This is a genomic window from Streptomyces sp. NPDC047028 (genome assembly GCF_040644095.1).
GTDB lineage: Bacteria > Actinomycetota > Actinomycetes > Streptomycetales > Streptomycetaceae > Streptomyces.
Genome location: NZ_JBEYVS010000041.1, coordinates 1 through 55,375, shown reverse-complemented (window position 1 = coordinate 55,375; position 55,375 = coordinate 1). Strand labels below are relative to the sequence as shown.

Sequence of the window (55,375 nt, the reverse complement as noted above, 5' to 3'; positions counted from 1 at the left end):
CGCACCAGCACGCCGGCCCCCATGAACGCGTTCGCCTTGGCCGCGGCATGGGCCAGCACGTGCAGCAGGACGCCGGTCAGCGCCAGGGCGGCGCCGAAACCGACGCCGATGGCGAGGATGCCCATGTGCTCGACGCTGGAGTAGGCGAGGAGGCGTTTGATGTCGTGCTGGTCGAGCAGGTAGAGGGCGGCCAGCAGCAGCGAGGCGATGCCGAAGACCAGCAGGACCGTGCGCGGGAAGTGAGTGCCGACCGCCCCCGCGGTGATCTGGTAGTAGCGCAGCACCGCGTAGAAGGAGACGGCCAGCAGGGAACCGGACAGCATCGCCGAGACCGGGGTGGGCGCCTCGGCGTGCGCGTCCGGAAGCCAGGTGTGCACCGGTACCAGTCCGACCTTGGTGCCGAAACCGAGGACCGCGAGGACGAACGCCAGCCGCACCGGCGTGTCGGGCAGTCGCGGCGCGGCCTTGACCAGGGGATCGAAGGACAGATCGTAGGTCTGCCCGAGGACCTGGGCCCCCGCGTAGTACATGAAGATGGTGGCGAGCAGGGCCACACCGAGCCCGGCGGAGGCGATCAGCACGTACTTCCATGCGGCCTCCGTGGCGCCCTCGGTGTTCTCCACCGCCACGAGCAGCGCCGAGACGACCGTGGTGATCTCGACGGCGATCCACAGCAGGGCCAGCCCGTCCACCAGCGGAGCGCACAGCATGGACCAGGCGAACAGGTTGAAGCCGGCGTAGAAGCGGCGGGCATAGCGGGGAAAGTCACGGGCTCTTTCGTCATGGTGCAGATAGCCGACGCTGTGTGCCGCGCAGGCGGCGTACACGAAGGCGGTGGCCAGGACGAACACCACGGACAGGGCGTCCGCGCGCAGGATTCCGACACGCAGGTCACGACGGCCGGCGCCGGGCACGAGCGCCACAGCGAGACCGAGGCACACGAGTCCGGTGCCGACCGTGAGCGCCTGCGTGACGCGGGCGGGGGTCACCAGCGCCGCCACGGCGGGGATCAGCGGCAGCAGCGTCAGGAGGACCAGCATGATCGTCATGGCCGTTCACCCCCTCAGCAGGGTCAGGGACTCGGTCGACAGCGACTCGGTGCGGTGGTGGTGCACCCGCATCAGCACCCCGAACACCACGACCGCCACCAGAAGGTCGAAGAGGAACGCCACCTCGATGATCAGCGGCATCCCCGCCGCCACGACCAGCGAGGCCAGCGACACCCCGTTCTCCAGCGAGAAGAAGCCCACGGCCTGCGAGACCACATCTCTGCGAACGATCATCAGGACGAACGCCACCAGTACGATCGCCACCGACAGGCCGAGCGAAGCGGGCGGCAGGAAGCGGCTGTGGATGTCCAGGGAGCCCACCGCGAAGAACCCGAACCCGGCCAGGGCGAGCGCGAGCAGCGTGGCGGGCGCGACTCCCAGCGCCCCCGACCCGGCGATCTCCACCCGGGCGTCGCGCAGCAGCCGGGTGATCACCCACGGCACCGCCACGACTTTCAACACCAGCGACAGGACCGCGAGCGCGTACAACTCCGGTACCGCCCGCTCGGCGGCCACGATCGCCGCCAGCACCGACACCAGCAGCGACTGGACGGCGTAGAGCCGTACCTGGGAGCGTGACAGCGCCGCGCGGAGCATCGCGAACTCGGTCAGCAGCAACAGCACCGCCACCGTGCTCGTGGTGCCCTCGAACGTGCTCGGCACGGAGTTCGCCACAGCCAGGACCGCCATCAGCCGCCTCCCAGGTAGAGGGTGAACACCGCCAGCACGGCGAGCAGGAAGGCCGCCGCCACGAACTCTGTGATCTTGAACAGGCGGAGCTTGGCGAAGGTGTCGTCGATGACCGCGACCACACAGCCCAGCAGTACCGACTTTCCCAGCAGCGCGAGGATCGCCAGGCCGACCGAGCCGGCCCCGGTGCTCGACGACAGGCCCCAGGGGGCGACGAAGAGGTCGATCAGGAGGGTGTAGAGGATCAGCTGTTTGCAGGCGGAGCCCCACTTCAGCAGTGCGAGGTACGGCCCGGAGTGCTCGAAGGAACGGGCCTCCTCGATCATGCCGAACTCGTTCGTCCCGGTGTGGGTCTCCACCGGGATGCGGCCGGTTTCGTAGAGGATCACCAGGAACAGGGCGACGCTCGCCAGCAGGTGGGCGGGCCGGACGATCTGGTCGGCGGAGGAGCGGACGGTGGCCGCCTGCGCGTACGGCAGGTCGGTCGCGGTGACGAGCGCGACGGTGAACACCACGAAGAGCACCACCGGCTCGGTGATCGCCCCGAACGTCTTCGCCCGCGAGGCGCCCAACTGCGCGTACGGACCGCCGGATTCGACCGCCGCGACCGCCACGGAGAAGCTCGCCAGGGCCAGCAGGAAGCCGCCGCCGATGATGTCGCCCATGTAGCCCAGCGGCAGCCCGAAGCTGGTCAGCACCGGGATCAGCAGGGGCACGGTGAGATAGCAGGTCATCGCCACCACCGGTGCGGCGAGGAAGAACCAGCTCGCGCCCGCCGGGGCGAGCGACTCCTTGCGGAACAGCTTGGACAGGTCGTAGTACGGCTGGAGCACCCGCGGCCCACGTCGCCCCTGCAGCCGGGCCTCCACCTTGGCGATCACCCCGGACAGGCCTGGTGCGGCCACCAGCACCGTCATCGGCTGGAGGGCCTGCACCAGCGGCACCGGCAGGGTGGCGCTCACCGAACCGCCCGCCCCCGGTGGCGGGACGGGCGCCAGGATCGGGAACGGGCGGGTTCACCGCCTGAAGAGGTCGTACGTTCGGCTGTCATCGCGTCTGCCTCCACCGTGAGGGCACCGCGGAAGCGGTGCGGTCCATCGGTAGAAGCCATCAGCGGCCCAGGAGAACGCCGCGGTTGAAGGCGAGCCTCATCGCCTGTCCACCATCGTGGACGTCTGCCCCGTGCCCGTCAACGGGACAGCCCGCAGATCACCCGAAGGGACCCTGAATCGCCGGTCCGCTCCGAGAGCGGCAGGCGCCGGCCATCTCGGCGGCGGCCAGCCAGCCGTGGCCGAACAGCCAGCCACCGACGACGTCGGTGGGCCAGTGCACCCGCAGAGCGATACGGCTGAGCCCGACGGCCGCGCCCACGGCTCCGGCGACAGCCGGCCCCGCTCCGGTGGCCAGCCCGGTCGCCATCAGAGCCAGGGCGGTGTGCCGGGAAGGGAAACTCGCGCCGTCACAGGGCGCGAGTCGCTCTTCGGCCGGCGGACGCGGGCGGTCGACGGCGCGGCACAGCACCGTGCGCGCCGCGTCCCCGCCCGCCAGGACCAGCACGGGCAGATAGCGGTCGAGGGCGGACCGTCCGGTCCGCTCGGGCAGGAGGCACCGGGCGGCCACCAGCCCGTACGCCACTGGGCGCGAGCCCAGTGCCGTTACCGCCAGCCATGCCCGTCTGCCGGTGCGGGTGACCGGAGCGGGCAGTGTCATGCGCCGGTCGAAGGGCACCAGAGCGTCCCCACGCCGTGCGGCAACAGACAGCTCGGCCGTGGTCAGCAGCCCAGCGGCGAAGCGGGTTCCGGCGCTGCAGACGCGAACGCGGTCCGTCACGGCCCTGGTCCCTCCTGTCTCGCTACGGCTTGTCACACGGGTGCCGCGGCGGCTTGGGCGTCACTGACCTCATCATCCTCACGATCCGCTGAAACACCGGGGTGCCTCACCCAGCCGAGAACGATCGTGCCCATCGGGAGTACGGCCGTGCTTGGCGTGCTCTTTGCGCACGGCCGAGAGCGGACGCCGTTGTGTGCCATCCGTGGTCCAGACGGGGGCGCGTCGCCGCTTGAGCGACGCGCCCCCGTGAAGCCCCTCTCCGCGGCCGGGACCGGGGGTGGTCATCTCCGGTGGGAGCCGCGTCAAAGGGCTGGAGGCTGGAGCCACGGGGTGTCCAGGGACGCGGCTCCAGCCCGTCTTCAGGTTGTGCCTGCCCGCGGTCGGGTGCTGGCCACCGCGCTCGGCCTCACGACAGGCGGGGCGCACGACGCGTTGCGTGGCACGGGGCCGGGTGGCGACGCCCCTGCCACCGAGCTGGGGCTGCGGCGCCGACCGGGCGGGCTGGTGGCAGATCCCGGCTCCTTCCACCTGTGCACCTCCACTGGGGCATGCGTTCCCGACCATGGTCAGGAACCATCAACCCGGCAGGGCGGTTCGGACCGTTGAGGTCCAGGCGGGATCCATCGCCACGTCGAGTGAACAGGCGCTTGGCTCAGTGGTCAAGATGGCAGGTCCGACAGTGTCGTCGGCTTGACGTGGGCTGGTGCATCGAAGTGGCGCGCTGCTGTCCGTCGGCGGACACTGGAATCCGGGTGATGAGGCTCGCCTTTACCGCACATGATGTGCTGATGGCCTCTACGCGCAACGCCGTGGGGCGGTACCGTCACCCCCCCCGAGCGGACTCACCGCCTCACGGCCGGATTCAGAGAACGCGCTGGTCCTGCCGTCCCGGGACACGGGTGGCGAGGAGGCTCCGAGAAGATCAGGTGCCCCGCTGTTCACTACCGATGTACCCGGACGACACGGGACTTTGCCCGATGTGCGACACGTCCGTGGGACGGCGCCTCAGGCCATGCGCGGTAGACGAGGCACGGTGGCGAGAACAATGACACGGCAGTACGTCGCCGGTGAGCTGTCCCAGCTGATCGCCGAACTGGGGACGGCGGCCCCGGCTGACGGGGAAGACGTGGTCCGGGAGTTGCGGGCGCTGCGCCAGGAGGTGGAGACGCACCCGCCGGACACCTTGGGGCCGGTAGCTGAACGTGCGCTGGCCGCAGGGGACGTGTTGTGCTGGCAGTCCCTCTCGCACGGGGACATGGCCGCGTTCTGCTCACAGGCCGGAACCGTCGGCAGGCTGTATGTGTTCGGCGTCTGTTCCGGGTTGCTGGACGAGGCGTAGCCCCCAAAGCCCAGCACGTCGGGAGGTCGGCACATGAGTACCGGGTCCCAGTTCGGCGTGCGCGCAGGTCGCGGACAGGACCGGTGCAACGAGAACAGCACCGGTGATGACGCGAGCCAGGAGGAGACGGGGACGCGGCGGCGGAGCCAGAAGCGCGGCGACACGGCGCGGGACGGGCCCCGCCCCCGCCAAGCCGTGTGCGACGGCCGAAGATTCCGAGGCCCACGGCGAGGGTTCGCTCGTGGACGGACGCGGCTGGGGCGGCGTGCGCAGCAAGGGCCGCCTTGCCGACGGCGTGAGCCACCCGGGCGTGGTCGCCGCGCGTTCGTCCGCCCAGCGCTCGACCGTGCGCACGATGACGGCATGCTTCACCCGGAAGGCGCATCCTCCTCTCCCGCCACGCGGGGCATTTCACCGGCCCCGGGCCGATCGAAACCGGCGCCCGCATTCGGGGTATGCGACCCGGCCGACTGCGCGACCCAGGTCAGTCGCGCTCCGCCCGACGGGCGGGAATTGACGCGCGGTTACCGATGCCCGTGCTCTACAACGAGGCCTGAAGCCGCACGACCGCGCCTTCGAGCGGGCACGGCAGCGCCACGGCCCGGGCGCCGCCTTCGGGATCGGCAACTTGCACCGGGCAGCGTTCGACGAAGCCAAGGATCGGGCGCCGGGCGTGGCCCCGCGGGCGAAGGCCAGCATGTTGGAGCCGCCCGCGTTGTAGCCCAGGGCCAGCAACTCGTCCCGGCTGTAGGGTTCCTGGCGCCGGGCGGGCAACTCGGCGGCCAGGTGTCGAGGCACCCGGCCGCGGCCTTGACGGCCAGTCCGGGTCGCCCGGGTTGTCCGGGGCATGCGCTCCTTCTACTGTGAAAGCGAATACGGCGGAGGGGCCCGCCGTTGCCCGCGGTCATGCCGCCAACGGTCCCTGTCGATCGGAGCAGGAGGGCCGTCGCATGACTGAATACAGCGGACGTGGCCGCGCCGGCGCAGGGGCCAGGCCGAAGTGGATGTCAGGCCTGGTCGGGCTCGTGGCCCTGCTGGTGCTGTGCCTGGTGGGCGGAGCGGTCCTGGCCGGCGCCGCCGAGCTGGTGCTGGGCTGGTCGTTGCCGTTCTTCGTGATGGCCGCATCGGCGTTCGGCGTCGGTACGTGGCTGCCGCTGGTGATGGTGCCCAGGTCGCTGCCGGACGAGAGTGGTACGAGCGACTACCTGTAAGCCCCCCGTACGGGATCCGCGTCGGTCGGTTGTTGCGGGGCCGCTTCCGAGGTGAGGAGAAGTGCCAAACGGGTTCGCCGCCGTGGTCGTGTATCCGCCGAGGTCCTCCGGGCCGTCGGGGCGCCGGGTCACGGTGGAGGGCCACACCATGGGGTATGCGCGTGACCGGGTGGACGTCCTGTGGCTGGTGTGGGAGGCGGGGCTGGATCCGGACGAGGTACGGCTGGACGATCCCGAATGGGTCGAGTGGCGAGGCGCCGGGCCCGAGGTGTGGAGCGCGACCCCGTGACGAGACGGTGGGTCCTGCCCGGGACACGTCCTGTGATCGGCTTGCCCGTCCCTGTCGGCGGCCCGCACAATGAAGGCATCGACACGGCGATGGGGCTCGCCGCAACCGCAGACACTCGTCCCTGCTGATGGCCTCTACCGACAATCCCGCACGCGTCCGCGAGGAGGTCGGCATGGCCATGCCCGACAACACCGAGTTCCGCTGTTCCGTCATTTTGTTCCGTGGACAGTCCGTCCTGCTCGTCCACCGCACCGCGAAAAACCTGGATGACTGGGTGCTGCCAGGCGGCACACCCCGGCCGGGCGAGAGCATGGCCGCCTGCGCCCGCCGGGAAATGCGCGAGGAGACCGGCCTGGCCGTGGAGCCGACACGCGTCGCGTTCGTACTCGAGGCCATGGATCCCAGTAGCGGTGGCCGCACCGTGGACCTGGTCTTCGCCGCTGACGGATCTGCCCATGGCCAGACCCCGCGGCCCCTCGAACCAGGGATGGAGCCGGAGTTCGTCTCCTTCTCCCGGCTCCGCGAACTCGACCTGCGCCCGCCACTCGCCGGGCACCTGCCCGGTTTCTTCCACCGCGGTGCCCATCGGTACGCCCCCTACCTTGGCAACCTCTGGCGCCCCACCAACGCCTCCCGGCAGGAACAGGACGCTTCCGCACATTCCTTTCGGACGGCTGCGTCGGCTCTGTCGGACACGGACTGAGGGACGGTCTGCCTGGACGTCCCGGAAACGGTGCCTGACTGCCTGTGCCCCGGCTACGGTGCCGCGTCCACCGAGACGGCGGGGAGCGAGACGATGCGGGACTACGAGATCCGCCAGGTGGACGTGCTCGTGGTGGGCGCCGGTGGTGCCGGACTGCGGGCGGCGATCGAGGCGTCGACGTCCGGCGTCGAGGTGGCGGTGGTGTGCCGCTCGCTGTTGGGCAAGGCCCACACCGTGATGGCCGAGGGCGGCATCGCCGCGGCGATGGGCAACGTCTGTCCCAGGATGACTGGCGTGTCCACTTCCGGGACACGATATGCGCGGCGACAAGTCCATGAACAAATGGCGAATGGCGCAACGACACGCGCAGGAGGCCCCGGAGCGGTTCTGGGAGCTGGAGACGTGGAGCGCGCTGTTCGACCGGACCGCCGACGGGCGGACCAGCCAGCGGGACTTCGGCGGTCACCGCCTGGCCGATCACCGCCTGCCACACTCTCATCGAGGCGATGGAGCCCGCCTGGCATCACATGTTGCGGATGCCGAACCGCTACCGTCCGCTGATGGCTCCTGACACGTGCCGACCACCGCGTCAACACCGTGCCAGGAGCTGGATGATGCCGGAGCCCATTCCTGAGGCGAAGCCGCCGGAGTGCTGTGCGAACGGCGGCGCTGATCCGGTCAGCTTGCGGGCCCGGCACTGGTACGTGTGCGAACGCCTGTCAGTGGCTGAGATCGCCCGCAGAACCGGGCTGCCTCGCAGCCGCGTCGCGCGCGTACTCGACCGCGCGGGCGTCACTGTCAGACCGCGTGGAGCCGGCCACCACCATGGCACGGGGCCGCGACCGGGCTTCGGTGCCCTACTCCGCGAGCTCTACCTCGGACAGGGCCTCACCAGTGCCCAGATCGGGCTCCTGATCGGCAAGAACGAACGCACCGTCAGGCAGGAACTGGCCGCCTACGACATCCCCCGCCGCGGCAAGGGCCATACCGGGCAGATCACCCGCGCCCAACTGCCCGCCCATCGGCTGACGGACCTCTATGTGGGCTGTGAGCTCAGCGCGGAGCAGGTAGCGGCCAGGTTGGGGACCTCGCGGGGCACCGTTCTGCAAAACGCCCACGACCTCGGGCTACCCGTCCGGATAGGCGGACCGAGGCCGACCGACGGACCGACCGACATCCGGTTGATGTCGGCACTCTATGCGGACCCCCTCGTGACCGCCGCCCTGCACCGCCACCAGATCCGCCGTGTCCCGGCCGACCGGGGACGCCTGCGCCAGCGCTTCCCCACGCCGGTTCCCCTTACGGACACACTCCTTGCCGACCTCTACCAAAAGTGTGGTCTCGCAACCACGCACATCGAGCTGCTCACCGGGCAGACCGCCCCCACGATCCAACGGCGCCTCCACCGCGCCGGCATCCCCATGAGGACCCCGGGTGGCCGCTGTCCTTTCCTGCGCCGCTGGCGCGCCGGGAGCCCTGACGGTGACCAGACCCCCCGATCCGCCCATGCCGCGCAGCCCGCCGGCGCGAGCTGGGCTGCGCTCGATTGAACGGGAGGCGTCCCACGGGCTGTCACCAGACTCTGCCGACGTCCCGCGGCGCGCCGGTGGCGGCACCGATGGGCTGCGGGGGGCAGCTGGTCGCGCGGCGGGGAGGAATCGCTTCGCGGTCTGTTCCCGCTTGCGGCGCGGCGCTTCGGTAGGGCCGCCGGTGCCGGGGTATGTCCTTGAACAGGTCGTCGGCATCGGCCTCGCTCAACAGGAACGGCTCCATACCGGACATGGTGCCGCCACCCACAACGAGAGGGGAGCCCTCGTGCAGCCCACGGCCGGCCAAACGAGACAGCACACGGATGTGACGATGCCCGTGCACCACACGAGCGGGACGGGACGCGGTGCAGATCATTGATGCCCGGACCCTTCAGGCCACCGAGGTACGGCGACGGCCCGGCGGACTGCTGCGGGTGTGCGTGCACACCTCCCTCGTGGACAGCGTCGACGGGCCCGGGGATCTGCGTGCACTGCTGATCGCGGATGTACTGTTCCGGATCGCGGAGCTGGACGGAACCCAGGTGATCACCAGCTGGGTGGAGTCGTACCCGCTGGAGCCGGGCGCACAGGGCCTGGCTCGCGCCGCCGGCCTGCTGGGCATCCATCCCCCGGAACAACGCACTCCCGACGCGGCCCTCACGGCTGCCTCTGGCAGTCCCATCGACGTGCGGATCATCTCTCCCGCGGTCCGTACCCCGCAGGCCGGGCCGGAACTGGTGATCGGGGTGGGTCTCACGCGGTTGCCGGGTGCTCTGGAAACCGTGACCGCACAGGGACACGATCCTCTCGCCGTGCGCCTCGCACTGCTCGCACACGGCCACGGGCAGCAGGCCCTGCTCGGCCCGGAAGACGTCACCCAGGCCGACGCACTGCTGCATCGCTGGCGGCAGCGGGTGGCGACCTGGGCCGACGCACCCTCCCGGCCGATGCACGCTGCCACCGCCCGGCGTCTGGACGCCGCCTTCCACCAGGACCTGGACACGCCCGCGGTCCTGGACGCCCTGCGCGGACTGGAGACCGAGCCCGGGGTGCCGGACGGTTCGCGATTCGAGACCTTCGTCTACGCCGACCGCGTCCTGGCCGTGGAACTGCCCCGGGAGATCGGGCGGACCTGACGGGCCGGGTTCCGCTCGCGCCGCCACGCCTGCGCGGCATTCGCCTTGGTGGTCCAGTACGCGGCGGCGGACAACGACAAGAAACATCCGCTGGGCCGAACGCGCCGGTGCACGGCAGGCCACATCAGCACATGGGGTGAGTAACGCGCCCGCTGGTGGTTGTCACCGATGCCGGTGCCGTCCGTCATGCACCGCGACGTTCAGGGAACGCGCAGAGCGAGCAGGGCGACGTCGTCGTGCTGGTCGTCGCCCAGACGGGCCAGCAACTCGTCGAGGAAGGCAGGCAGCGCCTCGCGGGCGAGAGCGGCCCCGTGCTGCCGCAGTCTGGTGAGGCCGCGGCCGATGTCCTCGCCGGGGCGTTCGATGAGGCCGTCTGTGTAGAGCAGCAGCGTGGCGCCGGGGTGCAGGGTGATGGTCGCGGTCTCGCGTGTGAGGGCGGGGTCGACTCCCAGGATGGGGGCGTGGCCCTCTTCGAGCAGGAGGGTGTGGCCGTCCAGTTGGGTGAGCAGCGGCGGCAGGTGTCCGGCGTTGGTCCAGTGCAGCCGCCACGGTCCGGTGACGGGTGTCTCGATACGGGCGATGACGGCCGTGACGAGTTCGATGCTGGTCAGGCCCTGCATCACCCCATCCAGCCGGCTCATCACACCGGCGGGGTCGTCGCCGCTGTCGTAGGCCAGGGCCCGGAGCATGTTGCGCAGCTGCCCCATGCGGACGGCGGCCGCCAGGTCGTGGCCGACCACGTCGCCGATGGCAAGGATCGCCGAGCCGTCGGGCAGCGGGAAGGCGTCGTACCAGTCGCCGCCGACCTCTGCCCGTTCCCGGGCGGCCACGTAACGGGCGGCGAGCTGGAGGTGCGGCAGGCCGGACAGGTCGGGTAGCAGGGAGAGCTGGAGTTGCTCTGCCGTGTGCTGCTGGAGCGCGTACAGACGCGCGTTCTCGAGAGCGAGTCCGGCGCGGTGCGCGAGATCGGCGGCGAGGGCCTGCTCCTGTTCGTCGAACGGGACGGCTGGGGCACGGCGCACGAAGGTCAGCGCACCCAGGACCTGCCGCCGCACCCGCATGGGCGTGATCAGCGCGGTCTCGGCGCCCAGCACGCGGTACAGGGACCACTGGGCAGCCTGCAGGGAGTCACCCGGTTCGGGCACGCCGAAGTCGGTCACCACCACGGGCCCCGCGCCGCGCAACACCTTGGCCAGAGCCGCCGCCGAGTAGCCCGGTCGCGGCAGCTCTCCGGGCAGCACACGCAGCGCCCGCTCCGAGTCCCGGTCGCTGACCGTCAGGCGTCGCAATCCCTCCCCCTCGACCACGTCCACCACGCAGGCGTCGGCCAGGTGCGGCACCACCACCCGGGCCAGTCGGCGCAGCGCCTCCTCCGCGTCCAGGCCCGACGCCAGGGCCTGGCTTGCCTCCGCGAGCAGCCGCAGGCGGGCCGCGGCGGTCTCCGACGGGATCCCTGAACCGGGACCGGCACCTCCTGAGAGCTGGCTCTCCCTCTTCACCACGATCCTTCCCTCCGCCCCATCACCGCATCACCTCCGTCATCACCTTCGCCGACCGAGCCAGGCCGGTGAAGAGAGGCAACAAGCTCGTCCGCGGCCGCGTACGGGGCGAGTTCGCCGGCGACAACGCGTTCCGCAAGGCGGGGAAGGGCCTGACCGTCCATGCCTGACCTGTTCAGGCAGCAGCGAGGCGGTGACGTGCTCGACCTCCGAGGCCGCCACACGCCGTCGCCGTTTCGCCAGTGCTCCGCTGTCGGCCGTCCATGCCCAGTGTTCCGCGACGGCCCGGACCAACTCGTCCACACCGTCGCCGCGCGGCGCGACGATACGCAGGACAGGGGGCCACCATGGCTCAGTACTCCGGGCCGCGTTCAGCATGGCGGTCAACTGCCGTACGACGGTGCAGGCGCCTTCCCGGTCGGCCTTGTTGACAACGTACACGTCACCTGCCTCCAGCAGCCCGGACTTGGCCGCCTGCACCCAGTCACCGAACCGGGCGCGAGAACGACCACCAAGGTGTCCGCCACCGCACGGATATCCACCTCGGCCTGACCGGCCCCGACGCCCTCCACGAGGATCATGTCGTAGCCGGCCGCATCCAGCACGCGAATCGCCGAGGGCACCGGCGGCGCCAGTCCGCCCGGGCGCCCTCGGGTGGCCAGGGACCGGATGTAGACCCCGGCGTCGGGCCGCCGCCCCGTCGTCATCCGGAGCCGGTCACCCAGCAGCGCGCCGCCCGTCAACGGCGATGTCGGATCCGCCGCGAGCACCCCCACCCGCAGGCGCTGCCCCCGCCAGACCCCGATCAAAGCCGCCACCAGCGCGGACTTGCCGGCGCCCGGCGCCCCGTCACTTGCGCGCGCCCGGTGTACGGCGTCACCGCCACCACCTCACGCGGATACGACCGGCCCGCCTCCGACAATGACACCAGGCGGGCCACCGCCGCTGGCAAACCCGGAAGATCGCTCGTACGGTGAAAGGGAAGACGGACGGTGGAGGGGCCCACCGCCAACCGCGGCACATGTCGCCGCCGACGGTCCCTGCCGACAGGTAGGGAGACGTGGCATGACCGCACCCGCCACCCGCGCCAAGACCGCGCCGGAGGGGAGAGCGGCGCCGTCCGAACCGGTCGTCGTCATCGACGACCTGCACATCGTCTACCGCTCCGGCCTGCCAAGGCCCACCACTGGAGGCGCCCCCGCAACCCTGATGGGGCTGCTGGCGGGCAGGCGCCGCACCGCCGTCCGCGAGGTACACGCCGTACGTGGGATCTCTTTGATCGTCCGACGGGGCGAGACGGTCGGCGTGATCGGCGCCAACGGCTCGGGCAAGTCCAGCCTGCTGCGGGCGATCGCCGGCTCCCAGCCCCCCGAGCACGGCCTGGTCTACACCCGCGGCCGATCGGCCCTGCTCGGCGTCGACCCCGGTCTGATGAGCGACCTGTCCGGCGAGCGCAACATCGTCCTCGGCTGCCTGGCCATGGGCCTGACCCGGCAGCAGGTTCGGGAGAAGTTCGACGAGGTGGTGGAGTTCGCCGATCTCGGTGAGGCAGTCGACCGGCCGCTTCGGACGTACTCGACCGGCATGACCCAGCGGCTGCGGTTCGCGATCACCACGGTGATTCCCCACGATGTTCTGCTGATCGACGAGGCACTGGCCACCGGCGATGCCGCCTTCCGCCGGCGCAGCGCCGAGCGGCTGGCCGGCCTGCGGGCCAAGGCCGGGTGTGTCCTCCTCGTCAGCCACTCGCTCAGCGCCATCGAGGAGAGCTGCAACCGGGCCATCTGGCTGGAGGATGGCCGCATCCGCAGGGACGGCCGTCCGGCCGAGGTGCTGGCCGACTACCGCGGCGACGCGCCCCCACCTGCTACGAAGGATCCATCGCCGGGTGCTGGAGGCGCGCCTTGAACGGCATTGCGAACCCGATCAAGCGCATCCTGCGCTACGGCACCGGTCCCGCCGCCCGCCGTGCCGCCACCGGTGAGGCCGACCGGTTGTGGAAGCAGGGCGTTGCGGCGCGGGCGCTCTTCCGACCGGAGTACGGCGGCTGGGCCGTCCTGGTCTTCGAAGCACCCGTGCGGAAACGACCCGCCCACTCAACCCCTGCGAAGTAGGCAGCGGGGAGGGGTGCCGCATGTCCGACCGGCTGGTGGTGCACGGCGCGCGGGAGTACAACCTGCGCGGCGTCGATCTCGACCTTTCCCCCGGGACAGTCTGACCGTCTTCACCGGGCTGTCCGGCTCCGGCAAGTCCGGCCTGGCCCTCGACACGATCTTCGCCGAGGGGACGCGCCGCTCCGTCGAGTCGATGTCGGCGTACTCGTGCCCGTTCCCGTGCCACCGCCCTGCGACTGGCCGAAGGCCAGGTGATCACCGAGTTCGTCGACGCCCCGCAGGGTTCGCCGGACCGGGAACACACCTTCAGCAAGTACCTCGTCTGCCCGAACGGCCACCAACTGACCGTGACGGAGCTGGAGGGGGTGTGTACCGAGGTCGATCCGGAACTGGTGGCACCGGTCGACGAGTTGTCCCTGGCCGAGGGGCGATCGCGCCATGGGCGGGCCAGCAGACCGAGTACTTCCTGCGGCTGCTGGAGGTGGTGGCCACCGAGAGTGGTCTGCCGCTGGACACTCCGTGGCGCCGAATGTCGGCCAGGCCGCAAGGCCGTGCTGTACGGCACTGCGGAGCCGGTCCACATCAGCTACCGCAACCGGTTCGGCCGCGAGCGCAGCTACTGGATGCGGTGCCAAGGCGTGATCCCGTTCCTGGAGCGCCGCATCGCCGAGGCCGATTCGCCGTACGGACGCCAGCGGTACGAGGGGCACCTCAGCGGCCTGATCCTCACCCGGCGGCCGCCGACTGGATCATCGACCTCGGCCCGGAGGGCGGCGCCGTCGGCGGCGATGTCATCGCGGAAGGCACACCCGAAGACCTCACCACCGTAGAGCGCAGCCACACTGGCCAGACGCCCGGCCATGTCCTGGTGCCGCCATGCCTTGACTGATCGTCACTCCAGGGAGCCGGTGAGGCGTTCGTAGGAGTGGTGCGCCTCCGCAAGGAACTCCTCGGCCTCCCGACATCCTTCGCACCCCGTGATCTGCCAGGTGTGGCCGGGCCTGAACCGCCGCAGCACGGTGGCCAGCGCGCCCTCGTCGGCATGCCAGAGCCGTAGTGCCTCCGGGCCGGTGAGAGCGGCGAAGCGCGGGTCGCCGGCCGGCACGCACAGCACCTCGTCGTACGGCTGCCCGTCCCTCACGGCGTGCAGCAGGGCGACGGGACGGGCCCACACGCTCCGGTCCGGGTGCGCCGGCTCCTCCATCAGCAGCAGGACGTTGGCGGGCCCTCCCAGCTCGGTCAGGCTGTCCGGCATGTAACCGTCACCGACCGGACACCCGTACAGCTGCGACGGCCCGTGCCAGAGCAGGTCGTAGGAGCCTGCTGCGTCGTCCTCAGGTGTGAACGGTGATCCCGCGGTCGCATCCACCGCAACGGTAATGTCCAGCATGACCGGCCTCCGTGGCAGAACGTTTTCCGGATACCACGTAGAGGCCATCAGCACGGCCTGTCATCCCGACCGTACGGTCACGGCGAGCCTCATCGCCCGTAGAACTCGCTCTGCTCCATTCTGCCGCCTGCCGCCGCGCAGGCAACCGTTGCCGTGTATCCCGGTCGTGTCCTTCTTGCGCAGCGGCGCTGCGGCCGGCCCGGAAGGTGTCGTACGGGGAGCGCCGTCGCCCGCGGTCGGGCGCCGCCAACGGTCTCTGTCGTCCTCGACAGGAGGACCTGCTCATGCCGTCCCACGTCACCTTGCTGCTGCGCTCCGTCGAGATCCTCGACTGCCGGGCACGCCCGACACCGTCCGTCACCGCCGGCGTCGCCGGAGGAGCGGTCGGCCACGCCGGCGTGCACTCCGGGACCTCCATCGGCAGCCGTCAAGCCGTCAAGCCGCCGAACCGCTGGACCACGCCCCGCCCGTTTCCTGGGCAAAGGGGTGAGGCCGGTACCTACCGTCACCGAGACGCCGCTGGCGATGGCCGTCTGCCGCAAGGCCGGGTACGGCGCCCACGTCGCGGCACCACTCCGGCGAGACCGAGGATCCCTTCATCGCCGCCCTCGCCGGCGGATCGGCCTGCGGCCTGCTCAGGGCAGGGGCTCCTGCGCACGCGAGCGCGTCGCCGAGTACAACCGGCTCATCCACATCGCGGGCCGCCATCCCGTACTGGACCATGCGACGACGTAGTGACAAGGCGATGAGGCAGCCGACAGGCGGGCCGATCACCGCGACGTGCGGTTCTGGCGGAAAGCCGCGTTCGGGCGCACCATGGAGACGGGCGATGAGGCTCGCCCTTGACCGCACATCCCGTGCCGATGGCCTCTGCTACGTGGACGGTCGCGTTCCGCAACCGCCCGCCGACCGTCACGAGCCGGGAGGTGCCGCCGCCTTGTCCTTCCTCAGCGTGCTGTTCACGGACCCTGCCGAGCAGGCAGCCGCCGCGGCACAGGACGAACCCGCCTACTTCACCGACCTCAACCTCGACCAGGCTGTCGCATCCCTCACCGCCGGGCGGGAGGAGTACGGACTTCAGCCGCTGTTCCACACCCGCCTGTGGAACCCTGAGACGATCGCCTACCGGCACGAGGTCTTCCAGGACCTGGAGGACGAGACTCTGTCCGAAGGAGTCGCCGAGTTCGCCGCAGGCATGCGCGACGTGCGCCGCCAAATGGCCCAGGCGGACAAGCTGCGCCACCGCTACCAGAAGGAAAGCTGGTTTCTCGGCGCGGCCGAGACCTACTGCCAGGCCGTCTCCGGCCTCGTCCAGTTCATGGAGGAGGCGGAGCCTCGCTCGCGGGGGCTGCGTTCCGTGCGCGACTACGCCGCGGACTACCTCCGCTCGGATCGGTTCGAGCAGCTCCTGGCCGATGTCCGTCGCGTCCAGGACGGGCTCCGGGAAGTCCGCTACTGCATGGCCATCGGAGGCGGCAAGGTCACCGTGACCCGGTATGCGGACGAATCCGACTACGGCGCCGAAGTACTCGCCGCCTTCGAGAAGTTCAAGCAGGCCGAGGCGAAGAGCTACCTGCTCGCCTACAAGAACTTCGTGGACATGAACCACGTCGAGGAAGCGGTCCTGGACCGCGTCGCCCTGCTGTTCCCGGAGCCCTTCGCCGCGCTGGACGACTTCTGCGCCCGCCACCGGCACCATAGGGACCGCACGGTGGAGGCCTTCGACCGCGAGGTGCAGTTCTACCTCGCCTACCTGGAGTTCACGCGTCGTCCCCGAAGCGCCGGGCTGTCGCTGTGCTACCCACAGGTGTCCGACCGGTCCAAGCAGCTCCTCGGGCGAGAGGTGTTCGACCTGGCCCTGGCCGACAAACTGGTCGCCGAGGGCACGCCCGTGGTCCCCAACGACTTCCATCTCGACGGCCCCGAACGTGTCCTGGTCGTATCCGGCCCCAACCAGGGCGGCAAGACCACCTTCGCCCGCACCTTCGGCCAACTGCACCACCTGGCCGCGCTGGGCTGCCCGGTGCCGGGCACCGAGGCCCGACTGTTCCTCTGCGACCAGATCTTCACCCACTTCGAGCGAGGCGAGAACCTCAAGGACCTTTCCGGCAAGCTCCAGGACGACCTGGTCCGCGTCCACGACATCCTCCAGCGGGCCACCGCGTCCAGCGTGGTCATCATGAACGAGGTCTTCACCTCCACCACGCTCGACGACGCCGTTGTGCTCGGTACCCGCGTCCTGGAGAAGATCATCGACCTGGGGCTGCTGTGCGTGTGCGTCAGTTTCGTCGACGAACTGTCCCGTCTCGGCCCCTCCACGGTCAGCATGACCAGCACGATCGTCCCCGACGACCCCACGATGCGCACCTTCCGCGTCGTGCGGCGTCCGGCGGACGGGCTGTCGTACGCCATGGCCATCGCGGAGAAGTACGGACTCACCCACGACCGTCTGCTGGAGAGGATCAGCTCGCGGGCCGACGGAAGGATCGGATCGTGAAGGCATACCTGCTGTACGAGGACCGCGACTTCGACTGGAACGCCGAGCTGAACCCGGAGGCGGCAGACCTGGTCCGCGACCTCGGCCTGGACATCCTGTTCGACGCCATGGCCGACGCAGACGCGTTTCTGCGCGACACGGCCCGCCACGTCACGCTCGCCCCCCTCGCCGGCCCCGACGCCATCGTCTACCGGCAGCAGGTCCTGCACGACTGGCTGCGGCACCCCGATGTCCTGCTGGACATCTACCGCCTGGTGATCCAGGCCATCGCGGAGGAGCGCCGCATCTGGCCGAGCTTCCTGCGCAGCCCGGACTCGGTGATGCGCCGTGCGGTGCAGGCGATGGAGCTGTTCACCGGGCAGCTGCGCAAGCTGCGGCAGATCGGCGACGAGCACGCGGGAGACATGCAGTCGCCCGGCCTGGCCCGGTTCTTCACGATGCTGCAGAGCGAGCTCGACGACGCCTACTTCGCTACCGTGGCCGACCATCTGCGCCGCCTGCAGTTCAAGAACGGTGTGCTCGTCAGCGCCGAACTGGGCCACGGCTGCAAGGGCATGAAGTACGTGCTGTGCCGCCCAGGCCCCAAACCAGGCTGGCGCGAGCGTCTCACCGGCGGCAGCCCGCCCGCGCACACCTACCGCGTCCCCGACCGCGACGAGGCCGGCAGCCACGCCCTGTTCGAACTACGCGACCGTGGCCTCAACCTCGCCGCCGATGCCCTGGCCCGCTCCGCCGACCACATCCTGAGCTTCTTCACGACGCTGGCCCGTGAACTCGGATTCTACGTCGCCTGCCTGAAACTCCATCAGAAGCTGGCCGCCAAGGGCGAACCGCGCTGCTTCCCGACCCCGCTGCCGGTGGGCCGCTCCTCGCTGGCCTGCCGCGGCCTGTACGACACCTGCCTGAGCCTGCGCCGCGAGCAACGCGTGATCGGCAACGATGTCGACGCCGACGGCGTGCCGCTGGTCGTGATCACCGGTGCCAACGAAGGCGGCAAGTCGACCTTCCTGCGCAGCCTCGGCCTGGCTCAGCTGATGATGCAGGCCGGCCTGTTCGTCTCCGCCGACACCTTCGCCGCAGACGTCCGCACCCGTCTGTTCACGCATCACCGGCGCGAGGAGGACGCGGAGATGGAGAGCGGAAAGCTGGACGAGGAGCTGGCCCGGATGAGCGACATCGCGAACCGGGTGACGCCCGGAGCCGTCGTGTTGTTCAACGAGTCCTTCGCCGCCACCAACGAACGCGAGGGCTCCGAGATCGGCCGCCAGATCACCCGCGCCCTGCTGGAATCCGGAGTCAAAGTCATTCTCGTGACGCACTTGTACGACCTGGCCCACAGCCTCCACGAGCGGCCCCCGGAGCAGGGCGCGGTGTTCCTGCGGGCCCAGCGCCAGGCCGACGGGAAGCGCACCTTCCGCCTCGAGGTGGGCGAGCCGCTGCCCACCAGCTTCGGCGAGGACCTCTACCAGAACGTCTTCGGCGAACCCGCCCGGCCCTCACGGCCGGCCGGGACGAGTCAGGAGGGCGCCTCGCCCGGTCCCGAGGGGGGTGCGGTGAGCGACCGGTGTCCGGCGAGCAGGCGCAGCGCCTCGTCGTAGGCGCGGGCCTCCTCGCTGGTGACCAGGTCGCCTCGTAGAGCCTCCCGTTTGAGGGCCAAGCCGCGCATGTCCAGCGCGTTGCGGTGCAGCGCGGTGGCGAGGGCTTGACGCAGCGCCTGGGCGGCTTCGGGGGCGGGGCGGGTGGACAGCGCAAGTGTCAGATGGCGGAGGCACAGCACCGCGGTATCGCGGCCGGAGGCCGCAGCCCGGACGGTGTCGGCCACCGCCTCGCGCTCGTGCTCGGTGAGCGCCTCACAGACGGGACAGGGTGAACGCTGGTCGGTGGCGGGGCCGTGGAGAGGGGTGCCGGCGGCCTCGATGAGGTCGGCGACGTGCTCGGTCAGCTGCGCGTATCCGGCCGAGATGCCGACCGGGGAGGCCATCGCCGCGTACTGCCACGTGTGCTGTGGGCAGAACCCGCCGGTCCGGGCGTGCTCGGCCTGGTCGGCCTCGCGGGTGGCGAGCCGGAACTGCGTGTGGCGCAGCAGGTCGAAGAGTCTCGTCTGCAGTTGGTCGCACACCGGGCAGCGGTAGGCGTGCGCGGCTGCGCCTACGGGAGCGACTGTGGCGTCGGCGGGACTCAGCGTCGGCGGAGCCCACGACTCGAGGACGGCCGTCACCGTGGTGAGCCGGTCGGCAAGCGTGTCGAGAACCGCCAGCTCCTCGTCCTCGGGTCGGGTGGCCAGGTTGTGGCGGAAGCGGTCCGCCGCCTTGCGACTTTCGTGTTCTGCTTGTTCGCCCAGCCGATCCGTCCAGTCTCGCACCATGCGGTGCAACGCCTGAACGGCCTGGCGGTCGGTCGTGTCGATCGCCTCGTCGAGGGCGCGCGACAGCCGCATGTGCTCTCTGTCGCCACGGCCGAACCGCCATTGATCAGCCCACCGGAACGGGGCAGGCGGCACCGACCAGCTGATCCGGGGCACGGCGAGGGCCGGCACATCGTCCGGCGACCACCCCGTCAGATCGGCGGGGTCGTCCGGCAGCTCCAGTCCCGCGATCTCTGCGCCCACGAGGCCCGGAGAACGGCAAAGCTGCAGCAGGGCGCCGATCTCGTCCCCGGCCGCGTCCAGCACCCCCTCGTGGGTCTGGGCGGCGTGACGGCTCAGCCACGTGTCGACGACCGGCCCGCCGGCCTCCTCCAGACGATCCCGTACTGTGCGTACATACCCGCGGTCCGCGGTGTCCGTCCGGGCCCCGGCGAGGGCCTCGGCAGCGCACGGCTCCAGCGCCGCCCGCAGATCGGCGCGCCTGGCCTCGGCGTGGGCGGACAGCAACTCCGGCACGACGGCGCCGGCCCGTCGTTCGAGCGTCGTGCCGATGGCGTGCTGCCGTGCGCGGATCTCCTCCATGCGGGCGTCGAACTGCGCGGCCACCCGCGCCGGGGCGGGCCCGCCGTCGAGGTCCAGCCGACCCAGCGCGAGATCGCGGCGCAACCCGGCGACGAGCCGGGCTGCACGCTCGGCGGTGCCGCGCAGGAAGAGGCGCGACTTATCCCCGGTCAGGAACTCCACCAGCTCCCGCTCGAACGCCGGCACGCCGCTGTCCGCCAGACGACCCCCCTCTCCGTCCGCTCCGGTCTGCTGCGCCCACAGGGCGGACAAGGCGAACAGGCGGGGCTCGCCGAGCCGCAGGTCCTTCCGCAGCAGCCTTCGCAGGGACTCCTGAGCTTCCTGCGCTTCTTCCTCGGAGACCAGGTCCCGCTTGTTGACGACCAGGAACAGCTTGCCGGCATGCCGTGCGGCCTCGGCGAGGAAAGCGGCCTCGGCGTCCGTGAACGCCTGGTCGAAGCCGGTCACGTAGATCACCGCGTCGGCCTCGGGCAGGAACCGTCTCGTCGTAGCCGTGCCGGCCCGCACGTCCGTGCCTGCTCCGGGTGTGTCGATGAAGGCCACCCCGAGCCGCAGCAGCTCGGCGGGGATCTCGACCTCGGCCTCGGTGATCTGCAGTTCGGCCCGCTCGGTGCTGGACCGGGCCACGTAGCGGGCCACCTCGGACAGCGGGGCCTCGATCGGCGTGTCGGAGCCGCGGCGGCGGAACCACGCCCGCGGCCGGCTGCCGTAGCGCACCGTGGTCACCACCGATGTCATCGGCTGCGTCCCGGTGGGCAGGTACGGCCCGCCGAGCAGCGCGTTCATCAGCGTGCTCTTGCCCCGGCTGAACTGCCCCACGACCGCGAGGCGGAACCGGTCCTCTGCCAGGCGCGCCAGCAGGTGCCGGGCCTGCTGTTCGGTGTGCGCGTCGCCGCGGCCCCGGGCGATGTAGAGCGCGGCCCGCACCGTGTCCGCGAGCTCCAGACGGCGGCGCTGGTACTCCCGCAACCCGTTCATGTCCCCACTCTGCCCGCTTCCTGTCGCGGCGCGCACACCCCGCGCCGCCGCTGCGGCCGGGTTGTCCGGCGGGGTCACGCGCGCAAGACTTGACGCTGTGGGCGACGACCGCCATGCCTCGCGCCCGACCCCTGCTGGACCGAAGGACGCCATGACGGGGCGGGGAAGCCCGCTGAGACGTCCGCCGCCGCGCCGCCCGTCGCGTCTGCACGACGGGAAGCCTCCAGCGCGACGGCGGGCCCCACAGACAGGTCGGCGACGGCCCTCCGGCCCCTTCAGACGGACGCATTGGCCTGCGGCCGTCCGATCGCCGCTCCGTATTCCACGAGTGACCTGCTGCCGCGGTGCGTGATCTCCGGCCACCGCGGGATCCCCTGGACGAAGATCCGTCGCGGCGATGGCGGGAAGCGGGCGTCGACAACGGATCGTGTGCCGTGTAGGCGAGTTGCCTCCACCTACCGTCGTACCGTGATTCGGTTTGCCGCCGTTGGCGGCGAGCGCGGCGGCGGTGGCGGCTCTTCGCCCAGGACGGCGAGCCGACGACCAAGAAGGCGCAGGTGGCCGCGGCCTGGAGTCAACGCGCCTAGTCGTCAGGGAATTTGCGGTTGCGGAACAGTTGCGCAACGTCTGCTGGCGCAGCGATTGCGTCCGCCGCCAGCCGCAGGGGATGCCATTCTGTCGACACGTCAGCTCGGTGCACTGGCGGGCGCCTTCACCGAAGGGCGTCCTCGCCGGTCCCTGCGTTGTCTTCGGGCGGGACGGTGCGCACGCTTGCATCCGATCAGGTGACCGCGGGGTCCGGGTGACAACTTGCGATCAACGCTGGGCCGGCGTGCGGGCATCCTGGAGACAGCGAAGCGATGAGGAGTCCCGATGCCTGTCCGGCGGCTGGTCCTGGATGTCGACAAGACGGTCAACGAACCCGACCTGGTGCACCTGGCGCTGGTACTCGAAGCGGTGACCGGTGTGAAGGCGGTGAACATCTCCGTTACGGAAATCGATATCGAGACCGTCGGCACAGACGTCACGGTTGAGGGCGACGACATCGACTTCGAGGAACTTACGCATGCCATCGAACAGACCGGCGCAGTGGTCCACAGCGTCGACGAGGTCGTGACCGGTGCGTACATGCTGGAGCGCAAACCGCGGTCGCGATGAAGCGGCACGTTCGGAGCCTGGCCGCGCGGAGCACACTGCCGCTCGTGCTGGGGCTGGTGGACGGTCTCCTCAACGCGCTCACCCTCGCCGCCGCCTCACTGGTGGGCGAAGGCCAGCAGGTCAACTACCTGTTGGCGGTCCGGGTCGGACTGGTGGCACTGACCACGGCCGCGTTCGCGGTCTTCGTAGCCGACTACGCCGAGCGCCGGGCGTACTTGGTGCGCGCCTCCCGGCAGCTGAACCTGACCAGGCGGGGGCAACTGGCCACCACCCGCCTCGGCCGCCTTGCGGCGGCGCGTTCGCTTCTGGCCACGGCCATCGCGTGCACCGCGAGCTTCACCGCCGCGGCACTGCCACTGCTGGCCGGGGCGGCACTTCCGGGCCTGTCCTGGATGGTGGCCGTGATGGCCATCGCCGCCCTGGCCGCACTGGGGGCCGTCCTCGGCCACCTGTTCGCCGGTAGACCGAGCCTGTGGGCGACGGCCCTGGGGTGCGGAGGGGTGGCGGTGACCTGTATCGGCGTATGGCTGCACATCGCCTGACCAGAACCTGGTAGGCGGGCAGAGCACTCCGCAGCAACGACATCGTTCATCCCGTCGGACTCCGCGCGGTAGCACGCACCAATGGTGTCCCTGACCGAGCCGCCGCAGGACGGTGACAAAGGCAGCCTCACCGGCGGGCCAGGCACGCCGGGTGGCCGCGTCGGCCAGGGCCCGGAGGGTCACCGGCCGGGTTTCCGCTCCTGGCCCCCAGCGAGACGCTCATACGCGTGGCGGGCTTCGGCGAGGAACGTCTCCGCAGCCTCGATGCCGTCACAGGCCGTGATCCGCCACTGGTGTCCACGGTCGAGCCGGTGCAGGACCGCGGCGAGTGTGCCCTCGTCGGCGCGCCAGGCGCGCAGCGCGGCCACGTCGGACAGGCCGGCGAAGTTGGCGTCATGGGCGGGCACACACACCACCTCGACGCGTGGCTGACCGTCCACCTCGGCATGCACCAAGGCGACCGGCCGGGCGCGCACGGACTGTCCCGGCAGCGCCGGCTCCTCCATCAGCAACAGGGCGGCGGCGGGCCTGCCCTCCTCGGTGAGACTGTCGGTGACCCAGCCTGCGCCGACCGGGTATCCGGTCACCCGGATCGATCCCTCGCTCAGCAGGTCGTCCGCACCCGGACCGTCCTCCAGGGCGGGGGCGAAGGGTGATCCCGCAGTCGCCGCCACCGCGACCGTGATCTCCATCGTGGGCACCTCCCGCGGCGTGTCGGCCGTCCGCGTAGAGGCCATCAGCACGATCCGGTGGTCCGGCGTTCGCGCGGTCGTGGCGAGCCTCATCGCCCCCAACGTCTTAATTCTGCCCTCTACCGTGCCCCGGAGAAACACGTCACCGACCCCGAGCACAGGCCAGGCAGGGGTTTTGACGGTATGCGGTTGCGGTGCCAAGGGTGGGCACACCTGGCGCGCGTGGCAGCGGTGGGCGCACCATGGATGGAAAGAGACGGGTGATGAGGCTCGCCCTTACCCGCACGTCCCGTGCTGATGGCCTCTGCGAGCGACCGCCGCCGTCCGGCGGCCCGTATGGAGGCATCGCGGATGTACGTGTACACGATGCGCAAGGCCCGCATGGCCCACGGAGACAAGGTCATCCTCGACGACGTCACCCTCGCTTTCCTCCCCGGCGCCAAGATCGGCGTGGTCGGCCCGAACGGTATGGGCAAGTCCACCGTGCTGCGGATCATGGCAGGGCTGGAGCGGCCGACGAACGGCGACGCGTTCCCCGCGCCCGGCATCAGCGTCGGCGTCCTGGAGCAGGAGCCGCGACTGAACGAGACCACGACCGTGCGCGGCAACGTCGAGGAGGGAGTCGCCGGCATCCGGTCCATGCTGCACCGCTACGAGGAGGTCACCGCACGCCTCGGCGAGGTGGACGGCGAGGAGATGCAGCGGCTGCTCGAGGAACTCGGCACCCTCCAGGAATCCCTCGATCACGCCGATGCGTGGGAGCTGGACTCCCGGCTGGACCAGGCGATGGACGCCCTGCGCTGTCCTCCTCCGGACACTCCGGTGCGTGACCTGTCGGGCGGTGAGCGGCGCAGGGTCGCGCTGTGCAAGGTCCTGCTGTCCCAGCCGGACCTTCTCCTGCTCGACGAGCCGACCAACCACCTGGACGCCGAGTCGGTGGCCTGGCTGGAACAGCACCTGGCCGACTACCCGGGCACGGTCGTCGCGGTGACCCACGACCGGTACTTCCTGGACAACGTCGCCCAATGGATCCTGGAGATCGACCGCGGCCACGCCTACCCCTACGAGGGCAACTACTCCACCTACCTGGAGACCAAGGCGGCCCGCCTGCAGGTGGAGGGCCGCAAGGACGCCAAACGGCAAAAGCGCCTCGCCGAGGAACTCGCCTGGGTGCGGTCCGGCACCAAGGGGCGGCAGGCGAAGTCCAGGGCGCGCGTCCAGCGGTACGAGGAGCTGGCGGCCGAGGCCGACAAGCGCCGCAAGCTGGACTTCGAGGAGATCCAGATTCCGCCCGGCCCGCGCCTGGGCAGCCTGGTGCTGGAGACCGACCACGTCACCAAGGGGTACGGCGACCGGCTGCTGTTCGAGGATCTGTCGTTCTCCCTGCCGCGCGGTGGCCTCGTCGGCGTGCTCGGCCCCAACGGCGTCGGCAAGACCACTCTGTTCCGGATGATCGTCGGCCAGGAGCAGCCCGACGCGGGCACCCTGCGGCTCGGCGACACCGTCAAGATCTCCTACGCCGACCAGAACCGGGCCGGACTCGAAGCCGACAAGACGGTGTGGGAGGTCATCTCCGGCGGGCAGAACCACATCCGGCTCGGCAACGTCGAACTACCCTCGCGCGCCTACGTGGCGAGCTTCGGCTTCAAGGGGCCCGACCAGCAAAAGTCGGTCGGCGTGATGTCCGGCGGCGAACGCAACCGGCTCAACCTGGCCATGACCCTCAAGCAGGGCGGCAACCTGCTGTTGCTGGACGAGCCGACCAACGACCTCGACGTGGAGACCCTCGCTTCCCTGGAGGGGGCGCTGCTCGACTTCTCCGGCTGTGCGGTGATCACCGCGCACGACCGGTGGTTCCTGGACCGTGTCGCCACGCACATCCTCGCTTGGGAGGGCGGCGCCAACTGGTTCTGGTTCGAGGGTAACTTCGCCGACTACGAGGCCAACAAGGTCGAGCGGCTGGGCATTGATGCGGCACGCCCGCACCGGATCACCCACCGCCGTCTGGTCCGCGGCTGACCGGCACCGGCACCACAGGGAGCCTGCGTCATGACCCAGCTCGATGAAGAGGCGGTGGCGGCCCTGCGTACGGCCCAGCTCACCGTCATCAACGCCAAGTGGCACATCTGCGAAGAACAGGCCGTCGAACGCCTGCTCCATGTCCAGGGGTTGGCCTGCACCCCGCTCTTCCCCGGGCACGCGGTCATCCAGGTCGTCGCGTGCGAAGGACACCTCCTCGGCCGGGCCCGGCAACACCGCGAGGGCCGCACCGTGCGCTGGATCGCCGTCCCGCCCGGCACCGCCCGTGAGATCGGCGCCTACCGCACCCTGCACGGCGCCGCCCGTGCGCTGGCCCGCCACAAGGGGGTACGGCGCCACCGGGTGACCGACTGCCCGGCCCCCACGCCGCAGCCCGACCGCGCGTATCACTGGCTCGCGTGACGGCGGGGAGGTGACCCCGGGTGCTTCTGCCGGCACTGCCACGGGCACACCGCCTCCGCCGGCGGCCCCTGCCCGCACTGCGGCCTGCCCATCTCACCGCCACAGAACTCCGACCACACCGACCGCCTGCTGTGGGCACCGCACCACTCGCTGTCCGAGACCCGACTGAGGGCCGCCCAAGTGCTGGGCCGACGGAGCGAGGCCCGCGCGGCCCCATCCCTGACGGCTCTCGCGCTCGCCACCGACGACCCGGATCTGGCCGCGACAGCCCTGGAATCGCTCGTCCGCATCCGCGGCGCACCGGCCGTACAGGCGGTACTCGAAGCCCTCGTCGAGAGGGGCCCGACTCCTGCCCGACGCCTGGCGGGGCGCATGCTTCGCGAGACGGACCAGCCGTCGGGGAGGCCGGGACGACCCATCGCCGCGCTGAGGACGAGCGGCGCTTGGACGAGCGGCGCCTGGACCAGTTCCGCAACGGCGTCCACCATGCGGCCGCTAATTCGGACATGCTGGACGACCTGCTGACCAAGGCCCTCGGCGAGCTCGACTACCGGTGGTAAAAGGTCTTGTATCTGGAGGGTGAGCTGGCACTCGAACGCGAGCGCCGCGCGGCAACGGCGGGTGGGACGGGTTCCGCCGACGCAGGACCGGGCCCCCACCTCACCACGGCGCCCGAGCCGCCGCCGGCCCGCGGGGAGCGCCATCAGTGGCGACGGCCGTCCGCCCGTGCCCTGCGCAGAGCGGGCCGACTGCTGGGAGGCCCGGCATGACGATGAGAGGACGTTTCACCCATGCCCGCCGTGTCGTGGGTGACCTGCTGAATCCCAAGCCCCCGCCTCAGCCGTCGCGCGCCGACGACCTGGCCGCCGTGCTGCCGCTGCTGGACCGGGCCGCGTTCTTGCAACCCGAGGCCGAGCAGATCATCCACGAGTGCGCGGGACCGGGAAAGGCCGCCGAAGACCTTGCCCGGCGCGGCAACGCCGTGGTCGTCGCCTACTGGCAGTTGCGGCGCGACCTGCTGCCCGTCGAAGTGTCGCTGGCGGACCGCTCGTTGAAGGATGACATCAGGCGTCTTCTGCTCTACCACGAGTGGAGCGTCCACGAGGCGGTGGACTGCGCGTGCAGCCCTCAGCAGACGGAGAAGATGGCCGGCGCCCGAGCCCAGATGCACGGCCTCGGAGCCCCGGGGGCTCGCCTACGGGCACTCCGCCAGGCCCTGACTGAGGAATACGCCGGGCTGACACAGGGGCGGGCGGAGAACCTGTGATGCACAGCCGAGGGTCAGGCCGTGGAGAGAACCGGATCTTCCTGGCCGCCTGCCCCCGGAGCGCCACTACCGCGTCGTCCGCTGACGGCAGTGCTCCCTGCATCAGGTACCCCACGGATCTGATGTGGACGTAGACGCGACCGCTGCGGCACTTCGACGAGGTAGTCGGGGGTGAGAAGGCTTTCCGCGCCCAGCGCGCGTGCCGGGCGCAGGCAGTCAGTGCCGGTACGCCGCCCAGCCCGGCGTACCGGTTTTGCGGCTGCCGGTGGGCCGGGGACCGTCGGGGACGAGATCGACGTTGTCCTGTCCAGGACGGCAGCACCACCATCGTGGCGGTCGGCGGGAAGCGCTGGATGGGATGGATCTGGTCAGATCGCCAGTGCTGGCCCGGCTTCGACGGGAACCATCAGCGACGCCCGTGCGGTTCACTGGCCCACCACCCGTCGCGTCCTGCACCCCCGGCCCGCACCGACGACTCCGGCGACGCGCCGGCGCTGAGCCCGCTCCCGGCAAGTCCAGTCCCGCTGCGCGCTGTTCGGTCCCATTTGACGCCGTGGGCCGTGTCGCCGACCCTGGAGGTACGGAACGTACGAAGTGCATGCACGGGTGATGGGGCTCACCTCGAACGCGGACACCCCGCTGACGGTCCCTGCGGTCTCCGAGCCGATCGGAGGTGCCCGTGCCCGACGTCCCGCGCCTCTTTCTGTCGCCCGGATCATGGCCGTCGCGCGTTGTGCGGTGCACCGCGGTAGCGCTACTGATCGCAACCGCCGTGGTGGGTGTCCGGGCGCGTCAGCGGGTATCGCTCAGCGCACGTCCTCACCCCCTCCCGGGGAGGGCCTGGATCAGTCTGGCCTTGTCCATCGGTGGGCTGGTCATCGGGACGGTGGCGCTCTCCGCCGTGCTGTTGGCCTCCTGGCGGGTCATCCGGCGCCTGCGGCGAAAGCGGGACACGGACCAGCCGCCGCAGGTGGTGGAGCGCCCGGTGGGTGGCCTGGGCACACGGCTGGCCGCCCTGGCGGTTGCGCTGCTCATAGTCGCTGCCACTGGGGGCGCGGTAGTACTCGGGGCACGAATCGGTGGGGCCGGTCGCGGAAGCCGTCCCCCGCTGCCCGTCTCGCCGTCGCCGGTTCACACCCGGGCCCCGGCCAGTCATGGCGGTCAGTCGGGTCCCGGGCCGCTGTGGCTGCTGATGACGGGGCTGGCGCTGGTCGTGGTGGTCGCCGTGCTCGTCGCACTCGCCCGTGCACGGACCGCAAGCCGCTCCCGGGCCGCGCCGGCGCCGACTGCGGCGGCCAGGCCACCGGCCCGGCCGGCCGGTCGGCCGACGCTCGGCGCTGATTCCCGCTCGGTCGTGATCGCCACGTATCTGGCGATGGAACGGGAGTTGGCGCGGGTACGGCTGCGCCGCGAGCCGTTCGAGACACCTGCGGAGTTGTTGCAGCGTGCGGCACGCGAGGGGCTGGACACGTCGGCGGCGCAACGGCTGGCCGCGCTGTTCGGGTTGGCCCGCTACAGCAGCCGTCCGGTCTCTGCGGATCAGCGCGAGCAGGCCGAGCAATTCCTGGAGATCGTGCGAGAGCAGTGGATGAACGGGCCTCGCACACAGTCTGGTTCCAGACCGCGAGGGGGTGAGTCGTGATGGACACACAGCAATCGGTGCAACCTGCGGCTGTGGGGGTGGCGGGCGGTGTGGCCTTGACCGCCGTGTGCGGTGCCGGCTGGCTGCTGGCCGGACCGGCAGGGCTGCTGGCCACGGGAATCGCCGCTGCCGTGACCACGCTGCTCGTTGTCCGTCTGTTCCGCGTACCGCCCGCGTCGCGCACGACCCTGCGCCGCCGCGGAGACGTGCCGTTCGCCGACGCCCCGTACGTCCGCTACCGGAAGCTGTTCAGCGGCCTGTCCTGGGGACAGGTCTCGGCCCGGCAGTTCGACTACGCCACCCGGCCCCACCTGGAACGTGTCACCGCCGCCCTGCTGCGGGCCCGGTGCCGCATCGATCCTGTCGCGAACCCTGGGGCGGCCCGGGAGCTGCTGGGTGCCGAGCTGTGGGCGCTCGCGGACCCGGCCCGGCCCCGCAGCGACGACTCCCATGCACCGGCCGTGCCCCTGAGCGAGGTCGCGCGGCTCATGGACCGTCTGGAGGAGCTGTGACCGCTGTGGCCGGCACCGAACTCGACATCCCGCAGTGCGCCGGCCTCGCTGGACGTGTACTGGACGAGGTGGAGCGCGCGATCGTCGGCAAGCGGAACGCCCTCACGTTGGTGCTGCTCGGCATCCTCGCCTCCGGGCACGTGCTGCTGGAGGACCTGCCCGGGCTGGGCAAGACGCTGATGGCCCGCTCCTTCGCCGCCGCGCTCGGGCTGCGGTTCACCCGGGTGCAGTTCACCCCGGACCTGCTGCCCGCGGACCTGACCGGTGCGGCGGTCTACGACCCGCGCACCGGTGAGCTGTCCTTCCGTCCGGGTCCGGTCTTCACCCAGCTGCTGCTGGCCGACGAGATCAACCGGACCCCGCCCAAGACGCAGGCGGCGCTCCTGGAGGCGATGTCCGAGCACCAGGTAAGCGCGGACGGCGAGTCCCGGCCCCTGCCCCTGCCGTTCGTAGTGCTGGCCACCGACAACCCGATCGAGTTCGAGGGCACCTACCCGCTGCCCGAGGCCCAGCTGGACCGGTTCATCGTCCGTGTCCGGCTCGGTTATCCGGGCGAGCAGGACGAGGCCGAGCTGCTGCGCCGACGGATGGAGCGGGCGACGCCCGAACTGCCTGTGGTCGGACAGGTGGTGGACGCCGCCGGGCTGCTGGCCATGCGCCGGGTGGTGGAGCGGGTCGAGGTCGAGGACGACCTGCTCGCCTACGTCGTCGCCATCGCCTCGGCGACGCGACATCATCCCCAGTGCGCGGTTGGGGCGAGCCCGCGCGCCAGTCTCGCTCTGCTTCAACTCGCCCGCGCACATGCCCTGCTGGCCGGCCGGGACTTCGTCAGCCCGGAGGATGTGAAGGCGGTCGCGGTGCCCGCGCTGGGGCACCGGATCGTGCTGCGGCCCGAGTTGTGGGTGCGCCGGCTCAGCGGTGACGACGTGGTCGCGGACGTACTCGGGCAGGTGCCGGTGCCCAATCCGACACCGTCGCACGATAAGAAGACAGCGCCATGACCGCCGTGCGCGAGCCCGAGACCCCGGTGCCCACCGCGGTCGGTACAGAAATGGCGACTCAGGAGGTCGTGGTCCCCCAGTGGCGGCCGTCACCGCTGCTGCGCCGTCTGTCCGCCACGGCCGTGCTCGCGCTCGCCGCGGCGGTGGCGCTCGGGCGCGCAGAGCTGCTGGTCGTCGCCGCACCGATGCTGTGGTGGCTGGCGGCCGCGTCCCGCACGCGGCCTCACACCCTGACGGCGAGGACCCGGCTGGACACCGACCGCTGTACCGAGGGCGACGACATCGTCCTCACGGTGTCGCTGCACAGCGGCACCGAAGTCGATCTGGTGTCGGCCACCCTCGCACTGCCCGCCGGCGCGACGGTTCTCGACCGTCCCTCCCTGCCCCTGGTGGCGGTCACTGCGCACGAACTGCGCTGGCGTCTGCGGCCCGGCCGTTGGGGGCGGTGGTCCCTGGGCCCGCCCACCGTCCGGATCCATGCGACGGGCGGCCTGCTTCAGGCTTCCGTTTCCTGCCCGGCCGCCGACGTGGCGGTGCTGCCGCTGCCCGCCGCCGTCGGGACCGGGCCGCTGCCCGCACTCCTGCCGCGCCGCACCGGCGACCATCCGGCCGGCGCGCCGGGCGAGGGCAGCGAGTTCGAGGGGCTGCGCCCCTACCAGCCCGGCGACCGCCCCCGCCAGGTCAACTGGGCCGCCAGTGCCCGCCGCCGCACCCTCTTCGTCACCACCCGCCAGGACGAACGCTCCTTCGACCTGATCCTGCTCGTCGACGCCTTCCTGCGGGTCGGCCCCGTCGGCAATGACTCCCTCGACCTGTCCGTCCGCGGGGCGACGGGTCTGGCCCGCGCCCATCTGCGGCGCGGAGAGCGGGTCGGCGTGGTCGCGGTCGGCGGCCTGCTGCGTGGCCTCGCCCCAGGGGTGGGCGGGCACCAACTGCAGCGCATCGCGGACGCCGTCCTCGACGTGCGCCTCGACGACAGCTACGTCGACCCGGACATCGCCCGGCTGCCACGCACCGTGCTGCCGCCGGGCGCGCTCACGGTGCTGTTCAGCCCGCTGCTGGACGAGCGGGCCCGGCTCACCGCGCTCGACCTGCGCCGCCGCGGCCACGCCGTGGTCATCATCGACGTACTGTGCGACGAGCCCCGTCCCGACCGCCGCGACCGGGTGGGGCGGCTGTCGCTGCGGCTGTGGCGCCTGGACCGTGAGGCGGACCGCTTCGAACTCGGCCGCTGGGGCGTACCGGTGCTGCCCTGGGACGGTACCGCGCCCCTCGACGCGGTGCTCACACCGCTGCGGCGCCGCTCCGTGGAGGGAAGGTGGCGGCATGGGACGTAACACGGGCGCGGGCGCCTCGGCCGCGATCGTCGTCACCGGCACCGGCCTGCTGGCAGCCGCTGCGGCGGGGCTGCCCTGGCGGTGGGCCACGGCCGTCCTGGTGAGCGGTCTCGCAGCGCTTGCCCTGGCCGTCCTGCGTGGTGGGCGGGGAGGGTTGACCGTTCCGGCTTTGGGAATCCTCGGTCTGTCCGCCTGCGCCATGGTCCCGGGCGGTCGCCTCGGCCCCCTGGGGGCACTGGCCGTCGCCGTGGCGACCGTGGCGTTCCAGACCGGGCTGGAAGCCCGCACCACCGGCCTTCCGCGGGGCGGTGTGAGGGGCGAGGCCCTGACTGGTGTGATCGTAGCCGCGGGCGCCGCGGCCCTCCTCGGGCTGCCCGCCGTGACCGCCCCTTGGGCGCTGCCGCTCGGCCTGGCCGCCGCGGTCCTCGCCCTGGCGCTCGCTCTCAGCGGCACCGGGAGGCGCCAACGGCCTTGACGTCACACGGCCGTTGGATCAGGGTGCCGGCCGTCCCTCGCTCCCGCACAAGCGGGCCCGTACGCGGCGGCCGCGCAGCAGGGGAAACCCCAAGGCGCCGCGCCGAAGCAGGTGGGCATCCGGCGTCAGCCGGTCTTCCCGCCCCACCGCGTGGCCGCGTCCGCCCACGCGACGTCCCACTCCCCCAGACGCCGCCGGTTCAACCGCTCGCGCACCATCCGGGCAGCCAACCACACGGCACCGCCCACGCCCATGGCCGCCAGGGCACCACCTGAGGCTGTTTCGGAGGCCTCCTCCGCACGACTGGGTGGCCTGGAGACCAGGTGGCCGCGGCCGTCCGTCCACACCGGCACCGGTGTACCCGCCGCTGTGAAGGGCGCCACCTTGGTCCGACCCGTGCGCACCGAACCGTCCGGATCCCTCCACCGCACCGCGGTCCACACCTCGTCGTCCCCGACGGCCTGGGCGGACGCGGCGCTCGGCGCCTGCCCGGTGAGCACGGCCGCGACCTCGTAGCGGTCCAGCCGCTGCCGGTCGTACCGCTGTGCCGCCACGTCGGCCGTCACCACTCCCGTGATCAGCCCGCCTGCGACGGCGAGGAGCCAAGCGGTGAGAACCACGTACGCCTCGACCATGTCACTGCGCCTGCGCAGCGGATTCCGTCGCCAGCGCCACATCCACACCGCCGTACGACGAGCCTTCGCCATGGTCGCCCTTTCTGTGCGTGCTGCGGAAGTTGAGGAGCAAGGGGATGCGCCGGCCGGTCGTGAAGTACGTCCAGCACGAAGCTGCCGGCACCAGGTCCCGGGTCCCATTTCGAGCAAGCCGGACGCGCAGGTCCGCCGCGTGAAGAACAGGCACGTCACCCGGTGTCTCCGCCGAGGAACCGGACTTCTGCTCTCTGAGCTCCTCCCGCAGACCGGCGACCGGCCTGCCCAGGCCGTTCAGGCGCAGCCGAGCAGACTCGACGCGGGCGTCCGGGTTGTGGGCGGCAGCTAGGGCCGGACAGGTCCTGGGTCGACGGCCTGGTGCAGCATCCGCTGATGGCACGCGAGCAGCCGCGCGGCCCGCGTCCTGAACTCGTCGAGGTCGTCGTCGACAGGCAACCGCCGCAGCCGGGCGCACAGCCCGTGGTAGACGGAGATCTTGTCCTCGGCCACCAGCAGGGCGCCGGGCTGCTCCCGCCGCGTCGTCGGCACCTCGGCGTGCGGGCCCCCAGAGCCGCAGCACATGTCCGGCGCGGGGCAGCACGTCCGGCACCGGACCGTGGTGGACGGGAAGCGGGCTACGGGAGACGGGGTGTGCGGTCATGGCTCCTCCCTGGTCATGTGAAGACAACCAGGGACCGTCAGCGGCACCAGCCGCGGTTACGGTGAGCCCCATCACCGTCTTGCTCAGCGCGCGTACGCGTCCAGTGTGCCGTACCCAGTGACGGGCGACATCACCCTTGGCACTGCCGACAGGCCCCGGCGACGTTCCCGTCACCGCGAGATCCCTGCGACTACGCGCCTTGACTCCAGGTTGCGGTCACCGCTTGTGTGCCGGATTGCGCCGCTTCCTGCGACGGCCTGCCCGGCCCGCGAGACGGAATTCCTTGCTGTCGTGAGAGGCGGTAGGGACCGGACGGCGACGACCGGACGCCTGCGGGGACCGCGCTGTCAGCCGCCCGCGGGCCCGATCGGGTCCGGGAGCCGGGTGCCGGCCGGCCAGGTCGGCAGCTTCTTCAGGGGGAACGTGACGTCGAGCGCGGCCTCTCTCGTACCGGTCAACACGGCCCTTCGGTGTCCAGCTCACCGCTCTGCTGGTGGCGGCGGTCGCGGGCTGGTTTCGGTTCGGCGCGACGACGCTCAGCACGTGAGTGCCGGGGATGACTCGGCTCCGGAGGGGCACCCGCGCGCCCCGGAAGCGGAAGCGTCGCGGCACACTGGATACGTACGTATGGTGCGAACCGGTGATGGGGCTCACCGCGAACCGCGGCCGGTGCCGCTGACGGTCCCTGGTTGTGTGGACACGACCGGGAGGAAGCATGCGCCCGTCCGCAGCACCACGTTCGTCACAGTGCCTGGCCGCGCGTGCGCTGCCGCGCTGGTGGCCACGACGGCGGGCAGCGCCCTCGCCGACACGCGTGGAGCAGCTCCAGGCGCTGCTGGCCGTCCTCGACGACGGCGTGATCGCGCAGCCGGCCGCCGACCGTGTCGTGGCGGCCTGCGGGCAGCCGGGGCCGGTGTCCGGTTCGGTGACCCATGCTGCCGGTGAGCAGATATCCACGTACCACAGGCTGAACGTACGGCTGCGTCAGCTGCCGGTGAACGACGAGTTCGGGGAGCTCAAGGATCGCGCCGGGCGTCTGCTGGCCTATCACCAGTGGATCCTGCACCAGGCGGTCAACCTGGTGGGTGCGGGCGTTCACCCGGACAGCCGCGTGGAAGCCGCGCGGCAGCGTCTCCACGGCCTGGGCCGCCCCGGGGACGGTCTGCGGCAGTTGCGCGACGAGGTCAGGGACCTGGCGGAACAAGTCCGCGCGCAAGAGACGGCAGCCCCGTGAGATGCGTGCCCTGGCTCCGCCCGGCCCACCGGCTACTTCTCCCTCCCGAGCGGCGAACGTGGCTCCGCCCGGCCGCGCTGGAGCGAGCCGGGCGGAGCGCGCTGACGGACGCCTGAGCTCCTTCGCCACTGTGTGCTACGGGTCTCCGACCGACGGTACCCGTCGCCCCTGAGTCCTCGATCATGCCGATCAGGTGCCGGGGAGAGCGCTGTGCCCCACCCACGATGGCCCGCTGGAGGAGACCAATGACCTTGCCCGGTCGCCGCGAGCGGACACCCGCCGCAGCACCTCCGGAACGCCCCGCCCTGGCCGGGGGGTCGGCGCTGCGGTTCGTGCTGCTCATCGGCGTGGTGAGCATGTTCTCCGACATGACGCACGAAGGCGCGCGCGGCATCACCGGACCCTTCCTCGGCTCACTCGGCGCCAGCGGCCTGATCGTCGCCCTCGTAGCCGGCGGCGGTGAACTTCTCGGCTACGCCCTGCGTTTCGTCTTCGGCTACGCGGCCGACCGAACGGGAAAGTACTGGCCGATCACGGCCGTCGGCTACACGGTGCAGATGGTCGTCGTACCGCTGCTGGCGCTGGCCGGGAACTGGCCGGTGGCCGCCCTGCTGATCGTCGCCGAACGCAGCGGGCGCGCCGTGCGCAACCCGGCCCGGGACGCGATGCTCGCCCACGCCACCGCCGAACTGGGGCGCGGTTGGGTGTTCGGCGTACGGGAGGCGCTGGATGCCGCCGGGGCGATGGTCGGCCCGCTCATCGTGGCCGGCGTCCTCTCCTTGCACGGCACCTACCGGGGCGGCTTCGCCGTGCTCGCCGTCCCCGCCGTCCTCACCCTCCTCGCGCTGGCGAGTGCCTGGCGGCAATATCCACACCCCGCCGACCTGGATGTCGGGGAAGACATCCCGGACCGCCGGGGAGCTCCGCGCGCGTTCTGGATCCTTCTTGCGGGGATGGGTCTGATCGCCGCCGCATACGCGGACTACCCGCTCATCGCCTACCACTTCGGCAAGGACCACGTCGTGGCGAACGCGTGGATTCCCGTGCTGTACGCGGGAGCGATGGCCGCCGAGGCGCTGGCCGCTCTGGTCCTGGGGCGGTTGTTCGACCGGTGCGGGCTGTGGACGGTGGCCGGAACGACGCTGCTGACCGCGTGTTTCCCGCCGCTGGTGTTCCTCGGTGGCGCGGGACTCGCGGTGGTCGGCGTGGTGGTGTGGGGGCTGGGCATGGCCGCCCAGGAGTCCGTGGTCAAGGCCGCGGTCACCGGCATGGTGGGCGCCGGGCGGCGGGCCTCGGCCTTCGGTCTGTTCGACACCGGTTTCGGGGTGTGCTGGTTCGTCGGCAGCGTGGCCCTCGGCGCGCTGTACGACACCTCGGTGACGGCACTGGTGGTCTTCTCCGCCGTACTGCAACTGGCAGCGATCCCGGTCGTGCTGACGGTGAGGCGCGCCTCGTGACGGGCAATCCGCCCCTGCGCCGTCCGCCCCGGCGGCAGTGGAGGTGATCACGACGTCTTTCGCATACAGGAGGGCGGCATCGGGTCGCCGAGTCCCCTGGTCCGCAGGAGGTTCGGAACATCCTGGTCATGCTCGGCGAGGCCGGTTGTGCGCTGCGCCGGGCCCCGTCAGGAGGCGACCGACGCCTGGCTGTGCTGGGTGGTCAGGGAGAACCACGCCGAGGTGCCGACCCTGACCCTGCTCAATCCGGCCGGCAACCCCGCCCCCTTTCGTCGGGCACGTCCTGTCCCGGCTGCGGGAGATCCCGGGGGAAGCACGCCGAACGCGCAAGACAGGTCTTCAACACTCGGCACGAGACGAAGGGCGGCGAGGAGACCACCCGGCGCCCCATCCCCCTCATGATCGATGGCGTCGCCGCGCTCGGGCTCGCCCACACCGAGACAGGGCCGGCACGGCCGGATCCGCGGGCGAACCGGCCCCGGTCAGCGCGTCAGTTCCCGCAACAGCCGCATCAGCAGATCTTCCGCCTTCGCGTACGAGGTGGAGCCCACCCGTAGCCGCCACACCGCGCCCGGCTGCCACTCGCCGGAGGTCAGTGAGCGTACCGGCCGGGGCGCGGGGGCGGCGTGGGCGGGAATGTGCACCTCGCCCAGCGCCGCGAGCACGGCGTCGACCTGGTGGGCGGGGATGTCGGCGATCGGCGCCCAGGACGGCGCCCGCAGGCCGTTGCCGCGGCCCCCGGGCGGCAGCCAGGCGGGGGCGAACAGGCCTGCGGAGACCGTGAGATGAGCACTCGCGTGCGGGCTGGACGACGCACCTGCCATGGCGGCCTCCCCGCTTCTTCGACGAGGGGCAGGAGCCATCGGCCGGTCGGCGGGGCGACCACCCGGGACGTGGGTGGTCTCGGCGGGGTCCAGCGCCGAGCGTTTGACGCCCTTCCAGGGTAGCGCGGCACCGGGCTGGCGGGAGCGGCCGGCCGGGCGCACCATGTCGGGTGACGGGCGATGCCCCTTGCCATGACAGGTGCCGTCCGCCGGGGCACCGCCTCGCCTGTGGGCGTCACTGTATGAACGCGGCGGCCGACGGTTACGGTGGAGTGGACGACGGTGGAGGGGCCCACCGCCAACCGCGGCCGTGGCCGCCAACGGTCCCTACCCGACACGGTAGGGAGACCGATGTGACCACCAGCACCGAACTCGCCCGGCTCCACCGTCGGCTGCACGCCCTCATGGAGGAGGGCGTCGGAGACGACAACGACCATCGCACTCTGGACGCGCTCAGCGACCAGTTGCGTCAGGACCGCTTCCGGGTCCTGGTCACCGGCGAGGCCAAGCGCGGCAAGAGCACGCTCCTCAACGCCCTCCTGGGACGCGAGGTGCTGCCTACCGGCGTGGTTCCGGTGACCGCACTGGCGACGACGGTGCGCGAAGGCAGGCCCGAGCAGCTGACGGTGCGCTTCGCGGACGGCCGCATCGAGCGGCACGCACCGGATGCGCTGGCGCAGTTCGTCACCCAGGCGGCCAACCCGGGCAACCGGCGTGGCGTGAGCGAGGTGGTGCTCAGTCTGGACGCGCCGCTGTTGGCACGAGGGGTGGAGTTGGTCGACACGCCGGGCACGGGGTCGGTGCACGCCCAGAACACCGACGAGGCGATGGCGACCCTGCGCACCATGGACGCCGCGGTGTTCGTCCTGACCGCCGATCCGCCCGTCTCGGCCGCCGAGCAGGAACTGCTGCGTCTGGTCGGCCGAGCGTCGGTGCGCACGTTCGTCGTCCTGAACAAGGCCGACCAGCTGCGCCCCGAAGATCTGCGGGAGGCGGTCGGCTTCACCCGGCACGTCGTGGCCGAAGTCTTCGGGGACACCGTGCCGGTGTTCGTGTGTGCCGCCCGTCCAGGGGCACGGCACGGGGTGGACGAGTTGGCCACGGCCCTGACCGGCTACCTCACCGGCCATCGGGACGTCGACCTGCTGCGCTCGCTCACTCACCGCACCCGGCAGCTCGCCGCCGGGCTGCTGGACGAGGTGCTGATGGCCCGGGCGGTCGCCGATCTGGACGCTTCCCGCAGGCAGCAGCGGGTGGCCGCGCTGCGTGCCCAGCTGAACATGTTCGGTCAGCGTCGCGCGGAGGCCACCGACCTCGTGCGCTCCCAGGGCCGCCATGCCCTGACCGAGGTCAACACCGTCGCCCAGGAGGCCTCCCCGCTGTTGACCGCGCAGGTCACCACCGCGTGGAGCACCGTGTGGGAGCAGGAGTCCGGTCACTGGCCCAGGCGCGAGCGGGAGGCCGAGGGCAGGCGCCGTCTGGTGGAGGTGACGCGTGATGCCGTCGACGCATGGCGTCGAGAGCAGGAGCAGCAGCTGACCGATCGCCTCGCCGCTCTCGACCAGCGGGTCCGGGACCGTCTCGCCCACGACCTGGACACCTTTCGCGACAGCGTCGCCGACCTGCTCGGCGTCAGCCTCGCTCTGCCCCGACAGGGCGGTCCGCTCGTGCCCAATCCCCGCTTCCGCTACCACTTCTGCGAGGACATCGGCCAGACCGAACTTCTCGCCGGCTGGGTCCGCCGCCGACTGCCCGGCACCGCCGGCCGCGAGCGTGCCCGCGAACATCTGATGGCCGAGGCTGCCTCGCTCGTACCGATGCAGGTCGGCCGGGTGCGGGCGGACTTCCAGGAGCGGCTGCAGGAGAGCACCCGAGCGATGATCGCGGCCGTCGCCGCCCGCTACGACAAGGTCGGCCACCGCCTCAGCTCGGCACTCCAGCAGTCCGAGCAACGTCCCCGACAGGACACCGAGCACTCCACAGTGCTCGCCGAGCGGGAACGGCTCCTACGGCAGATGGTCTCCGATCTGGGTGTGGACAGGGGCCTGGACGGCCCTGCGCCGGATCTCAGCTCCGAAGGGCCCGCAACGGGGTCCGCACCGTGATCTCGTCGGCGCCGCGCGTGCGGGAGCAGTGGCACGCACGGCGGGCACGGGAGCGTCCGGCGGAGTTGCGCGGGCCGATCCTGCCCGGCAGCACCGGCGGATTCCGGTCCTGCCTGCCCGGGCCGCCGCAACCGCACACACGATCGAACACCCGACCACGTGTCGCGTACTGATGATGCGAGGTTGAAGCCGTTCGGCGTAGGAGGGATGCCTGCGAAGCCGATCTGGAGGGCACACTGGAGGTGTGCGCCGAGCGTGCCGGTGATGGGGCTCACCGCAACCGCGGCATCATGCCGCTGACGGTCCCTGGTCCAACGGATGTGACCAGGAGGAGCCATGCCCGCGCCCGCCGCCCCGTCTTCCCCGGCCGCTTCCCGCGACGCGACGGGGATGCTGCGTCGTGCCAGGCTGCTGTTGTCCTCCCGGTGGCGTCGGCGCCCGGCGCCGGCCGCGCCGACCCGCCAGGTGCAGGTGCAGGCACTGGCGGGGATCCTCGACGATGGGGTGGCCGCCCAGGAGGCCGCAGAACACGCGATCGCCGCCTGCAGTGACACGGGGTTCATCCCGTCTGCGGCCAGGGCAGAGGCGGCGGCGCAGCTCACCGTCTACCACCACCTGATCATCCGCCTGCGTGCCTTGCCCCTGGCGCGCGACCTGCTGCCGCTGGGCGAGCGCGCTTCCCGTCTGCTGGCCCACCACGAGTGGATCCTGAACCAGGCCGTCACACTCGCCCGCGCCCCTCGACGGGGTGCACGCCTCGCCGCGGGCCGCCAGCCACTGACCGGGCTCGGCACCGCGGCCGATGATCTTCGGGCGGTGCACCAGGAGGTTCATGTACTCGCCGGAAGAATAAGCGGCGAGCGAGAACAACCCCAAGGAGAGGGGGCTCCGCCATGACACCAGTGGCTCGAACTCGTTTCGCGGCCCGCCTCCTGCATCCCCGTGCCGGAAGCGGTGAGGAGGCCCTGCGGTCGTTGAGCGACGCCCGCCACCTGCTGAGCCAGGGGCTGTGTGCCATCTGCCGGGAACGCGACGACAGCGCAGGCCGCTGGCTGTCGTATTTCATCGCGGAGAGCCACACCGACCCGGGCGTCATGGCCCGGGTCACGGCAGCGGTGGGCTTCTGCCCGGCCCACACCCGCCACCTTCTGGCCGACGCCTCCGCCCCGTGGCTGCTGCCCCAGGTCCATGACGCGGCCCTGCGCGGAGGCAGCCGACTGCTGTCCGCCGCCCAGGAGGAGGGACGTTCCCCGTGCCCGGCGTGCGGCGCGAGCCGCGACGCCGCCGAACGTGGCCTCTCCGCACTGCTGCGCGTCCTTCACCAGCCCGAGATGCGCACGGCGGTGGACGGCAACACGGTGTGTCTCCAGCACCTCACCACTCTCGCCGCGCGGGCTCGGCCCAGCCAGGCCCTGTGGCTCGCCGAGACAGCCGCGGCGCGCCTCGACGAACATCCGCCGGATGTCGTGTCCCTGGCCGGCCTCGACGCGGACTCCGACCGGCGGGCGGCGCAGGCCACGCGGCTCGACCCGTTCCTGCCTTTGGAACGGGCACGGCAGAACTCCTCGGTGGTCGCCCGGTGGGAGGCCGATCTGGAGATCGGCTGCTGCCCGCTGTGCCTGGGCGAACAGCGGGCCGTGCATCGGCTGCTGCGCTGGATGGCGGCGAGCACCGGCCGCGGCGAGCCGGGTCGTGAGGAGAGCGGGCTGTGCTCCCGGCACCTCCACGAACTCACCGCCGTCGGCGGCGAGGGTGTGGCCGCGATCCTTGAGGCGAACACGGCCGCCTGGCTCGGCCGCCTGGTCCGCTTCCGCCGGCAGTTGGCCGAGGGACGTGATGCCCGCCGAGCGGCCGGCCCGGAGCTGACGCGCGCGGTGCGCTGCCGCGCCTGCAACGAGGAGAGGATGGCCGGGCGTCGTCAGCTCGCGCTGCTGGCCGCCCAGGTGCGCGAGCCGGTGGCGGAGGTTGCCTGGGCACGCACACATGGCGTCTGCCTCCGGCACGCCCTCATGCACCGCGAGACGCTGCCCGTTCCCGTCCGTACGCTGCTGGAGGCCCGTCTGGCCCAGCTGCGCTGGGAGATCGACGAGGCGCTGCGCAAACAGGACTGGCACACCCGCCACGAGGTCAAGGGTGCCGAAATGACCATAGGCCGGCGCGCGCCCACACTGCTGGACGGACGCGTCTACGCCGGCCTGCCCGCCCCATCCGCACCGCCCCGGAACCAGACCAGCGAACCGAACGAACCAGACCCCGCGCCGAAGGACGACGCGGCCGACGCAGCCCGGAGGACACAGTGGAGTTCGACGTGATCGTGGAGATCCCGCAGGGGTCCCGCAACAAGTACGAGATGGACCACGAGCTGCACCGCATCCGCCTGGACCGGCTGCTGTTCACGTCGACGAAGTACCCGGCCGACTACGGCTACATCGACGGCACGCTCGGCCGCGACGGCGACCCGCTGGACGCGCTCGTGGTCGTCGGCGAGCCGACGTTCCCGGGCTGCACCATCGAGTGCCGGGCTGTGGGCATGTTCGTCATGAAGGACGAACACGGGCCGGACGAGAAGGTGCTGTGCGTACCCGCCCACGACCCCCGGTACGTCCATGTGCAGACCATGAAGGACATCCCGGAGTTCGACCGCCTGGAGATCACCCACTTCTTCGAGGTCTACAAGGACCTGGAGCCCGGCAAGAGCGTGGAGGGCTCGCACTGGGAGGACCGGGACCAGGCCTATGCGGAGATCGAGGCGTCCCGCGCCCGGGCCGCCGACACCGCGCGGGAACTCCATGGCTGACCGACGGCCCGGCCGGGTGGGCACCCTCGTCCTGCTGCGGCACGGGCAGAGCACCACCAACGCCGACGGCCGCTTCACCGGCTGGGCCGATGTCCCCCTGACCAGGCGGGGTGAACAAGAGGCCGCGGATGCAGCCCGGTTGCTCGCCCGCCATGGGCTGCTGCCCGATGCCGTGCACACATCGGTCATGTTCCGTTCCGTTCGCAGCGCGGACATCGTGCTGGACGCCCTGGACCGGGCATGGATCCCGGTCCAGCGGACCTGGCGGCTCAACGAGCGCCAGTACGGGGCCCTGACCGGCCGCCGCAAGCACGAGGTGCGCGCCGAGGTAGGTCCGGCGCTCTACGACGACTGGCGTCGCTCCCTGCACGGCAAGCCCGCCCCGCTGCCCGACCATGCTCTGAACCGGCTTCGCGCCGACCCCCGCTACGCCGCCCTGCGCCCCGACGCGCTGCCGGCCGTGGAGAGCCTGGCCGACATGACCGCCCGGGTCACCCCGTACTGGGCCGACGCGTTCGCGCCGCAGCTGAACACCGGCGCAACCGTGTTGGTGGTCGCCCACGGCAACTCCCTGCGTGCCCTGGCCACCGTCCTGGACCGCCTGGCCGAGGACGATGTCGAGCAGCTCAACATCCCTACGGGCGCGCCCCTGCGCTATGACCTCGATGCGGCGATGCGCCCGCTGGTGCGCGGGGGAACGTATCTGAGCCCGGGTGGCGCCCTCGCCCGGGCCGTCCTGGTCGCCGCCGAAGGTCACGCTGAATCCACCTGGCGAAATCCTCGCCACTGTGCCACCGAATGAGGGAAAGATCATGCCCCTGCAGATCACGCACCTCCACGCCGTCGAGATCCTCGACTCCCGCGCCCGCCCCACCCTCGCCGTCGCCCTCACCACCGCCGACGGCACCCGCGTCCGTGCCGGCGTACCCTCCGGCGCGTCCACCGGCACCCGCGAGGCCGTCGAACTCCGGGACGGCGACATGAACCGCTACAACGGCCAGGGCGTGCTGAGAGCCGTCGGCCACGTCAACGGTGAGATTGCCCAGGCGCTCACCGGCCGCGCCTTCGCCTCGGCCATGGAGATCGACCGCGCGCTGACCGAACTGGACGGCACGGAGACGAATTCCCGGCTGGGCACGAACGCCGTCATCGGCGTCTCTCTCGCCGCGTTCCGCGCCGAAGCCGCTCTTGCCGGGCTGGAGTTGTGGCAGCACCTCGCTCACGTCGCGGGCACCACCCCGCGCCTGCCGGTGCCGCACTTCAACGTCGTCAACGGCGGCGCCCACGCCGCGAACGACCTCGACTTCCAGGAGTTCATGCTCGCCCCGATCGGCGCGCCGAGCCTGCCCGAGGCGGTCCGTGCCGGCGCCGAGGTATACGCCCGCCTCAAGGCCCGCCTGTCCGCCGACGGCCAGGCCACCGGCCTGGGCGACGAAGGCGGCTTCGCCCCCGCCATCGACCGCCCCGAGGACGTGCTGCAACTCCTGGTCGAAGCCATCAACGACGCCGGATACACCCCCGGCCGCGACGGCATCGCCATCGCTCTGGACCCGGCGGCAAGCGAGTTCCGCAACGCCACCGACAGCATGTATCACGTGGCTGGTGACGCGCTCACCAGCGACCAGCTGATCGACCGCTACGAGGCGATCATCGACCGGTTCCCGGTCTGGTCGATCGAGGACGGCCTGGCCGAGGACGACTGGGACGGCTGGGTCCGCATGACCGAGCGCCTCGGGGACCGGGTGCAGTTGATGGGCGACGACATCTTCGTCACGAACCCGGCCATCATCAGCGAGGCCATCGCCAAACAGATCGGCAACTCCGCCCTGATCAAGGTCAACCAGATCGGCACCGTCACCGAGACCCTCGACGCCATGCGTATCTGCCGCGAGGCCCGCTACACCCAGATGATCTCCCACCGCTCCGGCGAGACCGACGACGCCTTCATCGCCGACCTCGCCGTCGGCACCGGCAGCGGCCAGATCAAGTCCGGCGCCCCGGCTCGGGGCGAACGCGTCGCCAAGTACAACAGGCTGATCGACATCGCCGAGAGCCGGACAGGGGCCGATGCCGCGCTGCCCTACACCCCACCGGAGTCCTGGATCACCACGTAGAGGCCATCGGCACCGTCCGGGCGCGGTTGCGGCGAGCCCCAGCGCCCCCAGCCTGCCGTGTCCGGCAGGAGCGCGCCGCCCTCAAGGAGCAGAGGAGGAAGCTCGCTCCTACGGACGGAGCAGAGCCCGGCCAAGTGCTGGAGGACCGCACGCTACGCTGGTGTGTCTGCGGCGACCTGTGTGGCCGCGCGGCGGTGGGGCCCGCCGTACCCAACCGCGGCAACGGCGCCGCCAACGGTCCCTGCTTGCTACACGAGCGCGCCCACATCCCTGCCGGGCGCAGTGCGAGTAGGAGACATTGCATGGGAGAGGCCCGATCCCAAGTGCTAGGCGAACCCACCGACCCCGACGTCGATCTTCACGTTCCCGCGCAGCGGCGTGAACTGCGCCGCGGGCAGTGGCCGATCATCGCCGCCGTGGCGCTCGGCGGCGCTATCGGAGCCTCGGCCCGCTACGGGGCCTCCCTGCTGTGGCCGACCGCGCCCGGGACGTTCCCCTGGACCACCCTCGTGGTGAACGTGATCGGCTGCGGTGTCATCGGCATGTTCATGGTGATCATCACCGACGTGTGGGCGGCCCACCGGCTGGTGCGGCCCTTCTTCGGCACCGGCGTCCTGGGCGGATTCACCACCTTCTCCACCTACGCGGTAGACGTCCAGCGCCTCGTCGACGGCCGCCACGCCGCCACCGGCCTGGCGTATCTGGCCGCCACCATGCTGGCCGCGCTGGCCACCGTGTGGGCGACGGCGAACCTGACCCGCCGAGTGATCGAGTGGAGGGAACACCGATGACCCGACTGACCGGCAGTGCACTGAGAGTGACGATCTTCATCGGGGAGAACGACACCTGGCACCACAAGCCCCTCTTCTCCGAGATCGTGCACCGCGCGCACAGGGCGGGCCTGGCCGGCGCGAGCGTCTTCCGCGGCATCGAGGGCTTCGGCGCGACCTCGTTGATCCACACCTCCCGGCTGCTGTCGCTGAGCGAGGACCTGCCCATCGCGGTCGTCATCGTCGACACCGAGGACCGCGTCCGTGCCTTCCTGCCCCAACTTGACGAGCTGGTCGGCCAGGGAATGGTGATCTTGGACGACTGCGAAGTCATCCGCTACGTCGGCGGTACGAAGGAGAGCAAGTGAACTGGCTGCTGGTCATAGCCGGGGCCATGGCCGGAGCCCCGCTGCGCTATCTGACCGACCGCACGGTGCAGTCCAAGCACGACACCGTTTTCCCCTGGGGCACCTTCACCGTCAACGTCATCGGCTGCCTCACCCTCGGCCTGATCACCGGAGCGGTCGCCGCAGGCGGCGCCTCCTCCCAGGTCCAGCTCCTGCTCGGCACGGGCCTTTGCGGGGCGCTGACGACGTACTCGACCTTGTCGTACGAGACGCTGCGGCTGGCCGAGGAGGGCGCCCGCTTCTTCGCGGCGGCCAACGTGGCCGCCAGCATCGTCGCCGGTCTCGGTGCGGCCTTCGCCGGAGCCGCGCTCGCCCAGTCGATCTGGGCCTGACCGCCGCACCCCCCTCCCCGGCACCAGCATCCACCAGTACTGTGACTGACGTCACATCGGCGAGGGGGTATCGCGATGGCGATTGAGGAAATCTCGGCACGGCTGACCATCCACCTGTCCGCGAACGCCGTGTGGCACCATAAACCCGCATACGCCGAGATCGTGCACCGAGCCCACAGACGGGGCCTGGCCGGGGCCAGCGTCTTCCACGGCTTCGAGGGCTACGGCACCCACATGACCATCCACGAGGACAAGCCCTCCCGGCTCCGTGCACACGGCCCGTGCGCGGTCGTACTCGTAGACTCCGAGGTACGGCTACACGCCTTCCTTGAGACCCTGGAGGACATCCTCACTGTCAACGGCGTAGCCGTTCTCGACCGAGTGAGCGTCCACCGTTCCGGACGGCGCCAGTAGTCAGGCTGCACATGACGTTCTCTGTCCAAAAGCCCCGCGGGGCAGTCGTGCCGTGGCGAACGGAAGCAGAGCGGAGCCCCCGCACAGACAAGGCCGAGTTGGACGCCACACCGAACAAGGGCGCCGAGAACCGAGCGCGCAGGAAGTGACTCCGCGCCGAGCTCGGCGCAATTGCCCCCCTTCCGCCGGATCACCGGTCCTGAACACCCAGCCCCACATCCCCAACACACTCCGGGCGGCATCGACCCTCGCCATCGCCCAGCAGGTGATGCCCGCCTTCAACCCGGCTGCTCACGTGGAGCTGTTGCCGGGTCGGAGGTGGGCGGTTCGCACCGGCCACGGCGCCTCTTGTGGTGAAGCCCGAGAACGTCGAGACCGGACCGCATGCCGGTGAGCAGCTTGCGGACGGCAGTCTCGGGGCCCTGCCAGGAGAACCGCTCCCGGTAGTCGAGCGGTGGGATTCCCAGGAGACGGGTGGGCGAGGGGTACGGCCCCTGGAGCGGTCTTGTGGCGTGCGCCACATGCAGGGCGACCGCTCGACGGAGTTGTGCTCTGCTGGCTGCTCACCATCGGCAGGGCACACCCCCTCACTCGGGCCGGGCACCGCCGGAGCGGCTACGCACGATGGCGAAGGCTGCTGCGGCCAGGCCCAGTACGCCCACGACCAGCCCGGCCACGCCGAAACCGCGGGCGGTGGAGTCGGTGCTGTCGGAGGCGGAGGTCTTCTGGCCGGGCGCAGAGGCGGTCAGCGCACCCGCCTGGTCCGACGCGTTCTTCGCGGTGAGCTTGAGGACCAGGGTCGGGTGCCGGGTTCTCCGGCTCTTCGCCGCTCTGCGCCGCCTCCTCGATCCAGCTGACGGTCTTGCCGTCGGAGTAGGTCGGGAGCGTCTTGAAGGTCTGCTGGTCGGTGTCCTCGGGCAGCTGGCCGAAGGCGACATCGAAGTCTCGTAGTGCCCGGGGTCGATCTTGCCGCCGGTCCAGGTGATCTCGGAGACGGCGTCGGTGATGGTGCCGCCTGGCGCCGAGCAGGGCGCCACAGCATTGCCGTGGGCCTCCGGCCTGCCTCCTACGAGCCCTTCACCTGCCCGCTCGACCTCTTCGGCATCGCCTGACCAGCAGACTCACAAGGTCATGAGACTTTGCAACACCCCTGGGGGCCCGGACGCTTCATCCCGGCCGTGGTGGCGCGCAGCGGCTCAATTGTTAAGCGGATGCTGCCCCCGTATGACAGAACAACCAGGATGTGAGACGAACGCGGCTCCGTCGTTGACGTGGCTGATTGCCGCTGCCAGCCTTTCGGATGTGAGCCAGCCGGAGAAATTGACCGCGCGCCTGCACGTCGACCTGCGACGCCAGGCCAGTGCCATCTGTGCCGTCGGCTGCTGATTCTTTCGGCCTGCGCCGGTAAACCCGTCGGTTTCCCGCCGTACCTGATGCGGGGAAAGGTCTGGGGCGGGCACGTCTGTCGCTGGTCCAGCAGGACTGTTTCCACCGTCGCGCGGCGCCCGCCTGTTTCCTGTGTAGCTCGCCAAAAGCCTCTCCGGCTTTCCGGTCTCTCCTCCTTTCTCCTTCCCTGCCCTGATGCGGAATTCCGTTCCCAGGTGACTTCCGCACGCCCGCTCCACCCGCCCGATTCGGACAGGACCGTATTCCATGAGCAAGTTGACCTCTCTCGCGAACCGACGCCAGTTCCTCACGCTGATGGGCCTTTCGGCGGCCGCGGTCGGCTGCGGCACGGCGCTCGGCAGCGGCGGCTCGGACAAGGGCCGGACGAAGACGGTGCGTTACCAGGGGTGGGCCGGCACCGTCACGCTCCCCGAACTCGCCGAGGACCTCGGCTACCTCCAAGACGTGAAGCTGAAGTGGGTCGGCAACACGATCAGTGGGCCGCAGGACATCCAGTCGGCGGCCACCGGGCAGATCGACGTGGGCGGCGCGTTCAACGGGGCCGTCGTCAAGCTCGCCTCACGCAACGCGAAGATCAAGGCCGTCATCAGCTACTACGGCGTCGACGCCCGCGCCTACAACGGCTACTACGTCCTGGACGACAGCCCGATCCGATCGGCCCGGGGCCTGGTGGGCAAGAAGGTCGGGATGAACACCCTGGGCGCGCACGCCGAGGCGATGCTGGACATCTATCTGAAGAGACAGGGGCTGTCCCAGGCGGACATCGGGAAGGTGGAGCCACTGGCCCTGCCCCCGGTCAACACCGAGGAGTCACTGCGCCAGAAGCAGATAGAGGTGGCCGTCCTCGGCGGCGTCCTGCGCGACAGGGCGCTCGCCACGGGTGGCATACGGCCCCTGTTCACGGACTACAGGCTGCTCGGGGCGTTCTCCGCCGGCACCTATGTGATGACCGACCGGTTCCTGGAACAGAACCCGGACACCGCGCGCACCTTCGTCACGGCGGTCGCGCGGGCCATCGAGTGGGCCCGCGTCAGGCCGCGCGAGGAGGTCATCGCCCGTATGACCGAGATCGTCGAGAAGCGCGGGCGCAACGAGGACACCGCCCCGCTGAAGTACTGGCAGTCCTTCGGCGTGGCCGAGACCGCCGGGCGCGTCACCGACAAGGAACTCCAGTTGTGGATCGACTGGCTCGGTGACCGCGGCGACATCCCGAAGGGCCAGGTCACGGCATCCAAGCTCTACACCAACGAGTTCAACGCCTACCGGCCGTCCAGCGGTTCGCCGTCGGGGGCCGCCACTTCCTCCAGTCAGAGCGGGAGTTGATCCGCCATGCCGGAAACCATCACACCGAAGATCGAGTTCGAGCGCGTGAGCAAGACGTTCGCCGCCCGCACCGGTGCCGGGCGTCGTCGCGGCGCCGGCGCGGGCAGCGAGTTCACCGCCCTCGACGGCATCGACCTGCGTGTCGACGCGGGGGAGTTCGTGGTCGTCGTGGGACCGAGCGGGTGCGGCAAGTCGACCCTGCTGGACCTGCTGGGCGGCCTCAGCCGACCGACCGGGGGGCGCATCCTGCTCGACGGGCGTCCCGTGACCGGGCCGGGGCTGGACCGCGGGATCGTGTTCCAGCAGTACGCCCTGTTGCCCTGGCGCACCGCACTGGGCAACGTCGAGTTCGGTCTGGAGGCGACCGGCGTACCGCGCCGCGAACGGGTCGCACGGGCCCGTGAGTACCTGGACCTGGTGGGGCTCTCCGGGTTCGAGGACCGCCACCCGCAGGAACTGTCCGGCGGGATGCGCCAGCGCGTGGCGATCGCCCGCTCGCTCGCCTACGACCCGGACGTGCTGCTGATGGACGAGCCGTTCGCCGCGCTGGACGCCCAGACCCGGGAGTCCCTCCAGGACCAGCTGCTGCGCATCTGGCAGCGCACCGGCAAGACGGTCGTCTTCATCACCCACGGCATCGAGGAGGCTGTCTACCTGGGGCAGCGGGTGGCCGTGATGACTTCCAGGCCGGGCCGGATCAAGCAGGTCGTGCCGATCACCCTCGACTCCCGCACCACCACGGACGACCTGCGCTCCAGTCCCGGGTTCGCACGCTACCGGCACCAGATCTGGTCCCTGCTGCACGACGAGGTCACCAGGGCCCAGCAGTTGGAGAAGGAGGAGGTCGCCGTATGAGCACCGCACGTGGTTCCGCCGCGGACCTTGCGCCACCGCCGTCCGAGGAACGACAAGAACTCCATCGGGAGCGGCCGGACCCGCACCCGACGCCCCCCGCCGGCGGCGCGGCGAAAGCCAGGCCCGTCCGCCGCGGTCTCGCTCGGCTGCGGCGCGCCGCGCTGACCGCCGTCACCAAGTCGGCCGCGATCCTCGCCCTGCTGCTCCTGTGGGAGCTGGCTCCCCGCCTCGGCCTCGTCGACCGCACCTTTCTGCCGCCGTTCAGCGAGGTCGCACGGGCCTGGTGGGACCTCGCAGCCGACGGGCAGCTCGTCACCAACGCGCGGGCCAGCCTGGCGCGCTCCTTCACCGGGTTCGGGCTGGCCGTCGCCGTGGCCGTTCCGCTCGGCCTGCTGATCGGCTGGTACCGGCCTGTCGCCGACCTGCTCGGTCCGCTGCTGGAGGTCTTCCGCAACACGGCCGCACTGGCCCTGCTGCCCGTGTTCGTGCTCCTGCTCGGTATCGGGGAGACGTCGAAGATCTCCATCGTCGTCTACGCGTGCACCTGGCCGATCCTGCTCAACACCATCAGCGCGGTGCGCAACGTCGACCCGACCCTGGTGCGCCTTGCACGGTCCATGGACCTGTCCGCCCCCCGGCTGTTCCAGAAGGTGATCCTGCCCGCCTCGGTGCCCACCATCTTCACCGGGGTCCGCCTGGCGGGGGCGGTGTCCATCCTCGTCCTCGTGGCTGCCGAGATGATCGGCGCGAAGGCCGGCCTCGGTTACCTGATCAACGCCTCGCAGTACAACTTCGCCATTCCGCAGATGTACGCGGGGATCATCACCATCTCCGCGATCGGCGTGGCCTTCAACCAGCTCCTGGTCGCTGCCGAACGCCGCCTGAGTTCCTGGCGCGTTCCCGCCGCCCACTGACCACGAACCAGAGGACTTCGCCATGCCCACCCCCAGTGCGGCTCCCCGCCGTCTCCACCTCAACGCGTTCCTGATGAACGCAGGCCACCACGACGCGGCCTGGCGCCACCCGCGTACCCAGCCCGAGCGCGTCACCGACGTTGCCTACTTCCAGCAGCTCGCCCGGACCGCCGAACGCGGAAAACTGGACTCGATCTTCTTCGCCGACGGCCTCGCCCTGTGGGGCAAGGTGAAGCACAACGCGCTCGGCGGCTTCGAACCCCTGACCCTGCTGTCCGCCCTCGCCACCGTGACCGAGCGCATCGGCCTGATCGCCACCGTGTCCACCACCTTCAACGAGCCGTTCCACACCGCCCGCAAGTTCGCCTCACTCGACCACATCAGCGGCGGCCGGGCCGGCTGGAACATCGTCACCTCCGGCACGGTCGACGAGGCCCGCAACTTCGGGCAGGACGAGCACCTCGAACACCGGCTGCGCTACGACCGGGCGCGGGAGTTCGTCGACGTCGCCACCAAGCTGTGGGACAGCTGGGAGGACGACGCGGTCCTGCTTGACCGGGAGAACGGCGTCTACGCCGACACCGGCAAGGTGCGTCCCATCGACCACCGGGGCGAGTACTTCGGGGTGCGGGGCCCCCTGAACGTCCAGCGCACCCCGCAGGGCCACCCGCTGCTGGTGCAGGCCGGGTCCTCCGAGGACGGCAAGGAGTTCGCCGCCCAGTACGCCGAGGCCGTCTTCACCGCCCAGCAGACCCTCGCCGACGCCCAGTCCTTCCACAAGGACCTGAAGGGCCGGCTCGCCCGGTACGGCCGCTCCGAGGGCGGCCTGAAGATCCTGCCGGGCATCTGCCCCGTCATCGGGTCGACGGAGGCGGAGGCCCGCGCCCTGGAACAGGAGCTCACCGACCTCCAGGTGCCGGAGTACGGGCTCGCCCAGCTGTCCGGAATGCTCGGCACCGACCTGACCGGCCTGCCCCTGGACGGACCGCTGCCCGAACTCCCCGAGGAGCGGGACATCAACGGCAACAAGAGCCGCTTCACCCTGGTCGCCGAACTCGCCCGCCGCGACGGCCTCACCTTGCGCGAGCTGACCGCGAGGCTCGGCGGCGGTCGCGGGCACCGTGTCTTCGCCGGAACACCCGAGCAGATCGCCGACCAGCTCCAGGAGTGGTTCACCCAGGGCGCGGCCGACGGTTTCAACGTCATGCCCCCGCACCTGCCCGGCGGCCTGGAGGACTTCGTCGACCAGGTGGTGCCGATCCTTCAGGAGCGCGGTCTGTTCCGCACCGAGTACACCGGGCGCACCCTGCGCGAGCACTACGGGCTGCCCCGGCCCGCGGTCCGGTCCGCGACGGTCGCGGGAGCGGCGTCGTAACCGGGCTCGACCTGACCACCGACGTGCTGGTGGTGGGGCGGCGGCCCGGCCGCCGCCTGGGCCGCGCTCAAGGCGGCCCAGGCCGGCGCGGAGGTCGTCCTTCCTCGCCGACAAGGGCCACTGCGGCACCAGCTGCGCGACCGCGTCGGCCGGTACCGGCGTCTGGTACGTGCCACCGGACCCGGCCGCGCGGGAGGCGAGGCGGCCATGGCGAGCAGGGAGCGGCTCGGCGGCTGTCTGGACGACCGGCGCTGGAAGGAACGCGTCCTGGACCAGACGTACGCGGGCGTCAACGAGCTGGCCGCCGCCGGCCGCTACCCCTTCCCGACCGGCCCGGACGGCAGCCAGCTCCGCAACGGGCTCCAGGGCCCCGAGTACATGCGGCGCATGCGCATCCGCGTCCAACGCGCGGGGGCCCGCATCCTCGACCACAGCCCGGTCACCGAACTCCTCACGGATCCGTCGGGGGCTCCTGCCGGGGCCCGCGGCTGGCGGCGGCAGGCTGGGGAGACGTACCGGGTCCGCGCGGGCGCGGTGGCTGTGGCCACCGGAGGCTGCTCGTTCCTCAGCGGTGCGCTCGGCTGCAACGTCAACACCGATGACGGGGCGCTGCTGGCCGCCGAGACGGGTGCGGAGCTGTCGGGGATGGAGTTCTCCAACGCCTACGGCATCGCGCCCGAGGGCACCTCGGTCACCAAGACCGCGTTCTACTCGTTCGCGACGTTCTACCGGGCCGACGGCACCGTCCTGGAAAGCGCGGCGAGCCAGGGCGGCCGGTCGGTGATCGCCCGCACGCTGCTGCACGAGAAGGTGTACTGCCGCATCGACCGCGCCGACGACCAGGCCCGCAGGGCGATGCGGCTGGCCCAGCCGAACTTCTTCCTCCCCTTCGACCGGCTCGGCATCGACCCGTTCACCGAACGCTTCGCGATCACCCTGCTCGCCGAGGGCACCGTGCGCGGCACCGGCGGCATCCGCATCACCGGCGACGACTGCTCCACCACCGTCCCCGGCCTCTACGCCGCCGGGGACGCCACCACCCGCGAGCTGATCTGCGGCGGCTTCACCGGCGGCGGCAGCCACAACGCCGCCTGGGCCATCTCCTCGGGCACCTGGGCCGGCAAGGGCGCCGCCCGCCACGCGCTCTCCCTCGGCTTCCGCGCCGCCACCCGGCGCCTACAGCCGACCGGAGGCACCGGGCTCCGGCCTACCGGGACACCCGGATCCGAGGGTGCCCATCGCGACGTGATCGCGTCGGTTCAGGCAGAGGTGCTGCCGTACGACAGGAACTACCGGCGCCACGGCAACACCCTCGCCGCCTCGCTCACGGCGCTCAACGCCATTTGGCGCGAGGCACGCGCCACCCTGCACGCCTCCGGCGCCGACGTCGTGCGCGCCCGCGAGGCCGCCGCGATGGCCGCGCACGCCCGCTGGATGTACGCCTCGGCGCTCGCCCGCACCGAGAGCCGGGGCATGGCGCGGCGCCTGGACTTCCCCGAGCAGGACCCTTTGCAGCGTCATCGCATCGTCAGTGGCGGCCTGGACGAGGTGTGGTCCCGTCCCGAACCCGTGCCCGTCCCGGCCAGGCTCCCGACCGGGCCGGCTGCTGTGCCGGAGGCGGCCTGGTGATCGAACTTGTCTCTGCCGAGCGGTGCATCGCCTGTGACAAGTGCGTCGATGTGTGCCCGACGAACGTCTTCGACCGCCGCCCGGACGGCGTACCCGTGCTGGCCCGTCACGGCGACTGCCAGACCTGCTTCCAGTGCGAGGCGAACTGCCCCGCCGACGTCCTGTACGTGGCGCCACAGGCCAGCCCGCTCACCGCGGACCCGCCGCCCGGGGTCCGGACGCCCTGGACCGCGCGGGCCTGCTCGGCAGTTACCGCCGCCACATCGGCTGGGGGTACGGGCGTGTCCCCGGCGCGAGCCTGGCCGTCGGACCGACTCTCGCCACGCCGGGGAGCCGGGGACAGGCGCCGCCCACCACCTCCTGAGCGGCACGCAGACCCGTGAGGCACGGGGAAACCACAGGCCGCTACAGCTTTGAGATGGCTGTCTCACATGCCGGGCCTTTGTTTACAAAGTCCATCGATTAGCTATACAAACAGGCCATCGCATCAACTGAAGGAGTCTCAATGACGAAGTCAAGCCGCTTGCGTGACCGGCGGGGCGGAGGTGAAGATCCGTCCGTCACGCAGCAACGCCCAGAGCACGCCGGCTCGTCGGCGGGCCAAGGCGATGACGGCCTGGACGTGCTTGCAGCCCTCGCTACGTTTCTTGAGGTAGAAGTCCCGGTTCGGCCCTTCGCGGACGATGCTGGACTGCGCGGACATGTAGAACACTCTGCGCAGGCGGCGGCTGTAGCGCTTGGGCCGATGCAGGTTGCCGGTACGCCGGCCGGAGTCACGCGGGACCGGCACCAGCCCTGCCGCCGAGGCCAGGTGGCCGGCGTCCGTGTAGGCCGACAGGTCACCGGCGGCGACGATGAATTCGGCGCCGAGGATGGGGCCCATGCCAGGCAGGGACTCGATGATCTCCGCGTGGGGGTGGCTGCGGAACGTCTCGCGTATCTGTTTGTCGATCCGCTTCACACGATCATCCAAGGCCAAGGTCTGGGCTGCCAGGTCGGCGACGAGCCGCGAGGCGACTTCCTCGCCGGGCAGCACAGTCTGCTGGGCCTGAGCTGCTTCCAGTGCCGTTGCGGCCACCATGTCAGCGCCGCGGACACCGCGGTTGGCCAGCCAGGCCGTCAGCCTTGCGCGGCCGCGTCGGCGGATCGCCGCCGGGGTCTGGTAACCGGTCAGCAGCACGAGGGCGCCCTTGTGGGCGGAGTAGTCGAACGCCCGCTCCAGTGCAGGGAAGACGCCGGTCAGCACGTCCCGCAGACGGTTGATCATCCGCACCCGGTCGGCCATCAGGTCCGTGCGGTGCGCGGTCAGCAACGCAAGATCGGCGGCGAGCTGGGCAGGTACGTCGATCGCCGCGAAGTCGTTGCGGTGGCGGGCGGTTTCGGCGATGACGTAGGCGTCGCGGGCGTCGGTCTTCGCCTCACCGCGGTAGGCGCCGGACATGCGGTTGACTGTACGGCCGGGCACGTAGACGGCCCGCTGACCGTGGGCAGCCAGCAGAGCCAGCAGCAGCGCGGAGGACGTCCCGGAGATGTCCACCGCCCAGTGCGCTTGGTCCGCAAGGCTCAGGACCTCGCCGAGCGCGGTCAGGATCGCCGACTCGTCATTGTCGATCTTCTTCGACCACAACGTGGCGCCGGTCTCGTCGACCACAGCCGCCCAGTGGTGGCCCTTGCCTGCGTCGACACCTACCCAGACCTGCGCTTTCCGCTCACTCACTCGCCCCTCCTCGCGCCGTTCGGCATGCCGTCGGCCCGAGGAACACCCCGCTGTCATCTCCGTAATCAGCGACCGCACAAGGCGCGCACATCTCAATCAGCAGCCAGGGCGCCCCGGAGAA

52 protein-coding genes, 6 pseudogenes and 11 riboswitches (1 of these 69 cut by a window edge) are annotated in these 55,375 nt (G+C 71.1%); of the genes and pseudogenes, 43 read left to right on the top strand and 15 right to left on the bottom strand.

What is annotated here, in order from left to right:
* The 4 genes from ABZ854_RS29655 to ABZ854_RS29640 form a co-directional block, all read right to left on the bottom strand.
* Positions 1–1,049, bottom strand: the 5' portion of a protein-coding gene (locus tag ABZ854_RS29655; RefSeq protein WP_361216699.1) for a proton-conducting transporter membrane subunit. The gene continues 424 nt to the left of window position 1, outside the view; only the first 1,049 of its 1,473 coding nucleotides appear in the window; it begins with the start codon at positions 1,047–1,049; its stop codon lies beyond the left edge, outside the window.
* 6 nt (positions 1,050–1,055) lie between these two features.
* Positions 1,056–1,739, bottom strand: coding sequence for a hydrogenase (locus ABZ854_RS29650; protein ID WP_361216696.1), 684 nt, complete (start codon positions 1,737–1,739; stop codon positions 1,056–1,058).
* A complete protein-coding gene (locus tag ABZ854_RS29645; RefSeq protein WP_361216693.1) occupies positions 1,739–2,701 on the bottom strand; it encodes an NADH-quinone oxidoreductase subunit H in 963 nt (320 codons plus the stop codon). Before ABZ854_RS29645 ends, ABZ854_RS29650 begins: the two co-directional genes overlap by 1 nt.
* Before the next feature lie 132 nt (positions 2,702–2,833).
* Positions 2,834–2,904, bottom strand: a riboswitch (Fluoride riboswitch).
* A gap of 44 nt (positions 2,905–2,948) precedes the next feature.
* Positions 2,949–3,569: a phosphatase PAP2 family protein gene (locus tag ABZ854_RS29640; RefSeq protein WP_361216690.1), complete on the bottom strand. Its 621-nt coding sequence runs from the start codon at positions 3,567–3,569 to the stop codon at positions 2,949–2,951.
* A 560-nt stretch (positions 3,570–4,129) separates the two neighbouring features.
* Positions 4,130–4,206, bottom strand: a riboswitch (Fluoride riboswitch).
* A 105-nt stretch (positions 4,207–4,311) separates the two neighbouring features.
* A riboswitch (Fluoride riboswitch) is annotated at positions 4,312–4,374 on the top strand.
* 240 nt (positions 4,375–4,614) lie between these two features.
* Here ABZ854_RS29640 and ABZ854_RS29635 point away from each other — a divergent pair.
* A complete protein-coding gene (locus ABZ854_RS29635; RefSeq protein ID WP_361216687.1) occupies positions 4,615–4,908 on the top strand; it encodes a hypothetical protein in 294 nt (97 codons plus the stop codon).
* 660 nt (positions 4,909–5,568) lie between these two features.
* On the opposite strand, the pseudogene ABZ854_RS29630 reads toward ABZ854_RS29635, so the two are convergent.
* Positions 5,569–5,729: pseudogene (locus ABZ854_RS29630) on the bottom strand (lytic transglycosylase domain-containing protein); the annotation flags it as partial.
* Positions 5,730–5,858: 129 nt separating this feature from the next.
* Here ABZ854_RS29630 and ABZ854_RS29625 point away from each other — a divergent pair.
* The 6 genes and pseudogenes from ABZ854_RS29625 to ABZ854_RS29600 all read left to right on the top strand — a co-directional run bounded on the left by ABZ854_RS29625 (position 5,859) and on the right by ABZ854_RS29600 (position 9,776).
* Positions 5,859–6,119, top strand: coding sequence for a hypothetical protein (locus ABZ854_RS29625; RefSeq protein WP_361216684.1), 261 nt, complete (start codon positions 5,859–5,861; stop codon positions 6,117–6,119).
* Positions 6,120–6,267: 148 nt separating this feature from the next.
* Complete coding sequence (locus tag ABZ854_RS29620) at positions 6,268–6,408, top strand: hypothetical protein (RefSeq protein ID WP_361216681.1); 141 nt, start codon at positions 6,268–6,270, stop codon at positions 6,406–6,408.
* A 76-nt stretch (positions 6,409–6,484) separates the two neighbouring features.
* A riboswitch (Fluoride riboswitch) is annotated at positions 6,485–6,552 on the top strand.
* A gap of 28 nt (positions 6,553–6,580) precedes the next feature.
* Entirely contained in the window at positions 6,581–7,111 is a 531-nt protein-coding gene (locus tag ABZ854_RS29615; RefSeq protein ID WP_361216678.1) for an NUDIX hydrolase, read from the top strand.
* Positions 7,112–7,204: 93 nt separating this feature from the next.
* Positions 7,205–7,577 (top strand): annotated as a pseudogene (locus ABZ854_RS29610) (FAD-dependent oxidoreductase); the annotation flags it as partial.
* A 27-nt stretch (positions 7,578–7,604) separates the two neighbouring features.
* Positions 7,605–7,688: riboswitch (Fluoride riboswitch) on the top strand.
* Positions 7,689–7,725: 37 nt separating this feature from the next.
* Positions 7,726–8,661, top strand: coding sequence for a hypothetical protein (locus ABZ854_RS29605; protein WP_361216675.1), 936 nt, complete (start codon positions 7,726–7,728; stop codon positions 8,659–8,661).
* 344 nt (positions 8,662–9,005) lie between these two features.
* A complete protein-coding gene (locus ABZ854_RS29600; RefSeq protein WP_361216672.1) occupies positions 9,006–9,776 on the top strand; it encodes a hypothetical protein in 771 nt (256 codons plus the stop codon).
* A gap of 200 nt (positions 9,777–9,976) precedes the next feature.
* On the opposite strand, the gene ABZ854_RS29595 is transcribed toward ABZ854_RS29600, so the two are convergent.
* Together ABZ854_RS29595 and meaB are read right to left on the bottom strand one after the other, a co-directional pair.
* Entirely contained in the window at positions 9,977–11,278 is a 1,302-nt protein-coding gene (locus tag ABZ854_RS29595) for a GAF domain-containing SpoIIE family protein phosphatase (protein WP_361216669.1), read from the bottom strand.
* A pseudogene (gene meaB / locus ABZ854_RS29590) lies at positions 11,272–12,227 on the bottom strand (methylmalonyl Co-A mutase-associated GTPase MeaB). The gene ABZ854_RS29595 and the pseudogene meaB overlap by 7 nt, the downstream one beginning before the upstream one ends.
* 113 nt (positions 12,228–12,340) lie before the next feature.
* On the opposite strand from meaB, the gene ABZ854_RS29585 reads away from it, so the two are divergent.
* From ABZ854_RS29585 to ABZ854_RS29570, 4 genes and pseudogenes are all read left to right on the top strand, one after another.
* Positions 12,341–13,183 (top strand): ABC transporter ATP-binding protein, encoded by an 843-nt coding sequence (locus ABZ854_RS29585; protein ID WP_361216666.1) that lies wholly within the window; start codon positions 12,341–12,343, stop codon positions 13,181–13,183.
* The gene (locus ABZ854_RS29580) at positions 13,180–13,389 is read left to right on the top strand and encodes a hypothetical protein (protein WP_361216663.1); all 210 of its coding nucleotides are present in this window, start codon (positions 13,180–13,182) and stop codon (positions 13,387–13,389) included. Before ABZ854_RS29585 ends, ABZ854_RS29580 begins: the two co-directional genes overlap by 4 nt.
* Before the next feature lie 193 nt (positions 13,390–13,582).
* A pseudogene (locus ABZ854_RS29575) lies at positions 13,583–13,876 on the top strand (hypothetical protein); the annotation flags it as partial.
* On the top strand, positions 13,782–14,219 hold the full coding sequence (locus ABZ854_RS29570; RefSeq protein WP_361216730.1) for a hypothetical protein: 438 nt from the start codon (positions 13,782–13,784) through the stop codon (positions 14,217–14,219). The pseudogene ABZ854_RS29575 and the gene ABZ854_RS29570, both read left to right, overlap by 95 nt.
* 62 nt (positions 14,220–14,281) lie before the next feature.
* On the opposite strand, the gene ABZ854_RS29565 is transcribed toward ABZ854_RS29570, so the two are convergent.
* Positions 14,282–14,779 (bottom strand): inorganic diphosphatase, encoded by a 498-nt coding sequence (locus ABZ854_RS29565; RefSeq protein ID WP_361216660.1) that lies wholly within the window; start codon positions 14,777–14,779, stop codon positions 14,282–14,284.
* Between the two features lie 31 nt (positions 14,780–14,810).
* A riboswitch (Fluoride riboswitch) is annotated at positions 14,811–14,885 on the bottom strand.
* Between the two features lie 710 nt (positions 14,886–15,595).
* Positions 15,596–15,659, top strand: a riboswitch (Fluoride riboswitch).
* A gap of 57 nt (positions 15,660–15,716) precedes the next feature.
* Between ABZ854_RS29565 and ABZ854_RS29560 the strand changes: the two genes are divergently transcribed.
* On the top strand, positions 15,717–17,276 hold the full coding sequence (locus ABZ854_RS29560) for a hypothetical protein (RefSeq protein ID WP_361216657.1): 1,560 nt from the start codon (positions 15,717–15,719) through the stop codon (positions 17,274–17,276).
* Positions 17,273–18,874 (top strand): hypothetical protein, encoded by a 1,602-nt coding sequence (locus ABZ854_RS29555; protein WP_361216654.1) that lies wholly within the window; start codon positions 17,273–17,275, stop codon positions 18,872–18,874. The genes ABZ854_RS29560 and ABZ854_RS29555 overlap by 4 nt, the downstream gene beginning before the upstream one ends.
* Here the strand turns inward: ABZ854_RS29555 and ABZ854_RS29550 are convergent.
* Positions 18,793–21,201, bottom strand: coding sequence for a dynamin family protein (locus tag ABZ854_RS29550; protein WP_361216651.1), 2,409 nt, complete (start codon positions 21,199–21,201; stop codon positions 18,793–18,795). The two genes, ABZ854_RS29555 and ABZ854_RS29550, sit on opposite strands and share 82 nt — an antisense overlap.
* 873 nt (positions 21,202–22,074) lie before the next feature.
* Between ABZ854_RS29550 and ABZ854_RS29545 the strand changes: the two genes are divergently transcribed.
* On the top strand, positions 22,075–22,359 hold the full coding sequence (locus ABZ854_RS29545) for a DUF211 domain-containing protein (protein ID WP_361216648.1): 285 nt from the start codon (positions 22,075–22,077) through the stop codon (positions 22,357–22,359).
* 44 nt (positions 22,360–22,403) lie between these two features.
* Positions 22,404–22,901: a hypothetical protein gene (locus ABZ854_RS29540; RefSeq protein ID WP_361216645.1), complete on the top strand. Its 498-nt coding sequence runs from the start codon at positions 22,404–22,406 to the stop codon at positions 22,899–22,901.
* A 179-nt stretch (positions 22,902–23,080) separates the two neighbouring features.
* On the opposite strand, the gene ABZ854_RS29535 is transcribed toward ABZ854_RS29540, so the two are convergent.
* The gene (locus ABZ854_RS29535) at positions 23,081–23,593 is read right to left on the bottom strand and encodes an inorganic diphosphatase (RefSeq protein WP_361216642.1); all 513 of its coding nucleotides are present in this window, start codon (positions 23,591–23,593) and stop codon (positions 23,081–23,083) included.
* 28 nt (positions 23,594–23,621) lie between these two features.
* Positions 23,622–23,699, bottom strand: a riboswitch (Fluoride riboswitch).
* A gap of 144 nt (positions 23,700–23,843) precedes the next feature.
* Positions 23,844–23,907, top strand: a riboswitch (Fluoride riboswitch).
* Between the two features lie 37 nt (positions 23,908–23,944).
* Between ABZ854_RS29535 and ettA the strand changes: the two genes are divergently transcribed.
* From ettA to ABZ854_RS29490, 9 genes and pseudogenes are all read left to right on the top strand, one after another.
* Positions 23,945–25,612 (top strand): energy-dependent translational throttle protein EttA, encoded by a 1,668-nt coding sequence (gene ettA / locus ABZ854_RS29530; protein ID WP_361216639.1) that lies wholly within the window; start codon positions 23,945–23,947, stop codon positions 25,610–25,612.
* A gap of 30 nt (positions 25,613–25,642) precedes the next feature.
* On the top strand, positions 25,643–26,035 hold the full coding sequence (locus ABZ854_RS29525) for a hypothetical protein (protein ID WP_361216636.1): 393 nt from the start codon (positions 25,643–25,645) through the stop codon (positions 26,033–26,035).
* A gap of 84 nt (positions 26,036–26,119) precedes the next feature.
* Positions 26,120–26,395 (top strand): annotated as a pseudogene (locus ABZ854_RS29520) (HEAT repeat domain-containing protein); the annotation flags it as partial.
* Positions 26,396–26,801: 406 nt separating this feature from the next.
* Entirely contained in the window at positions 26,802–27,302 is a 501-nt protein-coding gene (locus ABZ854_RS29515; protein WP_361216633.1) for a hypothetical protein, read from the top strand.
* 856 nt (positions 27,303–28,158) lie between these two features.
* Complete coding sequence (locus tag ABZ854_RS29510; RefSeq protein WP_361216631.1) at positions 28,159–28,944, top strand: DUF4129 domain-containing protein; 786 nt, start codon at positions 28,159–28,161, stop codon at positions 28,942–28,944.
* Between the two features lie 50 nt (positions 28,945–28,994).
* Complete coding sequence (locus ABZ854_RS29505) at positions 28,995–29,456, top strand: hypothetical protein (protein ID WP_361216628.1); 462 nt, start codon at positions 28,995–28,997, stop codon at positions 29,454–29,456.
* Complete coding sequence (locus tag ABZ854_RS29500) at positions 29,453–30,457, top strand: MoxR family ATPase (protein ID WP_361216625.1); 1,005 nt, start codon at positions 29,453–29,455, stop codon at positions 30,455–30,457. Before ABZ854_RS29505 ends, ABZ854_RS29500 begins: the two co-directional genes overlap by 4 nt.
* Positions 30,454–31,794, top strand: a complete 1,341-nt coding sequence (locus tag ABZ854_RS29495; RefSeq protein ID WP_361216622.1) for a DUF58 domain-containing protein — start codon at positions 30,454–30,456, stop codon at positions 31,792–31,794. The genes ABZ854_RS29500 and ABZ854_RS29495 overlap by 4 nt, the downstream gene beginning before the upstream one ends.
* On the top strand, positions 31,784–32,269 hold the full coding sequence (locus ABZ854_RS29490; RefSeq protein WP_361216620.1) for a hypothetical protein: 486 nt from the start codon (positions 31,784–31,786) through the stop codon (positions 32,267–32,269). The genes ABZ854_RS29495 and ABZ854_RS29490 overlap by 11 nt, the downstream gene beginning before the upstream one ends.
* Before the next feature lie 125 nt (positions 32,270–32,394).
* Here the strand turns inward: ABZ854_RS29490 and ABZ854_RS29485 are convergent, their stop codons facing one another.
* The gene (locus ABZ854_RS29485) at positions 32,395–32,976 is read right to left on the bottom strand and encodes a hypothetical protein (protein WP_361216617.1); all 582 of its coding nucleotides are present in this window, start codon (positions 32,974–32,976) and stop codon (positions 32,395–32,397) included.
* 288 nt (positions 32,977–33,264) lie between these two features.
* Positions 33,265–33,468 (bottom strand): hypothetical protein, encoded by a 204-nt coding sequence (locus tag ABZ854_RS29480; RefSeq protein ID WP_361216614.1) that lies wholly within the window; start codon positions 33,466–33,468, stop codon positions 33,265–33,267.
* A gap of 133 nt (positions 33,469–33,601) precedes the next feature.
* Positions 33,602–33,665: riboswitch (Fluoride riboswitch) on the bottom strand.
* Positions 33,666–34,394: 729 nt separating this feature from the next.
* Here ABZ854_RS29480 and ABZ854_RS29475 point away from each other — a divergent pair.
* Complete coding sequence (locus tag ABZ854_RS29475) at positions 34,395–34,814, top strand: hypothetical protein (protein WP_361216611.1); 420 nt, start codon at positions 34,395–34,397, stop codon at positions 34,812–34,814.
* A gap of 245 nt (positions 34,815–35,059) precedes the next feature.
* Positions 35,060–36,271, top strand: coding sequence for an MFS transporter (locus tag ABZ854_RS29470; RefSeq protein WP_361216608.1), 1,212 nt, complete (start codon positions 35,060–35,062; stop codon positions 36,269–36,271).
* A gap of 482 nt (positions 36,272–36,753) precedes the next feature.
* Here the strand turns inward: ABZ854_RS29470 and ABZ854_RS29465 are convergent, their stop codons facing one another.
* Positions 36,754–37,095, bottom strand: coding sequence for a hypothetical protein (locus ABZ854_RS29465; RefSeq protein WP_361216605.1), 342 nt, complete (start codon positions 37,093–37,095; stop codon positions 36,754–36,756).
* Positions 37,096–37,448: 353 nt separating this feature from the next.
* Here ABZ854_RS29465 and ABZ854_RS29460 point away from each other — a divergent pair, with 353 nt between their 5' ends.
* The 10 genes from ABZ854_RS29460 (at position 37,449) to ABZ854_RS29415 (ending at position 46,034) form a co-directional block, all read left to right on the top strand.
* A complete protein-coding gene (locus ABZ854_RS29460; protein WP_361216602.1) occupies positions 37,449–39,200 on the top strand; it encodes a dynamin family protein in 1,752 nt (583 codons plus the stop codon).
* A 251-nt stretch (positions 39,201–39,451) separates the two neighbouring features.
* Positions 39,452–39,516: riboswitch (Fluoride riboswitch) on the top strand.
* Positions 39,517–39,536: 20 nt separating this feature from the next.
* Positions 39,537–40,097 (top strand): hypothetical protein, encoded by a 561-nt coding sequence (locus ABZ854_RS29455; RefSeq protein ID WP_361216599.1) that lies wholly within the window; start codon positions 39,537–39,539, stop codon positions 40,095–40,097.
* The gene (locus ABZ854_RS29450) at positions 40,094–41,512 is read left to right on the top strand and encodes a hypothetical protein (RefSeq protein WP_361216596.1); all 1,419 of its coding nucleotides are present in this window, start codon (positions 40,094–40,096) and stop codon (positions 41,510–41,512) included. The genes ABZ854_RS29455 and ABZ854_RS29450 overlap by 4 nt, the downstream gene beginning before the upstream one ends.
* Positions 41,497–41,997 carry an inorganic diphosphatase gene (locus ABZ854_RS29445; protein ID WP_361216593.1) on the top strand — a complete coding sequence of 167 codons (501 nt, stop codon included), beginning with the start codon at positions 41,497–41,499 and terminating at the stop codon, positions 41,995–41,997. The genes ABZ854_RS29450 and ABZ854_RS29445 overlap by 16 nt, the downstream gene beginning before the upstream one ends.
* The gene (locus ABZ854_RS29440; protein ID WP_361216590.1) at positions 41,990–42,799 is read left to right on the top strand and encodes a 2,3-bisphosphoglycerate-dependent phosphoglycerate mutase; all 810 of its coding nucleotides are present in this window, start codon (positions 41,990–41,992) and stop codon (positions 42,797–42,799) included. The genes ABZ854_RS29445 and ABZ854_RS29440 overlap by 8 nt, the downstream gene beginning before the upstream one ends.
* Positions 42,800–42,809: 10 nt before the next feature.
* A complete protein-coding gene (gene eno, locus ABZ854_RS29435) occupies positions 42,810–44,111 on the top strand; it encodes a phosphopyruvate hydratase (protein WP_361216588.1) in 1,302 nt (433 codons plus the stop codon).
* A gap of 302 nt (positions 44,112–44,413) precedes the next feature.
* On the top strand, positions 44,414–44,902 hold the full coding sequence (crcB, locus tag ABZ854_RS29430; RefSeq protein WP_361216585.1) for a fluoride efflux transporter CrcB: 489 nt from the start codon (positions 44,414–44,416) through the stop codon (positions 44,900–44,902).
* Positions 44,899–45,249 carry a DUF190 domain-containing protein gene (locus ABZ854_RS29425; RefSeq protein ID WP_361216582.1) on the top strand — a complete coding sequence of 117 codons (351 nt, stop codon included), beginning with the start codon at positions 44,899–44,901 and terminating at the stop codon, positions 45,247–45,249. Before crcB (ABZ854_RS29430) ends, ABZ854_RS29425 begins: the two co-directional genes overlap by 4 nt.
* Positions 45,246–45,620 (top strand): fluoride efflux transporter CrcB, encoded by a 375-nt coding sequence (crcB, locus tag ABZ854_RS29420; RefSeq protein ID WP_361216579.1) that lies wholly within the window; start codon positions 45,246–45,248, stop codon positions 45,618–45,620. The genes ABZ854_RS29425 and crcB (ABZ854_RS29420) overlap by 4 nt, the downstream gene beginning before the upstream one ends.
* Positions 45,621–45,695: 75 nt before the next feature.
* Positions 45,696–46,034 (top strand): DUF190 domain-containing protein, encoded by a 339-nt coding sequence (locus tag ABZ854_RS29415; protein WP_361216576.1) that lies wholly within the window; start codon positions 45,696–45,698, stop codon positions 46,032–46,034.
* 587 nt (positions 46,035–46,621) lie between these two features.
* Here the strand turns inward: ABZ854_RS29415 and ABZ854_RS29410 are convergent.
* Positions 46,622–47,047: pseudogene (locus ABZ854_RS29410) on the bottom strand (DUF1775 domain-containing protein); the annotation flags it as partial.
* On the opposite strand from ABZ854_RS29410, the gene ABZ854_RS29405 reads away from it, so the two are divergent.
* The 7 genes from ABZ854_RS29405 (at position 47,040) to ABZ854_RS29375 (ending at position 53,920) form a co-directional block, all read left to right on the top strand.
* The gene (locus ABZ854_RS29405; RefSeq protein ID WP_361216573.1) at positions 47,040–47,420 is read left to right on the top strand and encodes a putative leader peptide; all 381 of its coding nucleotides are present in this window, start codon (positions 47,040–47,042) and stop codon (positions 47,418–47,420) included. The pseudogene ABZ854_RS29410 and the gene ABZ854_RS29405 overlap by 8 nt on opposite strands.
* A 267-nt stretch (positions 47,421–47,687) precedes the next feature.
* The gene (locus tag ABZ854_RS29400; RefSeq protein WP_361216570.1) at positions 47,688–48,764 is read left to right on the top strand and encodes an ABC transporter substrate-binding protein; all 1,077 of its coding nucleotides are present in this window, start codon (positions 47,688–47,690) and stop codon (positions 48,762–48,764) included.
* 6 nt (positions 48,765–48,770) lie between these two features.
* Positions 48,771–49,619 carry an ABC transporter ATP-binding protein gene (locus ABZ854_RS29395; protein ID WP_361216567.1) on the top strand — a complete coding sequence of 283 codons (849 nt, stop codon included), beginning with the start codon at positions 48,771–48,773 and terminating at the stop codon, positions 49,617–49,619.
* Complete coding sequence (locus ABZ854_RS29390) at positions 49,616–50,533, top strand: ABC transporter permease (RefSeq protein WP_361216564.1); 918 nt, start codon at positions 49,616–49,618, stop codon at positions 50,531–50,533. The genes ABZ854_RS29395 and ABZ854_RS29390 overlap by 4 nt, the downstream gene beginning before the upstream one ends.
* Positions 50,534–50,555: 22 nt before the next feature.
* The gene (locus tag ABZ854_RS29385) at positions 50,556–51,908 is read left to right on the top strand and encodes an LLM class flavin-dependent oxidoreductase (RefSeq protein WP_361216561.1); all 1,353 of its coding nucleotides are present in this window, start codon (positions 50,556–50,558) and stop codon (positions 51,906–51,908) included.
* Between the two features lie 207 nt (positions 51,909–52,115).
* Positions 52,116–53,537, top strand: coding sequence for an FAD-binding protein (locus tag ABZ854_RS29380; RefSeq protein ID WP_361216558.1), 1,422 nt, complete (start codon positions 52,116–52,118; stop codon positions 53,535–53,537).
* On the top strand, positions 53,459–53,920 hold the full coding sequence (locus tag ABZ854_RS29375; protein WP_361216555.1) for a 4Fe-4S dicluster domain-containing protein: 462 nt from the start codon (positions 53,459–53,461) through the stop codon (positions 53,918–53,920). The genes ABZ854_RS29380 and ABZ854_RS29375 overlap by 79 nt, the downstream gene beginning before the upstream one ends.
* A 131-nt stretch (positions 53,921–54,051) precedes the next feature.
* On the opposite strand, the gene ABZ854_RS29370 is transcribed toward ABZ854_RS29375, so the two are convergent.
* Positions 54,052–55,254 (bottom strand): IS110 family transposase, encoded by a 1,203-nt coding sequence (locus ABZ854_RS29370; RefSeq protein ID WP_361216552.1) that lies wholly within the window; start codon positions 55,252–55,254, stop codon positions 54,052–54,054.
* Between the last annotated feature and the right edge of the window lie 121 nt (positions 55,255–55,375).

Bases quoted from the DNA above. Each gene is read 5' to 3' on its own strand.
- ABZ854_RS29650 (WP_361216696.1), bottom strand. From the start codon at position 1,739: ATGGCGGTCCTGGCTGTGGCGAACTCCGTGCCGAGCACGTTCGAGGGC.
- ABZ854_RS29635 (WP_361216687.1), top strand. From the start codon at position 4,615: ATGACACGGCAGTACGTCGCCGGTGAGCTGTCCCAGCTGATCGCCGAA.
- ABZ854_RS29625 (WP_361216684.1), top strand. From the start codon at position 5,859: ATGACTGAATACAGCGGACGTGGCCGCGCCGGCGCAGGGGCCAGGCCG.
- ABZ854_RS29620 (WP_361216681.1), top strand. From the start codon at position 6,268: ATGGGGTATGCGCGTGACCGGGTGGACGTCCTGTGGCTGGTGTGGGAG.
- ABZ854_RS29615 (WP_361216678.1), top strand. From the start codon at position 6,581: ATGGCCATGCCCGACAACACCGAGTTCCGCTGTTCCGTCATTTTGTTC.
- ABZ854_RS29605 (WP_361216675.1), top strand. From the start codon at position 7,726: ATGCCGGAGCCCATTCCTGAGGCGAAGCCGCCGGAGTGCTGTGCGAAC.
- ABZ854_RS29585 (WP_361216666.1), top strand. From the start codon at position 12,341: ATGACCGCACCCGCCACCCGCGCCAAGACCGCGCCGGAGGGGAGAGCG.
- ABZ854_RS29565 (WP_361216660.1), bottom strand. From the start codon at position 14,779: ATGCTGGACATTACCGTTGCGGTGGATGCGACCGCGGGATCACCGTTC.
- ABZ854_RS29550 (WP_361216651.1), bottom strand. From the start codon at position 21,201: ATGAACGGGTTGCGGGAGTACCAGCGCCGCCGTCTGGAGCTCGCGGAC.
- ABZ854_RS29545 (WP_361216648.1), top strand. From the start codon at position 22,075: ATGCCTGTCCGGCGGCTGGTCCTGGATGTCGACAAGACGGTCAACGAA.
- ABZ854_RS29535 (WP_361216642.1), bottom strand. From the start codon at position 23,593: ATGGAGATCACGGTCGCGGTGGCGGCGACTGCGGGATCACCCTTCGCC.
- ettA (WP_361216639.1), top strand. From the start codon at position 23,945: ATGTACGTGTACACGATGCGCAAGGCCCGCATGGCCCACGGAGACAAG.
- ABZ854_RS29525 (WP_361216636.1), top strand. From the start codon at position 25,643: ATGACCCAGCTCGATGAAGAGGCGGTGGCGGCCCTGCGTACGGCCCAG.
- ABZ854_RS29515 (WP_361216633.1), top strand. From the start codon at position 26,802: ATGACGATGAGAGGACGTTTCACCCATGCCCGCCGTGTCGTGGGTGAC.
- ABZ854_RS29495 (WP_361216622.1), top strand. From the start codon at position 30,454: ATGACCGCCGTGCGCGAGCCCGAGACCCCGGTGCCCACCGCGGTCGGT.
- ABZ854_RS29490 (WP_361216620.1), top strand. From the start codon at position 31,784: ATGGGACGTAACACGGGCGCGGGCGCCTCGGCCGCGATCGTCGTCACC.
- ABZ854_RS29485 (WP_361216617.1), bottom strand. From the start codon at position 32,976: ATGGCGAAGGCTCGTCGTACGGCGGTGTGGATGTGGCGCTGGCGACGG.
- ABZ854_RS29470 (WP_361216608.1), top strand. From the start codon at position 35,060: ATGACCTTGCCCGGTCGCCGCGAGCGGACACCCGCCGCAGCACCTCCG.
- ABZ854_RS29465 (WP_361216605.1), bottom strand. From the start codon at position 37,095: ATGGCAGGTGCGTCGTCCAGCCCGCACGCGAGTGCTCATCTCACGGTC.
- ABZ854_RS29455 (WP_361216599.1), top strand. From the start codon at position 39,537: ATGCCCGCGCCCGCCGCCCCGTCTTCCCCGGCCGCTTCCCGCGACGCG.
- ABZ854_RS29450 (WP_361216596.1), top strand. From the start codon at position 40,094: ATGACACCAGTGGCTCGAACTCGTTTCGCGGCCCGCCTCCTGCATCCC.
- ABZ854_RS29440 (WP_361216590.1), top strand. From the start codon at position 41,990: ATGGCTGACCGACGGCCCGGCCGGGTGGGCACCCTCGTCCTGCTGCGG.
- eno (WP_361216588.1), top strand. From the start codon at position 42,810: ATGCCCCTGCAGATCACGCACCTCCACGCCGTCGAGATCCTCGACTCC.
- crcB (WP_361216585.1), top strand. From the start codon at position 44,414: ATGGGAGAGGCCCGATCCCAAGTGCTAGGCGAACCCACCGACCCCGAC.
- ABZ854_RS29425 (WP_361216582.1), top strand. From the start codon at position 44,899: ATGACCCGACTGACCGGCAGTGCACTGAGAGTGACGATCTTCATCGGG.
- ABZ854_RS29415 (WP_361216576.1), top strand. From the start codon at position 45,696: ATGGCGATTGAGGAAATCTCGGCACGGCTGACCATCCACCTGTCCGCG.
- ABZ854_RS29405 (WP_361216573.1), top strand. From the start codon at position 47,040: ATGGTGCCGCCTGGCGCCGAGCAGGGCGCCACAGCATTGCCGTGGGCC.
- ABZ854_RS29400 (WP_361216570.1), top strand. From the start codon at position 47,688: ATGAGCAAGTTGACCTCTCTCGCGAACCGACGCCAGTTCCTCACGCTG.
- ABZ854_RS29395 (WP_361216567.1), top strand. From the start codon at position 48,771: ATGCCGGAAACCATCACACCGAAGATCGAGTTCGAGCGCGTGAGCAAG.
- ABZ854_RS29390 (WP_361216564.1), top strand. From the start codon at position 49,616: ATGAGCACCGCACGTGGTTCCGCCGCGGACCTTGCGCCACCGCCGTCC.
- ABZ854_RS29385 (WP_361216561.1), top strand. From the start codon at position 50,556: ATGCCCACCCCCAGTGCGGCTCCCCGCCGTCTCCACCTCAACGCGTTC.
- ABZ854_RS29380 (WP_361216558.1), top strand. From the start codon at position 52,116: ATGGCGAGCAGGGAGCGGCTCGGCGGCTGTCTGGACGACCGGCGCTGG.